General features: G+C 60.7%; 48 protein-coding genes, 1 tRNA gene and 1 pseudogene (2 of these 50 cut by a window edge). 17 read left to right on the forward strand and 33 right to left on the reverse strand.

Going from position 1 to position 57671, the window contains the following annotated elements; translation table 11 throughout:
* On the reverse strand, positions 1-1444 hold the 5' portion of the coding sequence (locus tag EJ576_RS03180) for a putative nucleotidyltransferase substrate binding domain-containing protein (protein ID WP_178083519.1). It extends 479 nt beyond the left edge of the window; the window shows 1444 of its 1923 coding nt (coding positions 1-1444); its start codon is at positions 1442-1444; its stop codon lies beyond the left edge, outside the window.
* Positions 1445-1690: 246 nt separating this feature from the next.
* On the opposite strand from EJ576_RS03180, the pseudogene EJ576_RS03185 reads away from it, so the two are divergent.
* A pseudogene (locus EJ576_RS03185) lies at positions 1691-2128 on the forward strand (response regulator); the annotation flags it as partial.
* 136 nt (positions 2129-2264) lie between these two features.
* Here the strand turns inward: EJ576_RS03185 and EJ576_RS03190 are convergent.
* On the reverse strand, positions 2265-4442 hold the full coding sequence (locus EJ576_RS03190; RefSeq protein WP_126569549.1) for a malate synthase G: 2178 nt from the start codon (positions 4440-4442) through the stop codon (positions 2265-2267).
* A 267-nt stretch (positions 4443-4709) separates the two neighbouring features.
* Between EJ576_RS03190 and EJ576_RS03195 the strand changes: the two genes are divergently transcribed.
* Positions 4710-5222, forward strand: a complete 513-nt coding sequence (locus EJ576_RS03195; protein WP_126569550.1) for a glycine cleavage system protein R — start codon at positions 4710-4712, stop codon at positions 5220-5222.
* A 223-nt stretch (positions 5223-5445) separates the two neighbouring features.
* Here EJ576_RS03195 and rarD read toward each other — a convergent pair whose 3' ends face one another.
* From rarD to EJ576_RS03220, 5 genes are all read right to left on the reverse strand, one after another.
* A complete protein-coding gene (gene rarD / locus EJ576_RS03200) occupies positions 5446-6330 on the reverse strand; it encodes an EamA family transporter RarD (RefSeq protein ID WP_126569551.1) in 885 nt (294 codons plus the stop codon).
* A gap of 171 nt (positions 6331-6501) precedes the next feature.
* Positions 6502-7476, reverse strand: a complete 975-nt coding sequence (locus EJ576_RS03205) for a serine/threonine protein kinase (protein ID WP_010207031.1) — start codon at positions 7474-7476, stop codon at positions 6502-6504.
* Positions 7477-7644: 168 nt separating this feature from the next.
* Positions 7645-9543 carry a PhoX family phosphatase gene (locus EJ576_RS03210; protein WP_126569552.1) on the reverse strand — a complete coding sequence of 633 codons (1899 nt, stop codon included), beginning with the start codon at positions 9541-9543 and terminating at the stop codon, positions 7645-7647.
* Between the two features lie 78 nt (positions 9544-9621).
* A complete protein-coding gene (locus tag EJ576_RS03215; RefSeq protein ID WP_122729469.1) occupies positions 9622-10386 on the reverse strand; it encodes a TOBE domain-containing protein in 765 nt (254 codons plus the stop codon).
* A gap of 58 nt (positions 10387-10444) precedes the next feature.
* Positions 10445-11182, reverse strand: a complete 738-nt coding sequence (locus EJ576_RS03220; protein WP_126569553.1) for a ComF family protein — start codon at positions 11180-11182, stop codon at positions 10445-10447.
* 92 nt (positions 11183-11274) lie between these two features.
* Between EJ576_RS03220 and bioB the strand changes: the two genes are divergently transcribed.
* The 10 genes from bioB (at position 11275) to EJ576_RS03270 (ending at position 23503) form a co-directional block, all read left to right on the forward strand.
* Positions 11275-12330, forward strand: coding sequence for a biotin synthase BioB (bioB, locus tag EJ576_RS03225; protein ID WP_016977842.1), 1056 nt, complete (start codon positions 11275-11277; stop codon positions 12328-12330).
* Positions 12331-12333: 3 nt separating this feature from the next.
* On the forward strand, positions 12334-13515 hold the full coding sequence (gene bioF / locus EJ576_RS03230) for an 8-amino-7-oxononanoate synthase (RefSeq protein ID WP_126569554.1): 1182 nt from the start codon (positions 12334-12336) through the stop codon (positions 13513-13515).
* The gene (locus EJ576_RS03235) at positions 13508-14239 is read left to right on the forward strand and encodes an alpha/beta fold hydrolase (protein WP_122729463.1); all 732 of its coding nucleotides are present in this window, start codon (positions 13508-13510) and stop codon (positions 14237-14239) included. The genes bioF and EJ576_RS03235 overlap by 8 nt, the downstream gene beginning before the upstream one ends.
* Entirely contained in the window at positions 14232-15044 is an 813-nt protein-coding gene (gene bioC, locus EJ576_RS03240) for a malonyl-ACP O-methyltransferase BioC (RefSeq protein WP_126569555.1), read from the forward strand. The genes EJ576_RS03235 and bioC overlap by 8 nt, the downstream gene beginning before the upstream one ends.
* Positions 15041-15721, forward strand: a complete 681-nt coding sequence (bioD, locus tag EJ576_RS03245; protein WP_126569556.1) for a dethiobiotin synthase — start codon at positions 15041-15043, stop codon at positions 15719-15721. The genes bioC and bioD overlap by 4 nt, the downstream gene beginning before the upstream one ends.
* Positions 15722-15827: 106 nt before the next feature.
* Positions 15828-16109 carry a pyrroloquinoline quinone biosynthesis protein PqqE gene (locus EJ576_RS03250; protein WP_122729457.1) on the forward strand — a complete coding sequence of 94 codons (282 nt, stop codon included), beginning with the start codon at positions 15828-15830 and terminating at the stop codon, positions 16107-16109.
* Between the two features lie 328 nt (positions 16110-16437).
* Positions 16438-18243, forward strand: a complete 1806-nt coding sequence (locus EJ576_RS03255; protein ID WP_016977848.1) for a phenylacyl-CoA dehydrogenase — start codon at positions 16438-16440, stop codon at positions 18241-18243.
* 208 nt (positions 18244-18451) lie between these two features.
* Positions 18452-19741 (forward strand): diguanylate cyclase, encoded by a 1290-nt coding sequence (locus EJ576_RS03260; RefSeq protein ID WP_068936293.1) that lies wholly within the window; start codon positions 18452-18454, stop codon positions 19739-19741.
* Between the two features lie 90 nt (positions 19742-19831).
* On the forward strand, positions 19832-21604 hold the full coding sequence (locus EJ576_RS03265; RefSeq protein ID WP_126569557.1) for an acyl-CoA dehydrogenase C-terminal domain-containing protein: 1773 nt from the start codon (positions 19832-19834) through the stop codon (positions 21602-21604).
* A gap of 120 nt (positions 21605-21724) precedes the next feature.
* On the forward strand, positions 21725-23503 hold the full coding sequence (locus EJ576_RS03270; RefSeq protein WP_122729453.1) for an acyl-CoA dehydrogenase C-terminal domain-containing protein: 1779 nt from the start codon (positions 21725-21727) through the stop codon (positions 23501-23503).
* A gap of 241 nt (positions 23504-23744) precedes the next feature.
* Here EJ576_RS03270 and EJ576_RS03275 read toward each other — a convergent pair whose 3' ends face one another.
* Positions 23745-24644 (reverse strand): LysR family transcriptional regulator, encoded by a 900-nt coding sequence (locus tag EJ576_RS03275; protein ID WP_016977852.1) that lies wholly within the window; start codon positions 24642-24644, stop codon positions 23745-23747.
* Between the two features lie 209 nt (positions 24645-24853).
* Here EJ576_RS03275 and EJ576_RS03280 point away from each other — a divergent pair, with 209 nt between their 5' ends.
* Both EJ576_RS03280 and EJ576_RS03285 read left to right on the forward strand, forming a co-directional pair.
* Positions 24854-26116, forward strand: a complete 1263-nt coding sequence (locus tag EJ576_RS03280) for an aspartate aminotransferase family protein (protein WP_126569558.1) — start codon at positions 24854-24856, stop codon at positions 26114-26116.
* A gap of 184 nt (positions 26117-26300) precedes the next feature.
* Positions 26301-26459 (forward strand): YqaE/Pmp3 family membrane protein, encoded by a 159-nt coding sequence (locus EJ576_RS03285; RefSeq protein ID WP_010207008.1) that lies wholly within the window; start codon positions 26301-26303, stop codon positions 26457-26459.
* 5 nt (positions 26460-26464) lie between these two features.
* On the opposite strand, the gene pqqE is transcribed toward EJ576_RS03285, so the two are convergent.
* The 14 genes from pqqE to rpsU all read right to left on the reverse strand — a co-directional run bounded on the left by pqqE (position 26465) and on the right by rpsU (position 43925).
* The gene (pqqE, locus tag EJ576_RS03290; protein ID WP_050587907.1) at positions 26465-27595 is read right to left on the reverse strand and encodes a pyrroloquinoline quinone biosynthesis protein PqqE; all 1131 of its coding nucleotides are present in this window, start codon (positions 27593-27595) and stop codon (positions 26465-26467) included.
* Positions 27588-27863 (reverse strand): pyrroloquinoline quinone biosynthesis peptide chaperone PqqD, encoded by a 276-nt coding sequence (pqqD, locus tag EJ576_RS03295; protein WP_028618181.1) that lies wholly within the window; start codon positions 27861-27863, stop codon positions 27588-27590. The genes pqqE and pqqD overlap by 8 nt, the downstream gene beginning before the upstream one ends.
* Positions 27860-28612 (reverse strand): pyrroloquinoline-quinone synthase PqqC, encoded by a 753-nt coding sequence (gene pqqC, locus EJ576_RS03300; RefSeq protein ID WP_028618180.1) that lies wholly within the window; start codon positions 28610-28612, stop codon positions 27860-27862. The genes pqqD and pqqC overlap by 4 nt, the downstream gene beginning before the upstream one ends.
* 11 nt (positions 28613-28623) lie before the next feature.
* Complete coding sequence (pqqB, locus tag EJ576_RS03305) at positions 28624-29535, reverse strand: pyrroloquinoline quinone biosynthesis protein PqqB (RefSeq protein ID WP_028618179.1); 912 nt, start codon at positions 29533-29535, stop codon at positions 28624-28626.
* A 66-nt stretch (positions 29536-29601) separates the two neighbouring features.
* Complete coding sequence (gene pqqA / locus EJ576_RS03310) at positions 29602-29676, reverse strand: pyrroloquinoline quinone precursor peptide PqqA (protein WP_003194766.1); 75 nt, start codon at positions 29674-29676, stop codon at positions 29602-29604.
* A gap of 159 nt (positions 29677-29835) precedes the next feature.
* Positions 29836-32178: a pyrroloquinoline quinone biosynthesis protein PqqF gene (gene pqqF, locus EJ576_RS03315; RefSeq protein WP_126569559.1), complete on the reverse strand. Its 2343-nt coding sequence runs from the start codon at positions 32176-32178 to the stop codon at positions 29836-29838.
* 48 nt (positions 32179-32226) lie between these two features.
* A complete protein-coding gene (locus tag EJ576_RS03320; protein WP_126569560.1) occupies positions 32227-33021 on the reverse strand; it encodes a carbon-nitrogen hydrolase family protein in 795 nt (264 codons plus the stop codon).
* Between the two features lie 10 nt (positions 33022-33031).
* Complete coding sequence (locus EJ576_RS03325; protein ID WP_028618176.1) at positions 33032-34735, reverse strand: NAD(P)/FAD-dependent oxidoreductase; 1704 nt, start codon at positions 34733-34735, stop codon at positions 33032-33034.
* A gap of 145 nt (positions 34736-34880) precedes the next feature.
* Positions 34881-35327: an Lrp/AsnC family transcriptional regulator gene (locus tag EJ576_RS03330; RefSeq protein WP_122729444.1), complete on the reverse strand. Its 447-nt coding sequence runs from the start codon at positions 35325-35327 to the stop codon at positions 34881-34883.
* Between the two features lie 88 nt (positions 35328-35415).
* Positions 35416-35492 (reverse strand) — tRNA-Ile (locus EJ576_RS03335).
* A gap of 15 nt (positions 35493-35507) precedes the next feature.
* Positions 35508-39251: a bifunctional diguanylate cyclase/phosphodiesterase gene (locus EJ576_RS03340; protein ID WP_126569561.1), complete on the reverse strand. Its 3744-nt coding sequence runs from the start codon at positions 39249-39251 to the stop codon at positions 35508-35510.
* Between the two features lie 121 nt (positions 39252-39372).
* Positions 39373-41223, reverse strand: a complete 1851-nt coding sequence (gene rpoD / locus EJ576_RS03345) for an RNA polymerase sigma factor RpoD (RefSeq protein WP_028618173.1) — start codon at positions 41221-41223, stop codon at positions 39373-39375.
* 67 nt (positions 41224-41290) lie between these two features.
* Positions 41291-43264, reverse strand: a complete 1974-nt coding sequence (dnaG, locus tag EJ576_RS03350) for a DNA primase (protein WP_123475072.1) — start codon at positions 43262-43264, stop codon at positions 41291-41293.
* A gap of 445 nt (positions 43265-43709) precedes the next feature.
* Positions 43710-43925: a 30S ribosomal protein S21 gene (gene rpsU, locus EJ576_RS03355; protein WP_002551877.1), complete on the reverse strand. Its 216-nt coding sequence runs from the start codon at positions 43923-43925 to the stop codon at positions 43710-43712.
* A gap of 202 nt (positions 43926-44127) precedes the next feature.
* Here rpsU and tsaD point away from each other — a divergent pair, with 202 nt between their 5' ends.
* Positions 44128-45153, forward strand: a complete 1026-nt coding sequence (gene tsaD, locus EJ576_RS03360; protein ID WP_028618170.1) for a tRNA (adenosine(37)-N6)-threonylcarbamoyltransferase complex transferase subunit TsaD — start codon at positions 44128-44130, stop codon at positions 45151-45153.
* Between the two features lie 33 nt (positions 45154-45186).
* Here the strand turns inward: tsaD and plsY are convergent, their stop codons facing one another.
* The gene (plsY, locus tag EJ576_RS03365; protein ID WP_010206988.1) at positions 45187-45756 is read right to left on the reverse strand and encodes a glycerol-3-phosphate 1-O-acyltransferase PlsY; all 570 of its coding nucleotides are present in this window, start codon (positions 45754-45756) and stop codon (positions 45187-45189) included.
* A gap of 74 nt (positions 45757-45830) precedes the next feature.
* Between plsY and folB the strand changes: the two genes are divergently transcribed.
* Positions 45831-46184, forward strand: coding sequence for a dihydroneopterin aldolase (gene folB / locus EJ576_RS03370; RefSeq protein WP_015886183.1), 354 nt, complete (start codon positions 45831-45833; stop codon positions 46182-46184).
* Positions 46175-46693 carry a 2-amino-4-hydroxy-6-hydroxymethyldihydropteridine diphosphokinase gene (gene folK / locus EJ576_RS03375; RefSeq protein ID WP_126569562.1) on the forward strand — a complete coding sequence of 173 codons (519 nt, stop codon included), beginning with the start codon at positions 46175-46177 and terminating at the stop codon, positions 46691-46693. Before folB ends, folK begins: the two co-directional genes overlap by 10 nt.
* Before the next feature lie 57 nt (positions 46694-46750).
* Here the strand turns inward: folK and EJ576_RS03380 are convergent, their stop codons facing one another.
* The 10 genes from EJ576_RS03380 to EJ576_RS03425 all read right to left on the reverse strand — a co-directional run.
* Positions 46751-47980 carry a multifunctional CCA addition/repair protein gene (locus tag EJ576_RS03380; RefSeq protein WP_126569563.1) on the reverse strand — a complete coding sequence of 410 codons (1230 nt, stop codon included), beginning with the start codon at positions 47978-47980 and terminating at the stop codon, positions 46751-46753.
* 63 nt (positions 47981-48043) lie between these two features.
* On the reverse strand, positions 48044-49609 hold the full coding sequence (locus EJ576_RS03385) for a SpoVR family protein (protein ID WP_122729430.1): 1566 nt from the start codon (positions 49607-49609) through the stop codon (positions 48044-48046).
* Positions 49606-50877: a YeaH/YhbH family protein gene (locus EJ576_RS03390; protein WP_015886179.1), complete on the reverse strand. Its 1272-nt coding sequence runs from the start codon at positions 50875-50877 to the stop codon at positions 49606-49608. The genes EJ576_RS03385 and EJ576_RS03390 overlap by 4 nt, the downstream gene beginning before the upstream one ends.
* Positions 50878-50990: 113 nt before the next feature.
* The gene (locus EJ576_RS03395; protein ID WP_016977873.1) at positions 50991-52913 is read right to left on the reverse strand and encodes a PrkA family serine protein kinase; all 1923 of its coding nucleotides are present in this window, start codon (positions 52911-52913) and stop codon (positions 50991-50993) included.
* 285 nt (positions 52914-53198) lie between these two features.
* Positions 53199-53528 carry a thiosulfate sulfurtransferase GlpE gene (gene glpE, locus EJ576_RS03400; protein ID WP_033898114.1) on the reverse strand — a complete coding sequence of 110 codons (330 nt, stop codon included), beginning with the start codon at positions 53526-53528 and terminating at the stop codon, positions 53199-53201.
* A 9-nt stretch (positions 53529-53537) separates the two neighbouring features.
* Complete coding sequence (locus tag EJ576_RS03405; protein ID WP_126569564.1) at positions 53538-54389, reverse strand: symmetrical bis(5'-nucleosyl)-tetraphosphatase; 852 nt, start codon at positions 54387-54389, stop codon at positions 53538-53540.
* Entirely contained in the window at positions 54389-54769 is a 381-nt protein-coding gene (apaG, locus tag EJ576_RS03410; protein WP_068936224.1) for a Co2+/Mg2+ efflux protein ApaG, read from the reverse strand. The genes EJ576_RS03405 and apaG overlap by 1 nt, the downstream gene beginning before the upstream one ends.
* Positions 54770-54866: 97 nt before the next feature.
* Complete coding sequence (gene rsmA / locus EJ576_RS03415; RefSeq protein ID WP_126569565.1) at positions 54867-55679, reverse strand: 16S rRNA (adenine(1518)-N(6)/adenine(1519)-N(6))-dimethyltransferase RsmA; 813 nt, start codon at positions 55677-55679, stop codon at positions 54867-54869.
* Positions 55676-56665, reverse strand: coding sequence for a 4-hydroxythreonine-4-phosphate dehydrogenase PdxA (gene pdxA, locus EJ576_RS03420; RefSeq protein WP_126569566.1), 990 nt, complete (start codon positions 56663-56665; stop codon positions 55676-55678). The genes rsmA and pdxA overlap by 4 nt, the downstream gene beginning before the upstream one ends.
* A protein-coding gene (locus EJ576_RS03425) for a peptidylprolyl isomerase (protein WP_016977878.1) crosses the window boundary here: on the reverse strand, positions 56662-57671 show its 3' portion. The gene runs 328 nt beyond the window's last position; only the last 1010 of its 1338 coding nucleotides appear in the window; its start codon lies beyond the right edge, outside the window; it ends in the stop codon at positions 56662-56664. The genes pdxA and EJ576_RS03425 overlap by 4 nt, the downstream gene beginning before the upstream one ends.

Consider the following 57671-nt stretch of genomic DNA (forward strand, 5'->3'; position numbering starts at 1 on the left):
ATTGCTCGCAGCCACGCTCATCGCCCCACACCACACGCAGATCGAAATAGATGCTGGAGCCCAGCAGATTCTCTGGCGTCGCCTCGCGGATAAACGCCGCAAACCGCCGCGCCCATTCCGCCCGCGATAGGCACAACTCTGGGTTGCCGGCCATGATGTTGCCTTTGCACAGGCTGAACCCGCACAAGGCCAGGCTCTGGTTGATCTGCTGGGCCAGCGGCAACAACCGGCCTCGGATCGCCGCCGCTTCGGCCGCGTCCTTGGCGTCAAACAGGATGCCGTTGTCCTGGTCGGTGTACAGCGTCTGCTCGCGGCGGCCTTCGCTGCCAAAGCACAACCAACTGAACGGCACGCCGGGGTCGCCTTTTTCGGCCAGGGTCAGTTCGATCACCCGGCACACGGTGTGATCGTTGAGCAGCGTAATGATGTGGGTGATCTGGGTGGACGAGGCACCATGGGCCAGCATGCGTTCGACTAACTGGCCGATCTCGCCGCGAATCGCCACCAGGTTTTCCACCCTCGGCGCATTGCGGATGGTGCGCGCCAGGTGCACCAGGTCCACCCGTTGCAGGGAAAACAGATCGCGCTCGGACACCACGCCGCACAGGCGCTGATCCTTGACCAGGCAGACGTGGGCGATATGCCGCTCGGTCATGGCGATTGCCGCGTCGAAAGCGCTGTGGTCCGGCGTCAGGAAGAAGGGCGCCTGGGTCATATGCCCTTCGATGCCCTGGTTGAAATCGCTGGTGCCATCGGCCACCACTTGGCGCAGGTCGCGCAGGGTGAAAATCCCAAGGGGCGCCTTGTGTTCATCCACGATCACGATGCTGCCAACCTGCTGCTCATGCATCAACGTGACGGCTTCGCGCAGCGGCGTGGCGGGGCTGCACGTGACAGGATGGCGCATGGCCAACTCGCCGAGCCGCGTGTTCAGGGAGTATTGAGTGCCGAGGGTTTCCACCGCTTTTTGCTGCACCTGCTGATTCACCTGGTCCAACAGGCTGCTGACGCCTCGCAGGGCAAAATCGCGAAACGGGCTGGAGAGTGCGAACAGCTTGATGAACGCCGGTTTGTTCAGTTGCAGGCAGAAGGTGTCTTCGGCGGCCTTGTGCTCGGTGCGGGTCGCCCGTTCGCCCAGCAACGCGGCCAGGGGAAAGCACTCGCCGGTGGTGATTTCGAAGGTGGTTTCGGCGCTGTCCGGCCGCTCACCGACGACCCGGCCCTGCTTGACGATATAAAAGTGCTCGACCGGCCCGCCCGAGGGTTTGAGGATGCTGTCGCCGGGGCCATAGAAGCGTAACTGGCACTGCTCCACCAAAAACGCCAAGTGGGCGTTTTCCATCTGGTTGAACGGCGGGAAGCGTTGCAGGAACTGCAGGGTGCCGTGGATATTTTGCAACACAGCAGTTTTCCCCGCCTGGGCGAAGGCATCAGCTTTACTCATAACAATGACCGCAGATTTTTTGTCGTTATCGTCCCCCATGGTCGACTCCTGCGCAGCGGGTGCCCATTGGACGTAAGTCTAGGTCGATACAAAGGGTACAAACCTAGGGAAAAACCTTACATGAATATCGTCCAAAACCCGTAGAACGCCCACTAGGCAAACTTTCCGACGAAGTGCACATTGAACGCCCTTCCGCAGATGTCTGACGAGTGTGCTGGGAGATTGATTAGAACTGCTGAGAACCGTATGTCCGACCACGATATTTTGAGTGATGCCGAGCGCGAGGCGCTGAGCGCCGTGATGCTGGAGCCTGATTTACCGCCACAACGCGTGTTGATTGTTGACGACGACAAGGATGCGCGCGAACTGCTGGCGGAAATCCTGGGGCTGGACGGTATTCGCTGCATGACCGCCGACAGTGGTGAGGCGGCGTGGGATTTGTTGAAGTCGAGCAGCTCCATCGGTTTGCTGATCACCGACCTGCGCATGGCGCCCAGCAACGGCCTGGAACTGATCCGACAAGTGCGTGAGTCCCCACGCGCGGCGCTGCCGATCATCATCATGTCGGGGGATGCCGAGGCGCCGGACGTGATTGATGCCATGCATTTGAGTGTGGTGGATTTTTTGCTGAAGCCAATTGATAGCGGGAAGTTGGCGAAGATGGTCAAGAGAGAGCTGGGTATCGCAGTCCCTGAAACCAGTGAAAAGCCTCACCCGCACAAGCACAAGCACCCGCATAAGCCTCACGGCCACGCGTGGGGCAAGAAGAGCTAGTCCCCAACGAAAAAGCCCTGATCTCACGACCAGGGCTTTCTTCAATTTACAGGCCGTTCTTAGCCTTGAACTCCCGACGCCGACGGTGCAACACCGGCTCGGTATACCCATTAGGCTGCTTAGTCCCTTCAATCACCAACTCCACCGCGGCTTGGAACGCGATGTTGCTGTCGAAATCCGGTGCCAGGGGGCGGTACAACTTATCCCCAGCATTCTGACGGTCCACCACCGGCGCCATGCGCTTGAGGCTTTCCATCACCTGATCCTGAGTGACAACGCCGTGGCGCAGCCAGTTGGCGATGTGCTGGCTGGAGATACGCAGGGTGGCGCGGTCTTCCATCAGGCCCACATCATTGATGTCCGGCACTTTCGAGCAACCTACGCCCTGGTCGATCCAACGGACCACATAACCCAGGATGCCTTGGGCGTTGTTGTCCAGCTCGTTGCGGATCTCTTCGTCGGACCAATCGGTGTTGCTGGCCAGAGGAATAGTCAGGATGTCGTCCACCGACGCACGCTCGCGCTTGGCAAGCTCGGCCTGGCGGGCGAATACATCAACCTTGTGGTAATGCAACGCGTGCAGCGCGGCGGCGGTTGGCGACGGCACCCAGGCGGTGTTGGCGCCGGCCAGTGGGTGGGCGATTTTCTGTTCGAGCATCGCCGCCATCAGGTCGGGCATGGCCCACATGCCTTTACCGATCTGCGCACGACCTTGCAGGCCAGTGCTCAAACCGATATCAACGTTCCAGTTTTCGTAGGCGCCGATCCATTTTTCTGCCTTCATCGCCGCCTTGCGCACCATCGCGCCGGCTTCCATGGAGGTGTGGATCTCATCGCCGGTACGGTCAAGAAAGCCGGTGTTGATAAACACCACGCGCTCGCTGGCGGCCTTGATGCATGCCTTGAGGTTGACCGTGGTGCGGCGTTCCTCGTCCATGATCCCGACTTTCAGCGTGTTGCGCGGCAGGTTCAGCACGTCTTCGATGCGGCCGAACAGCTCGTTGGTGAACGCAGCTTCTTCCGGGCCGTGCATCTTCGGCTTAACGATGTACACGGAACCGGTGCGGCTGTTCTTGCGGCTGTTATTGCCGTTGAGGCTGTGTGTGGCGGCGAGGCTGGTGATCAGGCCGTCGAGGATGCCTTCCGGCACTTCGTTGCCGTCTTTGTCGAGGATCGCATCGATGGTCATCAGGTGACCCACGTTGCGCACGAACAGCAGCGAACGACCGTGCAGCGTCACGTCCTGGCCGTCCACACCGGTATAAACGCGGTCAGCGTTCATGGTGCGGGTGAAGGTCTTGCCGCCCTTGGCCACTTCTTCGGCCAGGTCGCCCTTCATCAGGCCGAGCCAGTTGCGGTAGATCACCACTTTGTCATCGGCATCCACGGCGGCGACGGAGTCTTCGCAGTCCATGATGGTGGTCAGCGCGGCCTCCATCAGCACGTCTTTGACGCCGGCGGCGTCGGTCTGGCCGACCGGGGTGCTGGCGTCGATCTGGATTTCGAAGTGCAGGCCATTGTGTTTCAGCAGGATCGCAATCGGCTCAGCCGCAGGACCCTGGAAACCGATCAACTGTGCGTCGTCGCGCAGGCCGCTGTTGCTGCCGCCCTTGAGGCTGACGATCAGCGTGCCGTCGACGATCTTGTAGCCGGTCGAATCGACGTGGCTGCCAGCGCTGAGCGGTGCGGCCTCATCGAGGAAGGCGCGGGCGAAGGCGATGACCTTGTCGCCACGCACCTTGTTGTAGCCCTGGCCCTTTTCGGCTCCGTCGGCTTCGCTGATGGCGTCGGTGCCATACAGCGCGTCATACAGCGAGCCCCAGCGCGCATTCGAGGCGTTGAGGGCGAAGCGGGCGTTCATCACCGGCACCACCAGCTGTGGGCCGGCCATGCGGGCGATCTCGTCATCGACGTTTTGGGTCGTGGCCTGGAAATCCGCGGCTTCTGGCAGCAGGTATCCAATGTCTTGCAGGAAGGCTTTGTAAGCCACCGGGTCGTGCGCCTGGCCTGCGTGGGTCTGGTGCCAGGTATCGATCCGCGCTTGGAAATCGTCGCGTTTGGCGAGTAGGGCTTTGTTCTTCGGTGCCAGGTCGTGGATGACCTTGTCGGCGCCGGCCCAGAACTGGTCGGCAGTGATGCCGGTGCCGGGAATGGCTTCGTTGTTCACGAAGTCGAACAGGACTTTGGCGACCTGCAGGCCACCGACTTGAACGTGTTCAGTCATTGCTTGCCTCACTCTGCGGAGCTTATGCGCTTTTTCAGATTTTCATTATGTAGTGCACGGTTGGGCATACTACATGATGACTTGCGGTTGTGAAAATTAGACTAAATACGTCGTTTAGCGACCCACTTTGGTCGTACGGTCACAGCGGAGAACCGGATGTTCTCAAAAAACTATTGGATTGTTCCAGATAAATATAAAAATGGTACACGATTTGTTATCGGGGGCCTTCGGGTCCACCTTGTAGATTGAATTCCAGAGGGCGTTGCCATGGACCATCTTGTACTCACAATTATCGCTGCCGACAAACCCGGCCTGGTTGAACGCATCGCGCAGAACATCGCCGCCCACGGTGGCAACTGGCTGGAAAGCCGCATGGCGCACATGGCCGGGCAGTTTGCCGGGATCCTGCGGGTCAGTGTGCCTACAGAGCAACGTCAGGCATTGGTCGGGGCGTTGGAGGATTTATCCACCCATGGCATTCGCGTGCTGGTGGGCGAGGGCAGCAGCGGGCAGGCCTCGGCCTCCAAATCGATCATGATGACGCTGGTGGGCAATGACCGTGCGGGCATTGTGCGCGAGATCACCGCGCTGCTGAGCAAGCAGGGCGTGAACCTGGAGAGCCTGAGCACCGATGTACGCCCGGCCCCTATGAGCGGTGATCCGTTGTTTACCGCCGAGGCACTGTTGCAGGTGCCGGCCGCGTTATCCCTGGATACCTTGCAGTTGTCCCTAGAAACCCTGGCCGATGACTTGATGGTGGAACTGCACCACGAGGAATGATCTGCCCACAGGGTTATGCATGGAAATCTTGCATGGGCCTGTGGATAACCTGTAGAGACCCCTCGCCAGGCCACGCCGGCCGGGGTTCTTCGCTGATTGAGCAAAAAACGAGCAATTTCAAAAGCTTGTGCACAAATGGCGGGGATCAGGTTGTGGATAACCTTGGGGTGGATGCCTGCAAGCCACGCCCGCTGTGGCTTGCAGAGGTTTGTACGTTATTTGATCAGCGTTTGCGCGCGCTGAGCCAGATATCCACGCTGTACACCACCAGGCCCGCCCAGATGAAGGCGAAGGCGGTCAGGGTGCTCGGTGCCAGGTGTTCGCCGAACAACAGCACGGCTTCGAGCAATACCAGGGTCGGTGCGACGTACTGCAAAAAGCCCAGCGCGGTGTAGGGCAAATGCCGTGCGGCGGCGTTGAAACATACCAGCGGGATCAGCGTCACCGGGCCAGCCGCCACCAGCCACCAGGCTTCGGACGTACTCCAGAACGCCATTTGCGCGCTGTGGGCGGTTGGGTTAAACAGCAGCCACGCAATCGCAATCGGCACCAGCATCCAGGTTTCCACCACCAGCCCCGGCAGCGCCTTGACCGGCGCCTGCTTGCGGATCAGCCCGTAGAAACCAAAGGTCAACGCCAGCACCAGCGACACCCACGGCAAGCTGCCGACCTGCCATACCTGTTGCGCCACACCCACGGCCGCCAGCCCGACGGCGACCCACTGCAAGCGGCGCAGGCGCTCACCCAGGATCAGCATGCCCAGCACCACGTTCACCAACGGGTTGATGTAGTAACCCAGGCTCGCCTCCAGCATGCGCCCAGTGTTCACCGACCACACATAGGTCAGCCAGTTAGCCGCAATCAACGACCCGCTGAGGGCCAGGATCGCCAGGCGCTTGGGGTTGTCGCGTAGCTCGCGGAACCAGCCGGGATGCTTCCATACCATCAACAGCAAACCGCCGAACAGCGCCGACCACAACACGCGGTGCACGATGATCTCGGCGGCCGGAACGCTGGCGATGGCTTTGAAGTAGAGCGGGAACAGACCCCAGATGACGTAGGCGCTCAGGCCCAGGATGTACCCCTTGCGAGGGTTGGCGGCTTGCATTGCAGAATCCTTGCTTAGGCAGCTAACAAAGCGCGATTGTAAGGATATTTCTCAGGCAATGGGATCTGCTTTCTGTGGGAGCCGGGCTTGCCCGCGATAGCATCACCTCGGTACTCCTGCAAAACCGAGGCGCATGCATCGCGGGCAAGCCCGGCTCCCACAGAGAAGCTGTCAGAAGAGTTTCAAGGGTTCTTCGTTCAGGGCCGAGAGTTGCTCACGCAACGCCAACACCTGATCGCCCCAATAACGTTCGCTGCCAAACCATGGAAAGCTGTGGGGGAACGCCGGGTCGTCCCAGCGCCGTGCCAGCCAGGCGCTGTAGTGCATCAGGCGTAAGGCGCGCAGGGGTTCGATCAGTGCCAGCTCACGCGGGTCGAAGTCATGGAATTCCTGGTAGCCGTCCATCAATTCCGACAACTGCCCCAGGCATTCCTGACGGTCGCCGGCGAGCATCATCCACAGGTCCTGCACCGCCGGGCCCATGCGGCAGTCATCCAGGTCGACGATGTGGAACATCTCGTCACGGCACATCATGTTGCCGGGGTGGCAATCGCCGTGCATGCGGATGTTTTTGTGCGGCGTGGCTTTGTACACCTCTTCCACACGCTTGAGCAGGTCGCGTGCCACGGACTCGTACGCCGGCAGCAGACTCTTGGGGATGAAATTGCCTTCCAGCAACGTGGTGAGGGAATCGTGGCCGAAGTTCTTCACGCCCAAGGCCTCGCGGTGTTCGAACGGGCGGGTGGAGCCCACCGCATGCAAACGGCCGAGCAATTGCCCAAGGCGATACAGTTGATCGAGATTGCCCGGCTCCGGCGCACGGCCGCCACGGCGGGGGAACAAGGTGAAGCGGAAACCGGCGTGCTCGAACAGGCTTTCGCCGTTGTGGATCAGTGGCGCGACCACCGGCACTTCGCATTCGGCCAGTTCGAAGGTGAAGCGGTGTTCTTCGAGGATCGCCTCGTTGGTCCAACGCTGCGGCCGATAGAACTTGGCGATCAGCGGTTCCGAGTCTTCGATGCCCACTTGATAAACGCGGTTTTCGTAGCTGTTGAGCGCCAGAACGCGAGCATCGCTGAGGAAACCGATGCTTTCGACAGCGTCGAGCACCAGGTCGGGCGTGAGTGTTTCAAACGGGTGGGCCATGCGAACTCCTGCGCGCAGCAGGGCGCCGCGTCCGGCCGGGTATGGTAACAGTGATAGGTGGTGACTGTGCGGACGCCTTCGCGAGCAAGCCCGCTCCCACATTCGACCGCATTCTCATGCTGGAACTCGGTCAAGTGTGGGAGCGGGCTTGCTCGCGAAGAGGGCTTATCAGGCGCCGACTATCCCACCATCATCCCTACGAATCGCCATCACCGACGACCGCGGCTTGCCATTCGGCAGGTGCTCCGGCCAGGTCGAGCCGCCGGTTTCGCCTGGGTGCTGGATCCCCACAAACAGCGTCTTCTGATCCGGCGAGAAGCTGATACCCGTCACTTCACAGGCCACCGGTCCTACCATGAAGCGGCGGATTTCTCCGGTGGAAGGGTCGGCGCAGAGCATCTGGTTGTTACCCATTCCCGCGAAATCCCCCGCGTTGCTGTAGTCCCCGTCGGTGAGGATCCACAAGCGCCCGGCCTTGTCGAACCCCAGGCCATCGGGGCTGTTGAACATGTTCTGCGGGTTGATATTCGACGACCCGCCCTTCGGTGTTCCGGCGTGAACGCCTGGGTTGCCGGCCACCACAAACAGGTCCCAAGTGAATTCCATACTGCCGTGGTTATCGGCATCTGCCTTCCAGCGCAGGATCTGACCGTAGACGTTTTTCTCACGAGGGTTCGGGCCCCCGACTGGTTGGCCGTCTTCACCGCGCTTGGCGTTGTTGGTCAGGGTGCAATAGACCTGGCCGTCGGTGGGGCTGACCACGATCCATTCGGGGCGGTCCATGCGCGTGGCTTTCACCACGCTGGCAGCCAGGCGCGCGTGGATCAGCACTTCGGCCTGGTTGGCGAAGCCGGTGCTGGCGTCGATGCCATTTTTGCCGTGGGTCAGCTCGACCCATTGACCCTTGCCCTTGGGGTGGTCGGCGTTGCCGTCGCCCGCGTCGAAGATCGCCACATACAAGGTGCCGTGGTCGAGCAGGTCTTTGTTGGCCTTGGGATTCTTGTGGTTGATCTTGTCGCGGCTGACGAACTTGTAGATGAACTCGCCGCGCTCATCGTCGCCCATGTACACCACGGCGCGGCCGTCGCGGGTTTCCGCCAGGGCAGCGTTTTCATGCTTGAAGCGACCCAGGGCGGTGCGCTTGGCCGGGGTGGATTGCGGGTCGAACGGGTCGATTTCCACGACCCAGCCGTGACGGTTGAGTTCGTTGGGGTTCTTCGCCATATCGAAACGCGGGTCATGCTGGTGCCAGTTGATATCTTTGCTGGCGGCGACTACGCCATAGCGTTTCTGCCCGGCGTCGAAGGTTTGTTGTGGGTTGCTGCTGCCGAAGCAGTCGGTGAAATTCTCTTCACACGTCAGATAAGTGCCCCACGGCGTCTTGCCGTTGGCGCAGTTCTGGAAGGTGCCCAGGGCTTTTTTGCCGGATTTGTCGGCGCTGGTTTTGAGCCAGTCGTGCCCGGCGGCGGGGCCGCTGAGGCGGATCGGCGAGTTGCCGTGGATGCGGCGGTTGTAGCGCGAGTCCTGCACGAACTGCCAGGTGTCGCCCTTGCGCCGCACTTCGATGACCGACACGCCTTCGCTGGCCTGGGCCTTGTGCACGTCTTCGGCCGATTGCGGCGCGCCGCCGTGGGCGAAGAGGTAGCGGTAGTTGGTGTATTCGTTGTTGATTGCCATCAGCGCGCGATTATCGTCGCCGGGGAAGGCAAACAGGCTCATGCCGTCATTGTTGTCGCCGAACTGCTGTTCCTGTGCCTTGGCCGTGCCGTTACCGGACGGGTCGAAGGCCGGCGCGCTCTTGCTCAACGGCTGGCCCCAACTGATCAGCACCGAAGCGCTATAGCCCGGCGGCAAAGTAATGGCGTCGCTGGTGGCGGCGGCGATGCTGGTGAACCCCAGCAACGGGCTGGCGCTGGCGGCGTTGACGGCGAGGGCGCTGCGGGTCAGCAGGTTGCCACCCAGGAACATCGCGGCGCCACACAGGGCACCGGCGCCGATGAAACGGCGGCGGGTGAGGCCGACCATCTGCTCAAGGTCGGTGGCTTGGTTTTCTTCTAATAGGCTCATCTCAGGCTCCCTGCGGTTTTTGCAGACACCATAAGGAGCGGGCGTGACGAAATTGTTGCAGTTTAAATGGCGGGCCGTTTACACCGGTGTGCCGAGCAGCACATTACTCGGCGCAAATTGCACCTGAATCGCTTTGCCTTCGGTCACGCGCAGCGCCTTGAGCGTGGCGGGCTGCGCCAGGGCGCACAAAACCTGGCCGTTGGGCAGGGTGACGCGCACTTCGCTGGGCCCGTCCTCAGCATCGAGAATGGCGTCGACGATGCCACCCATACAATTGTGTCCAGTTGTTACGGGAGCCTCGGGTGCCAGCAATTCAAGCCAGCCGGCCTTGATCAGTGCGACTACTTCCACGCCAGTTTCCAGCTCCAGTCGCTGCGTGCTGTCATGGGTAATCTGTGCCGCCAGGGTCAGCCCGCCGGCCAGTTGCAGGCGGATCAGATCATTGCGGCCATGCTGCTCGATGGCGACGACCTGACCATGCAGTTGATTACGCGCGCTGGTGCGCAGCATCAGGCGGCCGAGCAGGTTGAAATCGCTGGCGGCTTCGTCCGAGCCCAGCACTTCGGCCTGCAGTACTTGCAGGCGTTGGTAAAGACGCAGCACGCGCTCACCTTCCGCCGTCAACTTGGCGCCGCCGCCGCCCTTGCCGCCGACGCTGCGTTCCACCAGCGGTTTTTGCGCCAGGTTGTTCAACTCGTCGATGGCATCCCACGCCGCTTTGTAACTCAAGCCGGCACTTTTTGCCGCGCGGGTGATGGAGCCTTGCTCGGCGATATGCGCCAGCAAGGCAATGCGCTGGGGACGGCGGATGATGTGTTGGCTGAGGGACGTTGGCAGAGACATGGGGATACGCTTCGATGTGATGGACCGAACGTTGCGGCCAAGGTGGGACGGAGTCAAGTCAGCCGCCTGGTTTGGGCGTGCGGGCCAGGCAGTACACATCGACCTGTCGTGCCCCGGCGTTCATCAACAACCGCGCCAGGCTGTGGGCGGTGGCGCCGGTGGTGAGCACGTCGTCCACCAGTGCGAAGTGACGGCCTTGCACCTTGGCGTCGGGCGCCAGGGCGAAGGCGCCGAGCAGGTTGCGTTGGCGGGTCTTGGCATCGAGGGCCTGTTGGGCGACGGTTTCATGAGGGCGTAACAACAGGTGTTCATCGTAGGGGATGTTCAAATCGCTGCTGAGCCATCGCGCCAGCATCAGGGCCTGGTTATAGCCACGTTCCTGCAGGCGCTTGCGGGCCATTGGCACCGGCAGCAGGCAGTCGGGGCGAGTGAGTCCGGTGTTGTCGAAGCGATGTTGCAGGTGCTGGGTCAACAGCCGCGCCAGCATCTGCCCCAGAGGCCAGCGCGCTTGGTGTTTGAAGCGGCTGATCAGGCTGTCGATCGGAAAGCTGTAGGTCCAGGCCGCGATTACCTGTTTAAAGGCCGGCGGATGTTTCTGGCATTGGCCGCAGATCAAGCCCTCCATCGGCAGGGGCAGGGCGCACAGGTTGCAGTGTTCTATCAGCCACGGCAGCTCGGTTTCGCAGACGTTGCACACAGAGTCGGCTGATTCCGTTGCCTCATCGCAAATTAAACAGGTCTGGGTGTTTTTTAACCAGATGTAAACCTTGTGTTTGTAGTCAGGTTGACAGTGCATGAATCTTCCTTAAATATGCCGAGCATCCGTGTAGTGCCTGTGGGTATTGCCCTTCCCGCAGCGCTTGCCAAAGCATAATCAAGGAATCGCCCATGAGCGCCAGCACCACCGCCACCTTGCGTCACGATTGGTCCCTCGCCGAAGTCAAAGCGCTGTTCGTACAGCCGTTCAATGACCTGCTGTTCCAGGCGCAGACCGTGCACCGCGCGCATTTCGACGCCAACCGTGTACAAGTGTCGACGCTGCTCTCGATCAAGACCGGCGCTTGCCCGGAAGATTGCAAATATTGTCCGCAGTCTGGCCACTACAACACTGGCCTGGAAAAAGAGAAGCTGATGGAAGTGCAGAAGGTCCTCGAAGAGGCTGCCCGCGCCAAAGCCATCGGCTCGACCCGCTTCTGTATGGGCGCCGCCTGGAAGCACCCGTCGGCCAAAGACATGCCCTACGTGCTGCAGATGGTCAAAGGCGTGAAGGCCATGGGCCTGGAAACCTGCATGACCCTCGGCCGCCTCGATCAGGACCAGACCGAAGCCCTGGCCCAGGCCGGCCTGGACTACTACAACCACAACCTCGATACCTCGCCGGAGTTCTACGGCAGCATCATCACCACCCGCACCTACAGCGAACGCCTGCAAACCCTGGCCTACGTGCGGGATTCGGGGATGAAGATCTGCTCCGGTGGCATCCTCGGCATGGGCGAGTCCCTTGATGACCGCGCCAACTTGCTGATCCAACTGGCCAACCTGCCGGAGCATCCGGAGTCGGTGCCGATCAACATGCTGGTGAAGGTGGCCGGAACGCCGCTGGAAAACGCCGAAGACATCGATCCGTTCGACTTCATCCGCATGCTCGCCGTGGCGCGCATCCTGATGCCGCAGTCCCATGTGCGGCTATCGGCCGGTCGTGAAGCAATGAACGAGCAGATGCAGGCCCTGGCGTTCTTCGCCGGCGCCAACTCGATCTTCTACGGCGACAAACTGCTGACCACCGCCAACCCACAGGCTGACAAGGACATGCAACTGTTCTCACGCCTGGGCATCCTGCCGGAAGCCCGTGAAGAACACGCGGATGAAGTGCATCAGGCGGCGATCGAGCAGGCGCTGGTGGAGCAGAAGAGCAGCGAGCAGTTCTATAACGCTGTGGTGTGAGGGATGTCTTTCGATCTCGCCGCGCGCCTCGCTGCCCGCCGTGCCGAACACCTTTATCGCCAGCGCCCGCTGCTCGACAGCCCCCAAGGCCCGGAAGTGGTGGTGGACGGCCAGCCGTTGCTGGCGTTCTGCAATAACGATTACCTGGGCCTGGCCAATCACCCGCAAGTGATCGAAGCCTGGCGCGCCGGTGCTTCCCGCTGGGGCGTGGGCGGCGGTGCTTCGCACCTGGTGGTCGGGCATGCGACGCCGCACCATGAGTTGGAAGAAGCGTTGGCCGACCTCACCGGTCGTCCGCGTGCGTTGCTGTTTACCACCGGCTACATGGCCAACCTCGGTGCGGTCACAGCGTTGGTGGGGCAGGGCGATACAGTGCTGGAAGACCGACTCAACCATGCCTCGTTGCTGGATGCGGGCTTGCTGTCGGGGGCGCGTTTCAATCGCTACCTGCATAACGATACTGCGAGCCTGGCCAAGCGCCTGGAGAAAGCCACCGGCAATACCCTGGTGGTCACCGATGGCGTGTTCAGCATGGACGGTGACCTGGCCGACCTACCCGCGCTGGCCCGTGAAACCAAGGCCAAGGGCGCGTGGTTGATGGTGGATGATGCCCATGGCTTCGGCCCATTGGGTGCCAACGGCGGCGGTATCGTCGAGCACTTCGGCCTGAGCCAGGAGGACGTGCCGGTACTGGTTGGCACCCTTGGCAAGGCGTTCGGCACGGCCGGCGCTTTTGTGGCGGGCAGTGAAGAGCTGATCGAAAGCCTGATCCAGTTCGCGCGCCCGTACATCTACACCACCAGCCAACCGCCGGCCCTGGCCTGCGCCACCTTGAAAAGCCTGGAGCTGCTGCGCACCGAACATTGGCGGCGCGAGCACCTCAACCGTTTGATCCGCCAGTTCCGCCACGGCGCCGAGCAGCTTGGGCTGGACCTGATGGACAGCTTCACGCCGATCCAGCCGATCCTGATCGGCGACAGCGCCAAGGCCATGCGCCTGTCGCAGATGCTGCGCGAGCGCGGCTTGATGGTGACGGCGATCCGCCCACCCACCGTGCCGGCCGGCAGCGCCCGTTTGCGCGTGACCTTGACGGCGGCCCACAGCGCGGCGCAGGTACAGCTATTGTTAAACGCATTGGAAGAGTGTTTCCGCTTGTTAGGTGCCACGGAGCCCGACCATGCGTGATCGACTGATATTGCTGCCCGGCTGGGGCCTTGGTGTATCGCCGCTGGAGCCGTTGGCCGCTGCATTGCAAGGTTTGGACGAACACCTGCAGGTGCAGATCGAGCCCTTGCCGGCGCTGGATTCCAGCGACCTGCAGGAATGGCTCGACGAACTCGACGCCACGCTGCCGGACAACGCCTGGCTGGGTGGCTGGTCCTTGGGCGGCATGCTCGCTTCGGAATTGGCGGCGCGGCGTGGTGAGCGCTGCTGCGGCCTGCTGACCCTGGCGAGCAACCCGTGCTTTGTCGCCCATGACGGTTGGCGGAGTGCGATGCCCGCTGAGACCTTCGATGCGTTTCTCGCCGGTTGCCACGCCGACTCCCAAGTTACCCTCAAGCGCTTCGGCCTGCTGTGCGCCAAAGGCGCCGAAGACCCACGCGGATTGTCGCGCTTGCTGGTCAGTGGCGCGCCGAATACGCCTTCCAGTGTGCTGATGCCTGGTCTGGAACTGCTCGCTCAACTCGACACCCGCGAAGCCTTGCTGGCGTATCGCGGCCCGCAGTTGCACCTGTTCGCCGGGCTGGACGGATTGGTGCCCGCTGAAGCCGCCAGCGACCTGCTGGCGTTGCTGCCCGATGTTGAAATCGGCCTGATTGAACAGGCCGGCCACGCTTTTCTTCTGGAAGACCCCCACGGCGTCGCGGGGGCCATCCAGGCCTTTTTGCATGAGTGCGTCGATGACTGATTTATCCCACGCCCCGCTGCCAGGTGCGTTGCCCGACAAACGCCAAGTAGCGGCATCGTTTTCTCGTGCAGCCGCCAGTTACGACAGCGTTGCCGAGTTGCAGCGGTCGGTGGGCAGCCAATTGCTCGCGCGCATGCCGGCCGACATCGCGCCGCAACGCTGGCTGGACATGGGCTGCGGTACCGGTTATTTCAGCCGCGTGCTGAGCGAGCGGCTGCCAGCCAGCCGGGGTATCGCGCTGGATATTGCCGAAGGCATGCTCAATCACGCGCGCCCGCTGGGTGGTGCCCAGCACTTCATCGCCGGCGACGCCGAACGCTTGCCACTTAAAGCTGACAGCTTGGAGCTGATTTTCTCCTCCCTCGCGGTGCAGTGGTGCGCGAACTTCGAAGCCGTGCTCAGCGAGGCTTCTCGCGTGTTGCAACCAGGCGGCGTGCTGGCTTTCGCCAGCCTGTGCGTGGGCACCCTGGAAGAACTGCGCGAAAGCTGGCGCGCGGCGGATGGCCTGGTTCACGTCAACCGTTTCCGCACGTTCGAGGCTTATCAACAACTGTGCGCGGCCAGCGGCCTGCGGGTAGTGAGCCTGGAGCGCCGCCCCCATGTGCTGCATTACCCGGACGTGCGCAGCCTCACCCATGAATTGAAGGCCTTGGGCGCACACAACCTCAACCCCGGCCGGCCGGGAGGGTTGACGGGGCGCGCGCGGATTGTTGCACTGGTGCAGGCGTATGAGCGGTTCCGTCAGGCCCAAGGTCTGCCGGCGACTTACCAAGTGGTGTATGCCGTACTGGAGAAACCTCTATGACCGCCGCCTACTTCATCACCGGCACCGACACCGATGTCGGCAAGACCACCGTCGCCGCCGGCCTGTTGCACGCAGCCCGGCAAGCTGGCAGAAGCACCGCCGCCGGCAAACCCGTGGCTTCCGGCTGCCAGGTCACGCCCAAAGGCTTGCGCAACGCCGATGCACTGGCGTTGCTGGCCGAATGTTCGTTGCCCCTGACGTACGCCGAGGTCAATCCGGTGGCGTTCGAGCCGGCCATCGCGCCGCATCTGGCGGCGCGGGAGGCGGGCGTATCGCTGACTGTGCAAGCCTTGCTCAAACCCATGCAGCAGATTCTGGCGCGAGAAGCGGATTTCACCTTGATCGAGGGTGCAGGCGGGTGGCGGGTGCCACTGGCTGATCAGGCGAACCTGTCGGATTTGGCGGTGGCGCTCAAGCTGCCGGTGATCCTGGTGGTGGGCGTGCGCCTGGGATGCATCAGCCATGCCTTGCTCACCGCTGAAGCCATCTCCCGTGACGGTTTGCAGCTGGCCGGGTGGGTGGCGAATATCATCGACCCCAAGACCTCTCGTCTGGAAGAAAACCTCGCCACCCTGGCCGAGCGGCTGCCAGCACCGTGCCTGGGCCGCGTGCCGAAACTCAAGCAGGCGGGGGCTAGCGCCGTCGCGGAGTACTTGCAGCTGGACCTGCTTGACTGATTTTGGCTATCGCGAAGGCATTATGCCATTAGTGTTTTTGACGGGCATTTTGCGGGCGACTCTGCTTCAATCACGGTTCACGATTCTCTAAAGGCAGGCTTACGCCATGGAAATCTCTGGAAGCAGCGCGTTTTACTCGGGCCTGAGCAGCATTCAGACCGGGCAGAACCGTGTCGACCAGGCCGCCGGCAAAATCGCCAGCGCCGCGACGACCCAGCCCTCGGATGCGCAAAGCGACCGACTGCAAGCCAACAACCGCGCCCAGCCGTCCAACTCGGCCAGCAACATGGTCGAAATGGCCCAAGGCAAGTTCCAAGTGGAGCTTGGCGCCAAAGTCGCCAAGGCTTCGGATGAAATGCTCGGCACTTTGATCGATACCTACGCTTAATCCCGGCCGGCTCTCGCTATATGTGGGAGCTGGCTTGCCTGCGATAGCCTCGACTCGGTCCTACTGATCTACCGCGGCGCCTGTATCGCAGGCAAGCCAGCTCCCACATTTGTCCTCCGTCGTATTGTCGAACTCCTACACTCCTGAATCATGTGGCAACTCGCCGCAGACGTTGCCGTGCGCGCCTTTGATTCATGTCATGACAAACGGCATCCGGACGACGCTTGACATCCCCAGGTGGTAAACGTATGTTTCAAACACCTGTTTGACCGCCACAACAATTCCACGCGGTTGTTCATTCCAGATACATCAGCAGAGGTTTATCGCTATGCCTGACTATAAGGCCCCCTTGCGTGATATTCGCTTCGTTCGTGACGAACTGCTTGGCTATGAAGCGCACTATCAGAGCCTGCCGGCTTGCCAGGACGCTACCCCGGACATGGTTGACGCCATCCTTGAAGAGGGCGCCAAGTTTTGTGAGCAAGTGCTGGCACCGCTGAACCGCGTGGGTGACATCGAAGGCTGCACCTGGAGTGAGTCGGGCGTTAAAACCCCAACCGGTTTCAAAGAAGCCTACAAGCAATTCGTCGAAGGCGGCTGGCCAAGTCTGGCCCACGACGTGGAGCACGGCGGCCAAGGCCTGCCGGAATCCCTGGGCCTGGCAGTCAGTGAAATGGTCGGCGCCGCCAACTGGTCGTGGGGCATGTACCCGGGCCTGTCCCACGGTGCGATGAACACCATCTCCGAGCACGGTACTCCCGAGCAGCAAGAGGCTTACCTGACCAAACTGGTGTCGGGCGAATGGACCGGCACCATGTGCCTGACCGAGCCACACTGCGGCACCGACCTGGGCATGCTGCGCACCAAGGCCGAGCCTCAGGCTGACGGTTCCTACAAAGTCTCCGGCACCAAGATCTTCATCTCGGCCGGTGAACACGACATGGCCGACAACATCGTCCACATCGTACTGGCCCGCCTGCCGGACGCACCGGCTGGCACCAAAGGTATCTCGCTGTTCATCGTGCCGAAGTTCCTGCCGAACGCCGACGGTTCGATCGGCGCGCGCAACGCCGTGACCTGTGGCTCCCTGGAACACAAGATGGGCATCCACGGCAACGCCACCTGCGTGATGAACTTCGACGCGGCCACCGGTTTCCTGATCGGCCCGGCGAACAAAGGCCTGAACTGCATGTTCACCTTTATGAACACCGCTCGCCTGGGCACCGCGCTGCAAGGTCTGTCCCACGCCGAGATCGGCTTCCAGGGCGGCCTGAAGTACGCTCGCGATCGCCTGCAAATGCGCTCCCTGACCGGCCCGAAAGCACCGGACAAAGCCGCCGACCCGATCATCGTTCACCCTGACGTGCGCCGCATGCTGCTGACCATGAAAGCCTTCGCCGAAGGCAACCGTGCGATGGTGTACTTCACCGCCAAGCAAGTGGACATCGTCAAATACGGCACCGACGACGAAGCCAAGAAACAGGCCGACGGCCTGCTGGCCTTCATGACTCCGATCGCCAAGGCGTTCATGACCGAAGTTGGCTTCGAGTCTGCCAACCACGGTGTGCAGATCTACGGCGGCCACGGCTTCATCGCCGAGTGGGGCATGGAGCAGAACGTTCGCGACAGCCGCATTTCGATGCTGTACGAAGGCACCACCGGTATCCAGGCCCTCGACCTGCTGGGCCGTAAAGTGCTGATGACCCAAGGCGAAGCGCTCAAGGGCTTCACCAAGATCGTGCACAAGTTCTGCCAGGCCAACGAAGGTAACGAAGCCGTCAAAGAGTTCGTTGCTCCGCTGGCTGCGCTGAACAAAGAGTGGGGCGAGTTGACCATGAAGGTCGGCATGGCCGCGATGAAAGACCGCGAAGAAGTGGGTGCCGCCTCGGTGGACTACCTGATGTACTCCGGTTACGCGTGCCTGGCTTACTTTTGGGCTGACATGGCGCGCCTGGCTGCCGAAAAACTGGCTGCCGGCACCACCGAAGAGGCGTTCTACACCGCCAAGCTGCAGACTGCACGCTTCTACTTCCAGCGCATCCTGCCGCGTACCCTGGCCCATAAAGCCACCATGCTGTCGGGCGCAAACAACCTGATGGACATGAAAGAAGAAGACTTCGGCCTGGCTTACTAAGCCTTACCGGGTTCACTTCAAGAGCCGCCGCTCCTTCACGGGAGCGGCGGCTTTTTTGTGGGCGATAAAAAACCACAGTAAAGCGCTCAGGGATTACCGCTGGCTGCCGTTACAGTGATGGCAATGTGATACATGCGTGCCAGGTTGTGCTTAACTGTCGGCATAAAGGCACAGTGCCATCATCTTTTTGCGGGTCGGAGTTTTACCCTTGTCGCGCGTGTCCGCTGTACGTTTCAGTCATTTTTTACCTTCGTTGCTGCTCTTGCTGGCCGGGCTCTCGGCTGCGTACGTCAAGGACCTCAACGTCTTCTTCACGTCGCTGTTCAATGTGTTGCCGACCCTGGTGCTGTTGCTCGGCGGTTCGTATTGCGCGGTGTATCGCCGTCAGCGCGAGCTGTTCCTGATGATCACGGTGTACATCGCCTACTTCCTGCTGGATACCCAGACCGATTTCTATCGCGACAACGGCCGCGTGCGCGAAGACGCGGCCGTGGTGTTTCACCTGTGCTGCTTGCTGTTGCCGTTGTTGTTCAGCATCTATGCCCTGTGGCAAGAGAAGACCCACCTGTTCCGCGACTTCGTCGCCCGTGGCGCGGTGCTGTTGGCGGTGGGCAGCGTGGCGCTGGCGCTGGAGCAGAGTTATCCCCAAGCCGTGCTGAATTGGTTGGCGGAGATTCGCTGGCCGGCGCTGCATGGCAGTTGGATGAGCCTGATCCAGCTGTCGTATCCGATGTTCCTGATCGGTTTCCTGACTCTGGCGGCACAGTACTGGTACCAGCCGCGCCCGCTGCACGCGGCGCAATTGGTGGGCCTGCTGGGCCTATTCTGGATGTTGCCGCAGACCTTCATCTTGCCGTTCACCCTGAACATCATGTGCAGCCAGGTGATGCTGATGATTGCTGCCGGCGTGGCCCACGAGGCTTATCAAATGGCCTTCCGCGATGAACTCACCGGCTTGCCAGGGCGCCGCGCACTGAACGAGCGCATGCAGCGGCTGGGGCGCAATTACGTGCTGGCGATGAGCGACGTTGACCACTTCAAGCGCTTCAACGACACCCACGGTCATGATGTCGGTGACCAGGTGCTGCGACTGGTGGCGAGCAAGCTGTCCAAGGTCAACGGCGGCGGGCGGGCTTATCGCTACGGTGGCGAAGAGTTCGCCGTGGTGTTTGCCGGCAAGACGGTCGAAGAGTGCTTGCCGCACCTGGAGGAAATCCGCGAGATCATTGCGGATTACGATATCAAGCTGCGCAATTCGGACCGTCCTCAGGACGATCACCAGGGCCGTCAGCGCCGAGCGGGCAGTGGCGCTTCGAGTGTCTCGGTGACGATCAGCATCGGCGTGGCCGAGCGCCAGGCTGAGCAGCGCACGCCGGAAGAAGTGCTCAAATCCGCCGACCAGGCGCTGTATGCCGCCAAAGGCGCCGGGCGTAACTGCGTGGTCGCGGCCGGGCAAACCCGACGTGGCGCGGTGCGCATGGAGAGCGCTGCCGGTTGAGTAATGGCGCTGTATTCAGCAGCGCTACAGTGATTGTCCGAGGCAATGCCCGGCAGTAGGTTGAAGCCATCTGCTGACGGAGACATTGCCATGCCTGACTACAAAGCTCCCCTTCGCGACATGCGTTTTCTGATCGACAACGTGTTTGATTTCCACGGCCATTACGCCGCCTTGGGCGCCACCGATGCCAGCCCGGACATGGTCAGCGCGATTCTCGAGGAAGGCGCCAAATTCTGCGAAAACGTCCTCGCACCGCTCAACCGTAGCGGCGACGAAGAAGGCTGTCATTTTGACAACGGCGTGGTCACTACGCCCAAGGGTTTCAAGGAAGCCTTCGCCCAGTACGTGGAAGGCGGCTGGCACGGCGTGGCGGCAGACCCGGCCTACGGCGGCCAGGGCCTGCCGTCGTCGCTGGGCCTGGTGCTTAGCGAGATGATCGGCTCCAGCAACACGTCCTGGGGCATGTACCCAGGACTGACCCACGGCGCGATGTCGGCGATCCACGCCCACGGCACCGCCGAGCAGAAAGACACGTTCCTCACCAAACTCACCGCCGGCGAATGGACCGGCACCATGTGCCTCACCGAAGCCCATTGCGGCACCGACCTGGGGCTGATCAAGACCCGCGCCGTGCCCCAGGCGGATGGCAGCTATGCGGTCACCGGCAGCAAGATCTTCATCTCGGCCGGCGAGCACGACATGAGCGCCAACATTATCCACCTGGTGCTGGCCAAACTGCCGGACGCACCGGCGGGCACCAAGGGTATCTCGCTGTTTATCGTGCCCAAGTTCCATGCGGATTCGGGCGAGCGTAACGCGGTGCACTGCGGCTCCATCGAGCACAAGATGGGCATCAAGGGCTCTGCTACCTGCGTGTTGAACTTCGACGGCGCCAAGGGTTTTCTGATCGGTGAGGCGAACAAAGGCCTCAACTGCATGTTCACCATGATGAATCACGCGCGCCTGGGCACCGGCATGCAGGGCTTGTGCAACGGCGAAGCGAGCTTCCAGGGCGCGATCAAATACGCCAACGACCGCCTGCAGATGCGCTCGTTGACCGGCGCCAAGGCTCCGGATAAAGCCGCCGACCCGATTATCGTGCACCCCGACGTGCGCCGCATGCTGCTGACCATGAAGGCCTTCAACGAAGGCAACCGCGCACTGACCTACTTCACCGCACAGTTGCTCGACACCGCGCACCTGAGCCGCGACGCCACCCAGCGTCAGGACGCCGAAGACCTGCTGGCGTTCCTCACACCCATCTGCAAAGCCTTCATGACCGACACCGGCCTTGAGGTGACCAACCACGGCATGCAGATCTTCGGCGGCCACGGCTACATCCGCGAATGGGGCATGGAACAACTGGCCCGCGACGCACGGATTGCGCCGATCTATGAAGGCACCAATGGCATTCAGGCCCTCGACCTGCTGGGGCGCAAGGTGCTGGGCAGCCAGGGCAAGTTGCTGCGTGGGTTTACCAAGATCGTGCATAAGTTCTGCGCGGCTAATGCCGAGCACCCGCAGCTCATGGCCTATGTGGCGCAGCTCAGCCAGCTGAACGGAGAGTGGGGCGAACTGACCACTAAAGTCGGCATGGCCGCGATGAAGAACCCCGATGAAGTCGGTGCGGCGGCCGTGGATTACTTGATGTACAGCGGCTACGTGATCCTTGCCTACCTGTGGCTGCGTATGTCGATGGCTGCCCTTGAGCAACCGGACTCGGATTTTTCCAAGGCCAAGCTCGCGACCTGCGACTTCTATTTCAAGCGCCTGCTACCACGTACCGCCACCCACCGTGCTGGGGTGGAAGCGGGCAGCGAATGCCTGATGAGTCTGCCTGCGGAGGCATTTGCGCTGCAGTGACTTAAAAATACCGATCAGTCACAAGTGGACCCTATGTGTCTGAAAAGTTGTTCGGGTACACTCTGAGCCTGTAAAACCGACTCTTACCGAATTACTTTTCACGTTCTCACGAGGTTTGCCATGGCTGATTACAAAGCGCCGCTGCGTGATATGCGCTTCGTCCTCAACGAAGTCTTTGAGGTCGCCACCACTTGGGCCCAATTGCCGGCATTGGCAGACACCGTTGACGCCGAAACCGTAGAGGCCATCCTCGAAGAAGCCGGCAAGGTCACCGCCAAATCCATCGCCCCGCTCAGCCGCGGTGGCGATGAGCAGGGTTGCCGCTGGGACAACACCGCGGTGTTCACGCCGGACGGTTTTCCACAGGCCTACAAAACCTATGCCGAAGGCGGCTGGGTTGGGGTAGGTGGTGACCCGATGTTCGGCGGCATGGGTATGCCCAAGGCGGTGTCGGCCCAGGTTGAAGAGATGATCAACTCGTCGAGCCTGGCGTTTGGTTTGTACCCGATGCTGACCTCCGGCGCCTGCGTGTCGATCAACACCCACGCCAGCGAAGAACTGAAAGCCGCTTATTTGCCGAAGATGTATTCCGGTGAATGGGCCGGCTCCATGTGCCTGACCGAAGCCCACGCCGGTACTGACCTGGGGATTATCCGCACCAAGGCCGAGCCGCAGGCAGACGGTTCCTACACGGTCAGCGGTACCAAAATCTTTATCACCGGTGGTGAACACGACCTCACCGACAACATCATCCACCTGGTGCTGGCCAAGCTGCCGGACGCACCGGCCGGTCCCAAGGGCATCTCGCTGTTCCTGGTGCCGAAATTCATGGTCAATGCCGACGGCAGCCTGGGCTCGCGCAACACCGTGAGCTGCGGTTCCATCGAGCACAAGATGGGGATCCAGGCGTCGGCGACCTGCGTGATGAACTTCGACGAAGCCGTGGGCTACCTGGTGGGTGAGCCGAACCGTGGCTTGGCGGCGATGTTCACCATGATGAACTACGAGCGCCTGGGTGTGGGCATTCAGGGCCTGGCGTCGGGCGAGCGTTCCTACCAGAACGCCATTGAATATGCGCGCGACCGCGTGCAAAGCCGTGCACCGACCGGCGCACAGCATAAAGACAAAGTGGCCGACCCGATCATCGTGCACCCCGACGTGCGCCGCATGCTGTTGACCATGAAGGCCGCGAACGAAGGTGGCCGTGCGTTCTCCACCTATGTGGCGACGCAACTGGACATCGCCAAGTTCAGCGATGATGCCGCAGCCCGTGAGCGCGCCGATAACCTGGTTGCGTTATTGACCCCAGTAGCCAAGGCGTTCTTGAGCGACCTGGGCCTGGAAACCACCGTGCTCGGCCAACAAGTGTTCGGCGGCCATGGCTACATTCGCGAGTGGGGCCAGGAGCAACTGGTGCGGGATGTGCGCATCACCCAGATCTACGAAGGCACCAACGGCATCCAGGCGCTGGACTTGATGGGGCGCAAGATCGTCGGCAGTGGTGGGGCGTTCTACACCTTGTTTGCCGATGAGATCCGCGCGTTCATTGCCTCGGCGGGTGCCGAGCTGAGTGAGTTCACCAAACCGCTGGGCGCGGCGGTGGATAGCCTGGATGAGCTGACCGCCTGGGTGCTGGACCGCGCCAAGACCAACCCGAATGAAATCGGCGCGGCGTCGGTGGAGTACTTGCACGCCTTCGGCTACATGGCCTACGCGTACATGTGGGCACGCATGGCCAAGGCCGCGTTGGGCAAGGAATCTGAAGAAGACTTCTACGCAAGCAAGCTAGGTACTGCACGCTTCTACTTTGCGCGCTTGTTGCCACGCATTCACTCGCTGAGTGCGTCGGTAAAATCCGGTAGCGAATCGCTGTTCTTGCTGGATGAGGCCCTGTTCTAAGGGCTTTGAGGGCGTGTAAGCATTCTCTTACATGACGTGCTGCTAATCGTCCTCTATCGCCATATTGGATCCACGGATAATCTACTTCACATGGACGTCGCGCAGGAAGCGCAAAGCAACAACACGGACACGTAGGATTCTGCCAGGACGGCGGAGTGAAATGGATGTCAGGGAAACAGTCTGCAAAGCCCCGCTTCGGCGGGGTTTTCTTTTGCCCGCGAAAAAGTCAGCCCGCTTGAGTTCAGGGCTGTGCCTGCGGGGCATTCATCACGTCTTCCAGCAGAGTGCGCAGCAACGCCACTGTCGCTTGCTGGCGTTGCACATCGCGGCACACCAGGCCGACTTTCAGCGGCACTCTGGGTTCACTCAAGGGTTTCCATAACAGCGACTGACTGTTGTGTTCGTCCTGCGAGCGCCCCGGCAGCACCGTCGCCAGTTTTGTGTGCGGCAGACTGTCGAGAATCCCCACCATGGTGTTCAACTCTGCCTGTACTTGCGGGCGTCTTCCGAGGTTGGACAGCTGTCCTTGCCAGATCTGCCGGACCTGGAACTCCTCCCCCAGCAGCAACATCGGCAGCTCCGCCGCCTGCTTCAGCGAGACTTTCTTGAATTCCCGCAGGGGATGGTCTTCGGGGATGACGACTTTCAGCTCATCTTCGTACAGCAACACGCCGTGCAGCCCCGGCTGGCGTGGCGGCAAGTAGCTTATGCCGATATCCAGCGAGCCGTTGAGCAGTCGTCGCTCGATCTCAAGTCCGGTCAATTCGTAGATCTGCACCACCAAATGTGGCTGGGCCTTGCGCACGCGCTCGAGCATCTGCGGCACCAGGCTGGTGTGCACGGTTTGCAGCACGCCGATGGCCAAGGTGCGCATCGCCTGGCCCTTGAAGTTGCGCAGGGCTTCAACGGCTTGCTGCATGCCATCGATCAGCGGCAACGCGTGGTTGTACAACGTGTGCGCCGCCAGTGTTGGCAACAGGCGCTTGCTGCTGCGCTCGAACAGACTCACATCCAGGTTCTGTTCCAACTGGCGGATCTGCTGGGACAGCGCTGGTTGGGAGATCGACAGGCGCTCGGCGGCACGACCTACGTGGCCTTCCTCATACACCGCGACGAAATAACGCAGTTGCTTGAAATCCATAAGACTTACTTATCGAAAAAGCTGGAAAAACGAAATGGCTGTTGGCCCCTGAGGAGCCTAGTCTAGCGCCTATTCGCAGGGCTTACAGGGCCGGATCGGGCAATGAACAGCGTTTATGTTGATGGCGTTTACATAGGCAAGGCAAAAAACCTCAAGGCAGTATTGGCGTGTCGCACCGACCAAGGTCCGGTTGCTATTGGGGGTGAGCTATGAATCTGTTCCGTCGCCCCGCGCCGAGCCTGGACGATTTGATTATCGAGGCGCCCGGCGATACGTCTTCCAGCGAATCCCTGATGCCCTCCGTCGCTCGCCCGCCGCAAGTTTTCGTACGCGGTCAGGGTTCCTGGCTGTGGGACAGCGACGACCGTGCCTACCTGGATTTCAGTCAGGGCAACGCGGCCAACAGCCTCGGCCACAGCCCTCAGGTGCTGATCAAGGCGCTGGCTGACCAGACCCAGGCGCTGATCAACCCCGGCAACGGCCTGCATAACCGCGTTCAACTCAACCTGGCTGAGCGCCTGTGCCATCGCACCGGCAGCGATCAGGCGTACCTGCTCAACACCGGCGCGGAAGCCGTTGAAGCGGCGATCAAGTTGGCGCGCAAATGGGGCCAGCTGCATCGCGGGGGGGCCTATCGCATCATCAGTGCCAGCGCCGGTTGCCATGGCCGCAGTTTTGCCGCGATGTCGGCTTCGGCGGGTGGCCCGGAAAATCGTTTTGAACCGCAGTTGCCCGGTTTCAGCCATGTGCCTTTTAATGACCTGCCGGCCCTGCATGCGGCAGTCGATGCGCAAACCGTCGCCATCCTGCTCGAACCGATCCAGGGCGAAGCGGGCGTCATCCCTGCGACCGAGCATTACCTCAAAGGCGTTGAGCGTTTGTGCCGTGAACTGGGGATCCTACTGATTCTCGACGAAGTACAAACCGGTATGGGCCGTTGCGGCACCTTGCTCGCCGAGCAGCAATACGGCGTACGTGCCGACATCATCACCCTCGGCAAAGGCCTGGGCGGCGGGGTGCCCCTCGCAGCGCTGCTGGCACGGGGCAAAGCCTGTTGCTTCGACGTGGGCGAGTTGGAAGGTACTCACCACGGTAATGCGCTGATGGCTTCGGCCGGGCTGGCAGTACTCGACTCCGTGCTGGAGCACGGCTTTATGGATCACGTGCGTGAGACCGGCCTGTACCTGGGCGAAGGTCTTGCCCGCCTGGCCTACCGCTACGACCATGGTCAATTACGTGGCCATGGCCTGATGTGGGGCCTGACGTTGTCGGATGATTCTGCGGATGCTGTTGTAAAAGCGGCGCTGCACGAAGGCCTGATCCTCCAAGCTCCGCAACCCAACTGCCTGCGCTTCACCCCGGCCCTGACCGTGAGCAAAAGCAACATCGACGAAATGCTCCTGCGCCTGGCCCGCGCCTTCTCCCGCGTGCGTACCGCCCAACTGCAATGCCGCAAGGGCATCGCCGTTTAACCCCCTTATTCCTGAACCGTCTCGCGGTCTACGCGGCGCCTCCGGCGTGATTCTTTTGGCTGGGGGCGTTTTTTTGCCTGTGCAATGATGGATGGCCCAACGCCAGATCCCACTGAACCCTCACGAACGCCCAAGGTCGATTAGCTACACGGCTCACACGAGCCGATTTTCTGGAGCTGAACCCATGGATATCATTCGTATCATCATCGCTATTCTGCTGCCGCCACTGGGTGTGTTCCTGCAAGTGGGTTTCGCCGGTGCATTCTGGCTGAACATCCTGCTGACCTTGTGCGGGTACTTCCCGGGCATCATTCACGCCGTGTACATCATCGCCAAGCGCTGAGGCCGTCAGCCTTTTGCGATGAGCCGTGAGTTGCGCTCGTTGCGAAAGGCCAACTGCTCGATGGTCTGGGTGGCGTGTTCGGCTTCTTCCCGCGCTTGCAGGATGATGCCGTGCTGCTCGGACTTGCTGCATACCGGGTCGGCATTGCTCGCGTCCCCCGTGAGCATGAAGGCCTGGCATCGGCAGCCGCCGAAATCCTTTTCCTTTTCATCGCATGACCGGCATGGCTCGGGCATCCAGTCGTAGCCGCGAAAGCGGTTGAAGCCGAACGAGTCGTACCAGATGTGCTGCATGCTGTGGTCGCGCACATTGGGAAATTGCACCGGCATCTGTCGGGCGCCGTGACAGGGCAGGGCGGTGCCGTCCGGTGTCACGGTCAGAAAGATACTGCCCCAGCCGTTCATGCAGGCTTTCGGGCGTTCTTCGTAGTAATCCGGTGTGACGAAGATCAGCTTGCACGGGTGACCTTCGGCTTCCAGCTTGGCGCGGTATTCGTTCGTGATGCGCTCGGCGCGCACCAGTTGTGCCTGGGTCGGCAACAGCCCGACGCGATTGAGTTGGGCCCAGCCGTAGAACTGGCAGGTGGCGAGCTCGACGAAGTCCGCTTCCAGCGCAATACACAGCTCGATGATGCGGTCGATCTTGTCGATATTGTGCCGATGGGTGACGAAGTTCAGCACCATCGGGTAGCCGTGGGCCTTCACGGCACGGGCCATTTCCAGCTTTTGCGCGAAGGCTTTTTTCGAGCCGGCCAGCAGGTTGTTCACCTGTTCGTCGCTGGCCTGGAAGCTGATCTGGATATGGTCCAGGCCGGCTTTCTTGAAGTCGCTGATCTTCTGTTCGGTCAAGCCGATGCCGGAGGTGATCAGGTTGGTGTAGAACCCCAGCCTGCGCGCCTCGGCGATCAGCTCGGCCAGATCCTGACGCACCAACGGCTCACCACCGGAAAACCCCAGTTGTGCGGCACCCATCTCGCGGGCTTCGCGAAACACCTTGAACCATTGCTCGGTACTCAGTTCCTTGCCCTGCTCGGCAAAGTCCAGCGGGTTGGAACAGTACGGGCACTGCAACGGGCAGCGGTAGGTCAGCTCGGCCAGTAACCACAGCGGCAAGCCAACCGGCGGTTTTTCAGGCAAGGGTAATCCAGTGCTCTGCACGGGCGACCTCCATGAAATCCTCGATGTCTTTACCGAGTTCTGGCACGCCGGGGAACTGTTTATCCAGCTCGGCAATGATCGCCGACACGTCGCGCTCGCCGTCGATCAAACCACCGATCAGGGCAGCGCTGTCGTTGAGCTTGATCATGCCTTCGGGGTAGAGCAACACATGGCCTTTTTGCGCGGGTTCGTACTGATAGCGATAGCCCTGGCGCCAGGTGGGTTTCTTGCTGCGATCAAAGCTCATAGGGGGATCCCTTTATGCCAAACCCGCTGTTCGGTCACGCTGTGATACGGCGGACGCTTGAGTTCGTAGGCCATGCTCATGGCATCCAGCATGCTCCACAAAATATCCAGTTTGAACTGGAGAATTTCCAGCATGCGCTCCTGGCCTTCACGGGTGGTGTAGTGCTGCAGGGTGATCGCCAAACCATGTTCCACATCGCGACGGGCCTGGCCCAGGCGGGTGCGGAAATATTCATAACCGGCCGGGTCGATCCACGGGTAATGCTGCGGCCAGCTGTCGAGGCGCGACTGGTGGATTTGCGGCGCGAACAGCTCAGTCAGCGAACTGCTGGCGGCTTCCTGCCAACTGGCGCGACGGGCGAAGTTGACGTAGGCGTCTACCGCAAATCGTACGCCGGGCAGTACCAATTCCTGCGAGCGCAGTTGGTCCGGGTCGAGGCCAACGGCCTGGCCCAGGCGCAACCAGGCTTCGATACCGCCGTCTTCACCGGGGGCGCCGTCGTGGTCGAGCAGGCGCTGGATCCACTCGCGGCGGATCTCGCGGTCCGGGCAATTGGCCAGGATCGCAGCGTCTTTCAGGGGGATGTTCACCTGATAGTAGAAACGGTTGGCAACCCAGCCCTGGATCTGCTCGCGGGTCGCGCGGCCTTCGTACATCGCCACATGGTACGGGTGATGGATATGGTAGAAGGCGCCCTTGGCCCGCAGGGCGGCTTCGAATTCAACGGTGGTCAACGGCGTGTCAGTCATTTCGATCGCTCCTACAATTCAATGCTCATGCCGTCGTAAGCCACTTCGACATTGCGCCGCACCAGTTCCGCTCGCTCGGCGGAGTCTTCATCGAGGATCGGGTTGGTGTTGTTTATGTGGATAAGTACTTTGCGCTGCTTGGGCAATTGCTCCAGCACTTCCAGCATGCCGCCGGGGCCGTTTTGCGCCAGGTGGCCCATCTCGCGGCCAGTGCGGGTGCCGACGCCACGGCGCTGCATTTCGTCGTCATCCCACATCGTGCCATCTACCAGTAGGCAGTCGCTGCCGGCCATGATCTCCAGCAACGGCGCGTCGACCTTGCCCAGGCCTGGCGCGTAGAAGAGTTTGCCGCCAGTGCGCAGGTCTTCGACGATCAGGCCGATGTTATCGCCGGGGTGCGGGTCGAAGCGGTGCGGCGAGTAGGGCGGCGCGGCACTGCGCAGTGGCAGTGGGGTAAAGCGCAGGTTGGGGCAGGCCGGGATGCTGAAGCTGGCGTCCAGCTCGATGCGGTTCCAAGCCAGGCCGCCGTTCCAGTGGGTGAGCATGGTGAACAACGGGAAGCCGGTGCTCAGGTCTTCATGGACCATGTCGGTGCACCACACTTGGTGTGGGCAGCCTTCGCGCAGGCTCAACAGGCCGGTGGTGTGGTCGATCTGGCTGTCCATCAAGATGATCGCGCTGATGCCGGTATCCCGCAGGGCGCGCCCGGGTTGCATCGGTGCAAAGCCCTGGAGTTGCGCGCGGATATCCGGCGAGGCATTGCACAGCACCCAGTTCACGCCATCGTCGGAGATCGCGATGGACGACTGGGTGCGCGCCTGGGCCCGTAGGCTGCCATCACGAAAACCCGCGCAGTTCACGCAGTTGCAGTTCCACTGCGGGAAACCACCGCCGGCGGCGGAACCTAGAATCTGGACAAACATGGCAGCTCCATCAAGCTCAAAACAAAAACGCCCCGGGCGAACCGAGGCGTTGTATTACCCAGCGGATTAACGGCTGGCGAAGTACATGGTGACTTCGAAACCGATGCGCAGATCAGTGTAAGCAGGTTTGGACCAGGTCATATTCTTACTCCTACGAAGGGATGGGACGTTTACTACCAAGTAATACATATAGTCCACCTCCAGTCGGAGATGTTCAGATGTGTGCGTAGGAATGTTACGCAATTCTTTTCAAGTTAGCGCTGTCTTGGTGGAAAAAGGCTTTTGCAGCGGCGGCAATGATCAGTCTGCTGCTCGCCAGGCATCCGAGCGGCGCGGGCCGTTGGCCACGCAACGCCAGCCGCCTGCGGCGTCGTTCAGTTGCTGGGCGGCAAGCTGCACTGCTTCGCGGGTGCAGGTTTGGATGTGGGATTGAAGGTCAGCCAGGTAACCCGACGAGTGGCCCGCCAGATGGGCGTGCCACAACAATTCGGCGGCTTGGGCGTTGGGCAGTGTCTGTGCTGAGAATTGCTGCGCCAAAGCCGTGTTGCCCAAGTCGTCGCTGCTATCGATCAGTGCCGGTAGTTGTTTCAGGAATACTTGCAGGTGATCAACGAGGACTTCCAGCGACACGCTGGGGGATTGCACGCCGAATAGCAGACCGGTCTGGCCATTGATCTGTCGGATACCGCTGAACACGGCGTAGCCGATTTGCAGCTCAACGCGCAGGCGCTGGTAGAACGGGCCTTGGATCAGATGGCCAAGCAGTCGCCAAGCGGCTTCGTCCGCCAGGGATTGACTCGGCGTTGGGCAAAACAGCAGCAATGCGGCTTCGTCAGAGTCGGTTTTTATCGCGTGCCAGATACGTTGATCGCTGAGAGACGGCACGCGCTGAGTGAGATTCGCGGGTTGCCCTGGCAGGCGGGCCGCTGCGGACTTGATCGCGGCTTCATGCGCTGCGGAGAAGCCCAGTCCCAGGCCTTGCCAGCGCGCAGTGGACCAGGATGCCGATTCGGGATTGTGGCCGTTGCAGCAAGCGGGCAGCGCCTTGAGCAATTCACGGATGGCAATCATCTGCGGTGAGTCGGGTTGAGCCTCTTGCGGTTCATTCAGGCCTTTTGCCAACACGTCCAACACGGCTGGCATGGGCTCCAGTAGCCCAATCATTTTCACCCGCCAGTCTTGGCCCAGGCTTTCGAACGACAATTCGACGCCCGCCTGACCGGCATGCTCGCGCAACGGCTGCAAAGCGTTTTCCAGGCCGGAAGGGGCTGATTGCCATTGCAGATACAGCGCGCCTTCATCGCCATCGCCTGCCAATGCCTGACTGAAGGTCAGCGCCGACACTTCCCTACGTCCACGGGAGCGATCCTGGGCAAAGGTGCGCAAGCCACGGTGAGCGCTGGTCTGGCCGCGAATTAGGCCGGCGCGTTCTTCCTTGGCCGGTGGGCGCAGGAACGGGTTGTTCGGCGGCAACTGCCAAGTGTGTGTGGATTCTGGCAGGTGCAGCGAATCAAGCATGGCCTTGAGGGCGACAACGTCCTGTTCCGATAGGTCTTGGCTGTCGTTCCGGGCCAACGCAAGGGCGCCTTGGACCTGCTGTTGACGAGCGGCCAGCAGCGCGAACTCTTCACGCAATGAAGTCCAGTCGCTGTGTGCGAAAAAGCTCAGCCAGTCGTGCAGCAACGCCTCGATCTGCGTGGCTGATTCACCTTGAATGGTGAAGTCGATATCCAACACGGCTTGCCCGGCGAACTGATAAATCACTGACGCCTGCAGTGCACTCGCCAGTTGCCGCGCTTTCAGTTCAGCCAGCAACCCGCCGGGTCCCGAGGCGTTGAGCCAGGTGCAGAGAAACTCAAGTGCTTTGCGTGGCGCATCACAGGTCATGACGTGGTGCAGGTGATGCAGGGTGATGTGCTGATAGCTCTGCGCATCACCCTGCATCAATGCCGGCGGGGCGGATTGTGGGCGCAGAGGTCCAGAACTCAGCTGTTCACTGAATCGTTGCGCCAAGGTTTCCAGTTCTTCCAGTGATTGCGGGCCCGCCAGGCTCAATGTCATCTGCCCGCTCTGATAGAACTGCGCGTGGAATTCACTCAACGCCTGCTGAAATGCCTCACGCTCCACCGGTAGGCTATCGCGGTTACCCGCATGAAAACCCCGCAGCGGGTGGTCAGCCGCAAGCCCCTCCAGCAACGCGACCTGCTGCTGTGCCTTGGCATCCTGGGCCCAGGCGACATACTCGGCGTGCAGCACTTCGCGCTCGCGCAGTTGATCCTCCAGGGCCAGGCGTGGGTGGGTCAGCATGTCGCCCAAGCGCTCCAAACCGCCGGCAGACATTGCGTCCGGCAATTCAAAGAAAAAATCCGTGGTGCGCTCACGGGTGCTGGCATTGACCTGGCCGCCATGACGTTGCACGTAGGCCATCAGCCCATCGTTCGTGGGAAAACGCTCGGTGCCCAGGAACAGCAAATGCTCTAGGAAATGCGCCAACCCTGGCCACGCCAGCGGCACATCGTGGCTGCCTGCGCCTACGCGCAAAACGGCGGCGCAACGTTTCAGACGTAGCGCATGTTGCAAGGAAACCCGCAAGCCATTGGCGAGGGTCAGGTGACGGTGATGAGGGTGGGCCGGCGCAGGCATGGGCAGTTCCGAAACGTAGAATAGGCCTATGCTAACAAACCGGCTGGATCAGGGCTTGTGCAGCGCGCCATACAGCTCGGGGCGACGGTCCTGCAAGTAGTGATTGGCGGCGCGGGCATCCAGGATTGACTGACGATCCAGCTCCCCGACGATCAAGGCTTCGTCCAGGCCCGCCTGGGCAATGCGCTGGCCATTCGGCGCGGCGATGCTGCTTTGCCCGCAGTACTGGATCTCGCCTTCGTGCCCGCAATAGTTGGCGTAGGCCACATAACATTGGTTTTCAAAGGCCCGTGCCCGCACGGTGACGTCGGCGACAAAGTCAAATGGCACCATGTTGGCGGTGGGCACCAAGATCAGCTCGGCACCGGCCAGGGCCAGGCGCCGGGTGTTTTCCGGGAACTCCAGGTCATAACAGATCAGGAAACCCAGCTTCCAGCCGTTGAGCTCCACCAGTGGGAAATCATCGTCGCCGGCGCTGAACATCGAATGGTCCAGATCACCAAACAGGTGCGTCTTGCGGTAGTTGCACACGCGCTGGCCGTGGGCGTCGATCAACTGCACGGCGTTGTAGATCTGGCCATCCTCGGCCCGTTCCGGGTAGCCGTAGAGAATCGACAGCCCGGCGCCTTTGGCCAGTTCGGCGATCGCCTGTGCCGACGGACCATCCTGCGCCTCGGCCAAGGCGCCAACCGCCTCGGCGCCGATGTTGTAGCCGGTGAGGAACATCTCCGGCAGCACCAGCACATCGGCACTGGAGGCCTCATGCGCCAAAGCGTGCAGGCGCTGGAGGTTACCGGCCACATCCAACGGTAGCGGTGGGCATTGGTACAGGGCGACGCGCATGTTCAACTCCTTAATCGGCCAGGGCGATCGGCCCGATTTCATCGAATACGTCACCCGGCCCTGGGTTCTCCGGGTGAGTGCTGCCACCGAAGTGGGTCATGATGCCCCACACCGCGTTCAGCGAGGTCTGCACCGCGCCTTCGACCCAGGCTGGGGTCCAGGACACATCATCACCGGCAATGAAAATCCCACGTTGTTCGGCGGGCATGTCCTTCTGCATAAAGTGCGCATACATGCGCTGGTTGTAGCGATAGTGGCCGGGCAGCGCGCCCTTGAAGGCCCCGAGGAAATGCGGGTCGGCTTCCCATGACACGGTGATCGGGTCGCCGATGATGCGCGCCTTGATATCGACTTTCGGGTAGATCTTTTTCAGGGCGTCGAGGGCCAGCTTCACACGCTTATCGATGGGCTGCGGCAGCATTTTAAGCGCGTCGCTCATCCACGAGTACGACAAGCAGATTACTCCCGGCTTGTCGTCGCCGTTATCGAACAGGTAGGTGCCACGGGTCAGGCGGTCGGTGAGGGTCATGCTCATCAGGTCGCGGCCGGTCTCTGGGTCTTTGTCTTTCCAGAATGGCCGGTCGACCATCACGAAGGTTTTCGACGATTGCATGTAGCGCGTGCGGTCCAGGGCCATCCACATTTTTTGCGAGAACAGGGTTTCGTCGCATTCGATCTGGGTGGTCAGCAGCCAGCTTTGGCAGGTGGTCAGCACCGCGGCGTATTCGCGGGTGTCGCCATAGTTGTCGGTGACGGCGAAACGGCCATCGGCGGCATGGGCGATGCGCTTCACCCCGGCCCTTGGCGCTCCGCGATGCAGCGAACTCAGGCTGGTGCCGGCCGGCCAGTGGGCGCAGCGCTCCGGCACATGACGCCAGATACCCATCGGCACCTGAGCCACGCCGCCGACCACCAGATGTTGGTGGTCATCGCAGTTGGTCATCACCACACGGAAGATTTCCAGCATGGAGTTGGGGAAGTCCGAGTCCCAGCCGCCAGTGCCGAAACCGACCTGGCCAAACACTTCGCGGTGATGGAAGGACAATTTGGCAAATGCCTTGGAGGTGGCGACGAAGTCGTAGAAGGTGCGGTCATCCCACAGCGGCACGAGCTTGTTCCACAGCTCCTTGAGGCGCGGCACGTCACGGTCGCGGATGGCTTGCTGGATATCACCGAACTGCGAACCGGCTTCCAGGGCATCAGCCCAGGCGTCGGCCACTTCCTGGAACAGCACCGGCAAGTCAGAGAGTTTTTGCGCGTAGTGGGTCTGGCCTTCAAGGTCGATGACCGTGCTGCCGGACGCCGGGGTCAGTGGGTTGGGGAAGGGTTTGGTTTCCAGTCCGAGCTTGTCCACGTAGTGGTAGAACGCGGTGGACGACACTGGAAAGCGCATGCCACCCAGCTCGGCAATGATGCCTTCGGCACCTTCGAAGGCTTGGGAACGCAGGCGTCCGCCCATTTTCGAGGCTTCGTACACCACCGGCTTGAGGCCCAGTTTCATCAGCTCGTAGGCGGCCACCAGGCCCGCGATCCCGGCGCCGACGATCGCCACTTCGGCACCGTGGTTGGCCGCAGGAATACTACCCAGGCCGGCCGGGTGTTCAATCCAGTCATCGAAGGCGAACGGGAAGTCCGGGCCAAAGATGGTGATGGGCTTCTTACCGTCGGCGGGGTGGCGATTGGTCTTGCTGAGGGTGCTGGACGGAATGCTCATGGCTGACCTTACTGGCGACTAGGCGGGCGTGACCCGCTGAGTATAGGAAAAGATGGCAGCCAGTTTAGAGAGCGTAGCGTTCGTTAATAAGACGCAAAGTGTCGTCAAATTGCTCTGTTTTTAGTCAGAGTGACGAGGGCGGTGATCAGATTGGTTGTCCGCGATCCAATTTGTTACTGAGGATGATCGAAGTGGTGGTTTTCTCCACGCCGTCGACGCTGCCAATCTGATCGAGCAATTGGTCCAACTGTTCCGGCGAATCGGTGCGCAGCCACGCGACGTAATCGAACTCGCCACTCACCGCGCACAACTGCTGCACCTGGGCCATGGCACTCAACCGGCGCAACACCTCTTTGCCCGAGCGCGCTTGTACGGTGATGCCCACATAAGCCTGCAAACCACCATCGACCACCCGCTGCCCGAGGCGCACGCCATAACCGGTGATCACCTGGGTTTTCTCCAGGCGCGCCAGGCGCGACGTCACGGTAGTGCGCGCGATGCCCAGCTGCCGGGCGAGCATGGCCACGCTTTCGCGGGCGTTGAGCTGCAGGGCGGCGATCAGTTGGCGGTCGATTTCATCTAGGGCGGACAAGGGGGGGCTCCAGAGTATGGGCGGGGGCGGGAAGCATATTACAGGCTTCCAGACACACAAAAGCCGCGCAATGCGCGGCTTTCTTGTTTGGTGGGCCCACACGGACTTGAACCGTGGACCAAAGGATTATGAGTCCTCTGCTCTGACCAACTGAGCTATAGGCCCTCAGTAGGTCGCGGATTATAACGATGGTTTACCCGCTGTGCCATCCGAATAATCCTCAATGCGCATACGAAGAAACGTAGCAGCAAAAAGCTCCGGCGGTAGCGGCAGGCTGACGATGTAGCCTTGCATCTGTTCGCAGCCTTCAGCGGCCAGGAAAGCTTGCTGTGCGGGGTTCTCCACGCCTTCGGCGATGATGGTGAATTGCATGCTGTGGCCCAGGGCGATGATGGCGCGGACGATGGCGGCGTCGTGGGGGTCGTCGGGCAGGCCGCGGACGAAGGATTGGTCGATCTTGAGGAAGTCCAGGGGCAGGCGCTTGAGGTAGCTGAGGGATGAATAGCCGGTGCCAAAGTCATCAATGGCAAGCTGTACGCCGAGCTCTTTGAGCTGGTGCAACACCTCCAGCGCTTCTTCGGCCTGGCTCATGATGAAGTTTTCGGTGATCTCCAGTTGCAGGCGACCGGGGTCGAGTTGGTAGTCATGCAGCAGCTGTTTGATGCGGCCCAATAAGCCGAGGTGACGTAATTGCGCGCCGGCCAGGTTGACCGACAGCGGGCCGAAATCGTCGAAGTGGCCTTGCCAGGCGTGCATTTGCCGGCAGGCTTGTTCCAGCACCCAGTCGCCAATCTGCAGGATCATGCCGTTTTCTTCGGCCAGGGCGATGAAGTGTTCGGGGGGCACGTCGCCAAAGGTGGGATGGCGCCAGCGTATCAGGGCTTCGGCGCCGATCAGTTCGTGGGTCGTCAGGCTCAGCTTGGGCTGGTAGTAGAGGCTCAGCTCATCGCGCTCGATGGCGCGGCGCAGTTCGTGCTCCAGTGCCACGCGTTCGTTGGCCTGGGCAGTCAGGTCGCGGGTATAGCTTTCGACCCGGTTACGGCCCTTGGCCTTTGAGCGATACATCGCCGCGTCGGCGTTCTTGACCAGGGTGGCGACGTCGGTGCCGTCCTCGGGGTAGAGGCTGGTGCCGATGCTGGCGCTGATAAAAAACTCGTGCTCACCGGCCTGGAATGGGGGGGTGAAGCAGGCCAGCAGTTTATTGGCCAGGTACTGGGCGTCGCTGGCGTGCTGCAGGCCGGGGAGCAGGATGATGAACTCGTCACCGCCCAGGCGGGCGACGGTGTCGATGTCGCGCAGTTGTTCCTTGAGGCGCACGGCGATGTCTTTGAGTAGCAAGTCGCCGATCGGATGGCCGAGGCTGTCGTTGATGTGTTTGAAGCGGTCCAGGTCGAGAAACAGCACGGCACCTTGTTTGCCCGTTTCCTGGTGCCCGTTAAGGGCCGCTTGCAGTCGGCTTTCGAACAGCGTGCGGTTGGGCAGGCCGGTCAACGGGTCGTGATGCGCCTGGTAGTCGAGGCGGGCTTGAGCCAGCTTGAGGCTGGAGATGTCGGCAAACACCGCGACGAAGTGCGTGATCAACTGGTCGCGGTTGCGCACGGCACTGATCGTCAACCAGCTTGGGTACACTTCGCCGTTCTTGCGGCGGTTGGAGATCTCGCCTTGCCAGTGTCCCTGGGCGGTCAACTGGTGCCACATGGCGGCATAGAAGGCGCTGTCATGCAGGCCGGAGGCCAGCAGGCGCGGGGTGTGGCCGAGGGCTTCGGCCTCGCTGTAGCCGGTGATCTCGGTGAAGGCACGGTTGACGGCGCTGATGTTCTGCCGGGTGTCAGTGATCAACACGCCTTCGGCCGTGCTCTCGAACACCGTGGCGGCCTGTTGCAGTTTTTCCTGCATCAACTGGCGCTCGGTGATGTCCCGCGCGATGGTCAGCATGCAGTCTTCATCGCCAATCGGCAGCGGGCGGCTGGACAGCTCGCACAAGCGGATCTGCCCATCGCTGCGGCGTATATGGCAGATGAAGTCACGCACAAAACCATCACGCTGCATCATCTCCAGCATGTGTTTGCGTTCGTTGAGGTCGACCCAGATGCCCAGGTCCAAGGTGGATTGTTCGAGAGAGGTGGCGCTGGTGAAGCCGGTGATCCGGCTGAAACCGTCGTTCACTTCAATCAACAACCCATCGCGCTGTCGGCTCAGCAGCAAGCCGTCGGGGGAGGCGTGGAAGGCCTTGGCGAATTTCTCTTCGGAGGTTTGCAGTTGTTGTTGGGTTTCCTTGAGTTGGGTGATGTCGCGCACCACCACAACTATGGCCTCTGTGGTGTCGAGTTGGAACGGCTCGGCGGAGATCAGCCCAGTGAACGCCTGACCATTGCTGCGCAGAAAGGGCATTTCCAGGTTGCGGATGCTAGTGGTCTGCACCCGTTGCAGCAGGTCGGGACCGACGCCTTTGATGCCCCAGATATTCAGCTCGGTGGCGGCTTTACCAACGACCTGTTCGGCCGTCAGGCCAATCTGGTCTTCGAATGCCTTGTTCACTTCCAGCAGGCAGCCATCAGACAGCCGTGCAATCACCAGCATGTCCGGGCATTGCTGGAACACCGAGGCGAATTTCTGCTCGGACAGCTGCAAAGCCTCTTCAGTGCGCTTAGCCTCACTGATATCGATCATCAAGCCGCGCAGAACCGGCTCATGACCATGTTCGATCAGGCTGACAATGTCGCGCACCCACAAGCAACGGCCGTCAGCAGTGATCACTCGGTAATCAATGCTGTGGTCACGGTTGGCGCGGGTTTCGCGATAGCAGTAGGCTTCGGCGCGGGTCAGGTCGGCGGGGTGAATGATGTTGCGCCAGAACCCCGGGATCAGCCAATGGGCGCGCGGATAGCCCAGCAATTCTTCGGCGTGGGGCGACACGTAGCTGTAGGTGAAATCGGTGACATTGGCTTCCCAGGCGATGGCGGACAGGCTCTCCACTAAACCGCGATAGTGGTACTCGCTGCTGCGCAGCTCCTGTTCGAGGGCGACACGGCGGGAAATTTCCGAACTGAGACGACGGTTGATCCGAATCACCACGGCCAACACGGTGCTCAGCAACAGCACGGCAGGCAGCCCGTAAAGCAGCAGGTCGGTCCAGAAGGTGCGGTGATCGGTAAAGCTGCCGACCCAATGTTGCTGGATGGCGTCGGTTTCTTGCGGGCTGAGGTCCGCGAGTACCTTGTCCAGGATGCCCACCAGCATTTTATTGTCACGCGGTACGCCCATCGCCAGTTGGTAGCGGTAGGGGGTTTCGCCGCTGACGTACAAGCCATCGAGCTTGAGTTGGCGCAGGCTCCAGACACTGGAGGCGAGATCGCCGACCACTGCATCTACTTCATCGGTGGCGAGGGCTTGCAACGTCGAGCTGACATTCGGCATGGCCACCAGGTTGAGATCGGGGTGATGGGTGCGCAGCAGCTCATGGGGGGCGTAGTTTTCCACCACGGCAATCTTCAAGCCGTAGAGGTCTTTCAGGGTGCGCGGTTTGGCGCCACCTTCATGGGCCAGGATAACGATGGGGAAGTCCAGGTAAGGCCGGGTGAACGCCATATAGCCCTGGCGTTCCGGTGTGGACATGATGCCCGGCAGCAGGTCGAGTTGGTTGTTGCGGGCCTGCTCCAGGACCGCACTCCAGTTTGCAGGCTCAATCAACTTGACGCGCACGCCGAGGCGATCCTGGATCAGGCGCACATAATCTGCCGCCAAGCCTTGGTAGCGGCCACTTTCGTCACGGTATTCAAAGGGTGGCCATGACGCATCCACCCCGAGGCGCAACTCCTGATGGTCCGCCAGCCAGTCACGCTCATCATCGCTAAGAGTCAACGCGCCAGCCGTTGCGGTCCAGGTCAGCAGCCACAGCAAAAACACAGCCGGCAATCTGGGCATAACGGTCTCGTTATGGCACGGGGAATGTTTCGAGTGTAGACGGGCATTGCGGGGGAGGGGTGTTGCGCAAGGTTTTATCGATACAAAACAAAACCCCCGGCCTGGGCCGGGGGTTCTGGTATCACTCGTCGAGGAAGGAGCGCAGATGCTCGCTTCGCGTCGGGTGGCGCAACTTGCGCAGCGCCTTGGCTTCGATCTGACGGATCCGCTCACGGGTCACGTCAAACTGCTTACCGACTTCCTCAAGGGTGTGGTCGGTATTCATGTCGATGCCGAAACGCATGCGCAGTACCTTGGCTTCACGGGCAGTGAGGCCGGACAGTACGTCGCGAGTCGCTTCTTTCAGGCTCTCAACGGTGGCGACATCGATTGGCGACTGCATGGTCGAGTCTTCGATGAAGTCACCCAGGTGGGAGTCTTCGTCATCACCAATCGGGGTTTCCATGGAGATCGGCTCTTTAGCGATCTTCAATACCTTGCGGATTTTATCCTCAGGCATTTCCATGCGTTCGCCCAGCTCTTCCGGGGTCGGTTCGCGACCCATTTCCTGCAACATCTGCCTGGAAATACGGTTGAGCTTGTTGATCGTCTCGATCATGTGCACCGGAATACGGATGGTGCGGGCCTGGTCGGCGATCGAGCGAGTGATCGCCTGACGGATCCACCAGGTGGCATAAGTCGAGAACTTGTAACCACGACGGTATTCGAACTTGTCCACAGCCTTCATCAAGCCGATGTTGCCTTCCTGGATCAGGTCGAGGAATTGCAGGCCACGGTTGGTGTACTTCTTGGCGATGGAGATCACCAGACGCAAGTTCGCTTCAACCATCTCTTTCTTCGCGCGGCGGGCCTTGGCCTCACCGATCGACATGCGACGGTTGATGTCCTTGATCTCGGCAATCGTCAGACCGGTTTCGGTCTCCAATGCTTGCAGCTTTTGCTGGCAACGGATGATGTCCGGCTGCAGGCGACCAATGGCTTCGGCGTATTTCGCCTTGCCCTTGGCCAGTGCGTCGGTCCAGCTTTCATCTACTTCGTTGCTCGGGAACTGACGCAGGAAGTCGGCACGCGGCATGCGCGCGTCACGGACACAGAGCTGCATGATCGCACGCTCTTGTGCACGCAGGCGCTCCAGGGCGCTGCGAACCCGCTCAACCAGGCCTTCGAATTGCTTCGGCACCAGCTTGATCGGCATGAACAGCTCAGCCAGGGCCAGCAGCTCGGCGATTGCCTGCTTGTTGGCGCGACCGTGCTTTTTCAGGGCCTTGCGGGTGATTTCCATTTGATCGGAAACCGCACCGAAACGCTGGGCAGCGACGATTGGGTCTGGACCGCTTTCAACTTCATCTTCGTCGTCGCCGCTGGCTTCAGCGTCGTCGTCTTCGGAGTCGTCGTCCGCTTTCGCAGCCTTGGCGTCGACTGGTGGCGGCACTTCGGCGGCAGGCGGCGCAATGCCGTCGTCCGGGTCGATGTAGCCACTCAGCACGTCGGACAGGCGGCCACCTTCGGTGGTGACGCGGGTGTACTCGGAGAGAATATGGTCAACCGTGCCAGGGAAGTGCGCGATTGCGCCCATCACTTCACGAATGCCCTCTTCGATACGCTTGGCGATTTCGATTTCGCCTTCACGTGTCAGCAGCTCGACGGTGCCCATTTCACGCATATACATGCGCACAGGGTCGGTGGTACGACCGATATCGGTCTCCACAGCAGCCAGCGCGGCGGCCGCTTCTTCAGCGGCAGCCTCGTCGGTATCGGCGTCCGCCAGCATAAGGGAATCCTTATCTGGCGCAGCTTCGAATACGTTGATCCCCATGTCGTTAATCATGCGGATGATGTCTTCCACCTGCTCTGGATCTGAAATATCCTCAGGCAGGTGGTCGTTGACCTCCGCGTAAGTCAGGTAACCCTGCTCACGACCGAGAACGATCAACTCTTTGATACGAGACTGCTGTTGCGCTTTTCCGGACATAACACCCTATCCACTGAAGGTCTTGGCGGGCAAAAAACAAGCCGAGGATTATACCTGAGCTATGACCTCACGCGCCAGTTGAGGTCGGGTTTGATGTGCAAACGTTCTGTTTTAAGAGGTCGCGCATCTGTTTTGCTATCTGAATCTTCTCTTCAGCCGATAAATCCGGCTGCCTTGCTTTCTTGATCAGGTCATCGAGGGTCTGCGTGTGCTGACCCGCGGATAACCTAGTAATGGTGTCTAAAAACTGTTGTTCAAGGTTATCGCCGTCAATTAGCCACTCCTTTTCCGCGAGGGCTTTCAATAGTCGGCCCTGTTCGGTGCCGTGCCAGCGCGCCATCAACTGGATTGAGTTTAGCTTAGGATTTTTCTGTACCGCCTCGATCAAGGCGATCAGTACCTGGGCGTAAGTGTTGCTCGCATTGGCAAAATGATCAGCACTCTCGACCTTTTCCGCCAGTTGCGGGTGATGGATGAGCGTGCGCAGGGCAATGAGCGTTGGCGCTTCTACGGCGACAGGCGTTCGCGGGGCATAAGCCTCGTCACGGTCTCCGCGCTTGCCATTCTTGCTCCAGGGTTTCTTTTCCCATTTCTTGCCGTCGCTGCCAGACTTTTTCGGTGTCCAGTCCTGCTGGGGCGCGTAGGCCTCCTGCGGTTGATGGAAGTCGGAATAGTCCGGCATGGCGTCGTAATCCATGCCTGGGTCGTAGGTCGGCGGCGGTGCGTCATGCGGCGCGTTGTGCACCAGTTGGCTGACGGCTTCGCCGCTTAACCCGGTGATTTCCTGCAGGCGCATGCGCATCAGTGATTTCAGGTTGGCGCCGGGAACCTTGTCGATCAGCGGCGCCGCGAGGGTGGCCATGTGGGCCTTGCCTTCGAGGGAGCGCGGGTCGGCTTCTTCGGTCAGTTGCTGGAAGAAGTAGTCGGCCAGCGGTTGTGCATGCTGGTTGATGCGCGCGCGGAAGGCGTCAGTGCCTTCGGAGCGGACCAGGGTATCCGGGTCTTCGCCTTCGGGCAGGAACAGGAAGCGTGCGCGACGTCCGTCTTGCAGGCTCGACAGCGTGGCCTCGAGTGCGCGCCAGGCGGCGTTGCGGCCGGCCTGGTCGCCGTCGAAGCAGAACAGCACGCTGGGTACCACGCGAAACAGGCGCTTCATGTGTTCTTCGCTGGTCGCGGTGCCCAGCGTGGCGACGGCATTGCGCAGGCCCTGTTGGGCGAGCGCGATCACGTCCATATAGCCCTCAACCACGATGATCTCATCGAGGTTGCGGTTGTTCTTGCGCGCCTCGAACAGGCCGTAGAGCTCCTGCCCCTTATGGAATACCGGAGTTTCCGGGGAGTTCAGGTACTTGGGTTTGTCGTCCCCCAGTACTCGGCCACCAAAGGCGATGATGCGCCCGCGGCTGTCGCGGATCGGGAACATCACCCGGTCGCGGAAGCGGTCATAACGTTTGCCGGTCTCGGCGTTTTCCACCAGCAGGCCGGCGTCGATCATGGCTTTTTGCTGGAGCGTGTCGCTGCTCAAGTGCTTGTACAGGTTGTCCCAGCCGGGCGGGGCGAACCCCAGGCCGAAGTCCCGGGCGATTTCCCCGGTGAGGCCGCGACCTTTCAAATAGTCGACGGCGGCCTTGCGCTGCGGATGGCTTTTAAGCGCCTGACGGTAAAAGTCGGCAGCTGCCGTCAGCAGCGGGTAAAGCGGCGAATCAGTGGGTTGGCGCGGCTTGTGCGGCCGCCCGCTTTCTTCCCGAGGGACTTCCATGCCCGCGGCTTTTGCCAGGTCCTCGATAGCCTGGGGGAAATCCAGGTTGTCGTGGTCCATGAGAAAACCCAGGGCGTTGCCGCCTGCGCCGCAGCCGAAGCAGTAATAGAACTGCTTGTCGGGGCTGACGCTGAATGACGGGGTTTTCTCTTTGTGGAACGGGCAGCAGGCGGTGTAGTTTTTGCCGGCTTTTTTCAGTTGCACGCGCGAGCTGACAACATCGACGATGTCGGTGCGGTTCAGAAGGTCGTCAATAAAGCTCTGGGGAATCAGCCCGGCCATGGCGTTCTCGTCATCACTGCGTGTCAATGAGGGCCCAATGATTGCTCAAGCGCACGCAGTGCGTGGCTCGTTCATCAGTTGTCTGCTTGGGCATTCAGGAAGTGTATCTGCCGTTCATTCACTGACGTTAGTTTCAATCAGGTTTTTGGCATGGAAATGTTGCCCCGGCATCCGGTCTTGGCCAATGGCGGCCTCGGAAGCTCGTCGTCGGGCACAGTCGATACTGTTGATCGCCTGTTTGAAGAATAAGTGTGCTCGTCAGTAGCCTTGATAGGCTCGTCAGAAGAGACGTGCACCGCTGGCAAAAGAGCCAGTCCTGACGTGTGAAGCAGTTGTATCGGTCGCATGTGCGGCGTCAACAGTGAAGCATCAAGCGATATCCGCAAATGCCATTAGCCCGGCTGAGGGCCGGGCTTGGCAGAAGCTTGCTATGAACGTCTGTGTATTAGTACAGACGAACGGCGCGGCGCTGTTCGCGCTGAACTTTCTTGGCGTGACGCTTAACAGCGGCTGCTGCTTTACGCTTACGCTCAGAAGTTGGCTTCTCGTAAAATTCGCGGCTACGAACTTCAGCCAGTACACCGGCTTTTTCGCAGGAGCGCTTGAAACGACGCAGAGCTACGTCGAAGGGTTCGTTCTCTTTAACTTTGACGGCTGGCATCCAGAGCTACCTTCTTTCATTACCGGGATCAACGTTCTCGTCGCAAAAAATTCGCGGCTGAGGTCGTCGGTTTTTAAGGGTTGCGGATGTTAACCCCTCATTGCCCGGAATGCAAAGCCTCTGATCGAAAACCGCTAGTCGGGAGGGGGAGTGGCGACTATTATGCGCGCCTTCGAATTCAGCCTCTACAAGGCGCAAACCCATGCTAGTACTGGGACTTGAAACCTCCTGCGACGAAACCGGTGTCGCACTTTACGACAGTGAACGCGGGCTCTTGGCCGATGCACTGTTCAGTCAGATCGACCTGCACCGTGCCTATGGTGGCGTGGTGCCGGAGCTGGCCAGCCGTGATCACGTCAAGCGCATGCTGCCCCTGATCCGCCAGGTGTTGGATGAGGCCGGCTGCGTGCCGACCGAGATCGACGCCATCGCCTACACCGCAGGCCCCGGATTGGTCGGAGCCCTGCTGGTTGGGGCCTCTTGTGCCCAGGCGCTGGCATTTGCATGGGGTATTCCGGCCCTCGGCGTGCACCATATGGAAGGCCATTTACTGGCACCGATGCTGGAAAAAACACCGCCAGAGTTCCCGTTCGTCGCATTGTTGGTTTCCGGCGGCCATACGCAGTTGGTTCAGGTGGACGGAATCGGCCAATACACCCTTTTGGGTGAATCCTTGGACGACGCCGCCGGCGAAGCCTTCGACAAGACCGCGAAGATGATGGGCCTCAATTATCCCGGTGGTCCGGAAATCGCCCGTCTCGCCGAAAAAGGTGTTGCCGGTCGCTACACCTTCCCGCGACCAATGTGCGATCGCCCGGGCCTGATGTTCAGCTTCAGCGGTTTAAAAACCTCTGCGCTGAACACCTGGCAGCAAAGCGTCAGCGCCGGAGACGACAGCGAGCAAGCCCGTTGCGACATCGCTCTGGCGTTCCAGCAGGCCGTGGTGGAGACTTTGACCATCAAGTGCAAGCGCGCCTTGAAACAGGCGGGCATGAAGCGCCTGGTGATCGCAGGCGGCGTCAGCGCCAACAAGGCCTTGCGCACTTCGCTGGAAAAAATGCTCGGCGACATGAAGGGCGACGTGTTCTACGCGCGCCCCGAGTTCTGCACCGACAACGGCGCGATGATCGCCTATGCCGGTTGCCAGCGCCTGCAGGCTGGTCAGCATGAAAGCCTTGCAATCAGCGTGCAGGCGCGCTGGCCGATGGAGCAGTTGTCGCCGTTGTAAGGCTGCAAGGTGGGCCGGGCTCATCGACGGTATTTAAAAATGCCGTTCGCGCCCGGCAAACAGGTCGCGTAAATTGCCCCGGTGGCGCCAGACGATCAGCAGTGTCAGCACGCTCATTGGCAGCAGTGCCGCCGGTTCTTGCCAGGCCAGTAGCGGCAGGGTGAGCGGGGTGGCGATCAACGCGGCGAGCGAGCTGGTGCGGGTCAGGTAGAACGTCAGCAGCCAGGCGAGTACGGCCAGCAACGCCGCCGGCGGGTAGATCCCGAGCAACATGCCGGCTGCCGTGGCGACGCCTTTGCCGCCGCGAAAGCGGAAGTACAGGGGAAACAGGTGGCCGAGGACCGCGCATACGCCGATCCAGGCCTGCTGTTGCAGGGTCAAGCCGGCGAGGCTGGCGATCAGCACGGGCAACAGGCCCTTGCAGAGGTCGCCCAGCAGCGTCAGTACGGCGAGTTTCTTGCCGGCCAGGCGCAACATATTGGTGGCACCGGCATTGCCTGAGCCACTCATTCGCGGGTCGGGATTTCCCGTCAGGCGGCTGAGCAAAATGGCGAAGGACAGCGAGCCGAGCAGGTAGGCGAAAATCGCCAGTGACCAAAACATGCTAACTATTCCGGGCGAGGACGCCCTGATTCTAACGGGGCATCGCGCCCTTGTCGTGCTGCGGAGAAGAGTGCTTGGACAGAGTGTTTATCGAAGGCCTGGAAGTCGACACCGTGATCGGGGCCTACGACTGGGAGCGCGGAATCCGTCAATGCCTGCGCCTGGACCTGAGCTTCGCCTGGGATAACCGCCCGGCCGCGGCCGGTGATGACCTGACGTTGGCGCTGGATTACGCCAGTGTATCCGCGCGTATCCAGGCCTTTGCCGAACAATCCCAGTACCAATTGGTGGAAACCTTTGCCGAACGGTTGGCCGAAGTGCTGATGAGTGAATTTCAGATTCCCTGGTTGCACCTCAAGTTGACCAAGCCAGGCGCCGTTCCGGCGGCCAAGGGTGTGGGCGTGGAGATCGAGCGCGGATGCCGCTAACTCAGGTTTACCTAGGTCTAGGCAGCAATATCGAGCGCGAGTCTCACCTCTGCGCTGGCCTGGATGCGCTGGCGAGTTTTTTGACGGATGTGCGCTGTTCAGCGGTGTTTGAAAGCCAGCCGGTGGGCATCAAGAGCGGGCCGTTCTTTAATCTGGTGGTGTCGGCCTACACCGACCTGCCGCTGATGGAGCTGGACCGGCGGTTGAAACTCATCGAGGCCGACAACGGTCGCTACGCGCCGGATCGCAAGGGTCTGCCGCTGGATATCGATGTGCTGTTGTACGGCGATCTGGTGGGTAACTTCGATGGATTGATCCTGCCGCGTGTAGAAATCCTCAAGAACGCCTTTGTGCTGTGGCCGCTGTCGTTGATGGCGCCGGAACGTGTGTACCCTGAGGCGGGCAAGACGTTGGCCGAGTTGTGGCGCGAGGCGCAGATTGACCAGGTGCTGGCGCCTGTCGCATTTGAATGGCAGGGCCAGCAACTCACGCCGAACATTCTCCTGTAGGAGCTGGCTTGCCGGCGATGGCGTTCCTGAGCTCGCTATCGCCGGCAAGCCGGGCTCCTACAGTGCGTGGTGTTCTTTGTAGATTTTTAGGGTCTTGAGCCGTTCGCGCTTGAGCGCCTCGCCCAGCTCAGGGCCTTTGAAACCCTTCTCCAGCAAGGGTGCAACGGCCACTTCGCGAGCTGCCTTCGCGGCCCCACGCAAATAATCCGCTTGTGGATAACTTCTCTGCTCCAGACCCTTGCGGCCTCGGGCGTCCATTTCGCAAGCGACCACGAATTCCTCAAAGCGCTGCGGCCGACGGTAAACGTCGAAACTTTGCAGCAACTCCAGCAACGTCGAGGCTTTCAGCTCCAGCGCACGATGACCGTGGGTGTGATATTGGCCCACCAGCAACGCCAATTCCTGGCAATCCCTTGGCACCTTGAAGCGTTCATTGACGGCCTTGATCAGCTTCAAACCCCGCTGTTCATGGGCGATGTGCTGCGGCAACTTATCCACAGGCGTTGTGCCTTTGCCCAGGTCGTGCAGCAGGCAGGCCCAGCGCACGGTAAGGGGCTGCTGGTGCAAGGCCGCTTGTTCCAGCACGCTCAAGGTGTGAATGCCGGTGTCGATTTCCGGGTGATGGGCTTCCGGTTGTGGGACGCCGAACAGGGCATTCACTTCTGGCATCAAGGATTCCAGTGCATCGCAGTCGCGCAGTACCTGGATGAACACGTGGGGTTGGTCTTCCATCAGTGCGCGGGATATTTCTTTCCAACTGCGCTCAGGCGTCAGCGCCTCCAATTCGCCGGATTCGCTGAGCTGGCGCATCAGTTCAAGTGTTTCTGGTGCGACGGTAAACCCCAGTGCCGCGTAACGTGCGGCGAAGCGTGCAACACGCAGCACTCGCAGTGGATCTTCGGCGAACGCCGGAGAAACATGGCGCAGAATGCGGGCTTCAAGATCTCGCTGACCGTGATAAGGGTCGGTCAAGTTACCGTCGTCGTCTTCCGCCATAGCGTTGATCGTCAGGTCGCGGCGGATCAGGTCTTCTTCCAGCGTCACCTCGGGGCTGGCGTGAAATACAAAGCCGCCATAACCCCGGCCGCTTTTGCGCTCAGTGCGGGCGAGGGCGTACTCGTCACCGTTTTTTGGGTCCAAAAATACCGGGAAGTCAGCACCCACCGGCTTGTAGCCCTTGGCGAGCATCTCTTCGGCAGTCGCGCCCACCACGACGCGGTCGATATCGGTTACCGGGATACCCAAGAGGCGATCCCGCACCGCACCGCCGACTTTGTAGATTTTCATGAAAAAGCCTCCATTAGCGGCACAGGATACCGCCTGTGCCTGGCCAATGGAGGCTTTGCTGTTTCAGAGATGAACGACGGCCAGGTCCAGGCGGCCGTAGTCGTTGTCGTTGTGATCGGTGCGCGGTGGCACGTGGTGGGTTTTCATCACCTGGTCGCCCTGCAGGGTTTCCAAGTGAATATCAAAGCCCCAAAGCCTGTGCAGGTGCTTGAGCACTTCCTCGGTGGACTCGCCCAGGGGTTTGCGGTCGTGCTGCTGGTGACGCAAGGTCAGCGAGCGGTCGCCGCGTACATCGATGCTGTAGATCTGCACGTTGGGCTCGCGGTTACCCAGGTTGTACTGGGCCGCCAGGGTTTCGCGGATGGTGCGATAGCCGGGTTCATCGTGGATGGCCGGCACCACCAGGTCATCCTTGAGGTCATCATCGAGAATACTGAACAGTTTCAGGTCTCGAATGACCTGCGGTGACAGGTACTGCAGGATAAAACTCTCGTCCTTGAAGCTGCTCATGGCGAATTTTATGGTGGACAGCCAATCGCTGCCGGCGATTTCCGGGAACCAGCGGCGGTCCTCCTCGGTGGGGTGTTCACACATGCGCCGGATATCGCGGTACATGGCAAAGCCCAAGGCATAGGGGTTGATGCCATTGTAGTAAGGGCTGTCGAAGCCGGGCTGGAACACCACGCTGGTGTGGGAGGTGAGGAACTCCATCATGAAACCGTCGGTGACCAGGCCTTCGTCGTACAGGTCATTCATCAACGTGTAGTGCCAGAACGTGGCCCAGCCTTCGTTCATCACCTGGGTTTGGCGTTGTGGATAAAAGTACTGGGCGATCTTGCGCACGATACGCACGATTTCCCGCTGCCAGGGTTCCAGCAGCGGCGCGTGTTTTTCCAGGAAATAGAGGATGTTCTCCTGCGGTTCGGCGGGGAAGCGCGCATTATCCTTGTCGCTATTCTTGCCGGCGCGCTTGGGAATGGTGCGCCACAGGTCGTTGATCTGTTTCTGCAGGTGTTCCTCACGCTCCTTCTGGCGCAGGCGTTCTTCCTCGGCGGAGATCGGATACGGGCGTTTGTAGCGGTCGACGCCGTAGTTCATCAGCGCATGGCAGGAGTCGAGCAGGTCCTCCACCGCATCGATGCCGTGGCGCTCCTCGCATTGCATGATGTACTGCTTGGCGAACACCAGGTAGTCGATGATCGAACTGGCGTCGGTCCAGGTGCGGAACAGGTAGTTGCCCTTGAAGAAACTGTTATGCCCATAGCAGGCATGCGCCACCACCAACGCCTGCATGCAGATGGTGTTCTCTTCCATCAGGTAGGCGATGCAAGGGTCGGAGTTGATCACGATCTCGTAGGCCAGGCCCATCTGACCGCGGGTGTAGGACTTTTCGGTGCTGAGGAAGTGTTTGCCGTAGGACCAATGGTGATAACCCAGTGGCATGCCGACCGAGGCGTAGGCATCCATCATCTGTTCGGCGGTAATCACTTCGATCTGGTTGGGATAGGTGTCCAGGGCATAACCCGCCGCAATGCGGCTGATTTCCCGGTCATAGGCCTGGATCAGTTCAAAGGTCCACTCGGAACCCGTGGAGATCGGTTGGCGTCTTTGCTCTTTTTTGGCGGTCATGTCACTAACCTGCGCTGGAAGAGTTCACGGAAGACCGGGTAGATATCGCCGGCCGAGACCAGTTGCTGCTGGGCGAACGTGTCGGCAAAGGCTTCGCCGATGCGCTCGTATTCGAACCACAGGGCCTGGTGCTCACGGGGGGTGATTTCAACGTAAGTGTAGTACTGCACGAACGGCATGATCTGGTTGATCAGGATGTCACGGCAGATTGGGGAGTCGTCGTTCCAGTTGTCACCGTCCGAGGCCTGGGCGGCGTAGATGTTCCATTCATTGGCCGGATAGCGCTCGGCCATGATCTCCTGCATCAGTTTCAACGCACTGGAAACGATGGTGCCGCCGGTTTCCCGCGAGTAGAAGAATTCCTCTTCGTCGACCTCTCGGGCGCTGGTGTGATGGCGGATGAACACGACGTCGATCTTGTCGTAGTTCCGCTTCAGGAACAGGTACAACAGAATGAAGAAGCGCTTGGCGATGTCCTTGGTGGCTTGGGTCATGGAGCCCGACACGTCCATCAGGCAGAACATCACCGCCTTGGAGCTGGGGTTGGGTTGTTTGACCAGCAGGTTGTATTTCAAGTCGAAGGTGTCGAGGAATGGCACGCGGTGAATACGTGCGCTTAGTTTCTCGATTTCCGCCTCTATTTCCTGGATATCGCCGAAGTTGTCCGGCTCTTCACGCTTCAACCGCGCCAGCTCTTCCTTGGCGTCCCTCAGTTTGGCGCGGCTGCTGCCTGACAGGGCGATACGGCGCGCATGGGCCGAGCGCAGGGTGCGGATGATGTTGATGCGGGACGGGTTACCCTCGTTGCTGATCCCGGCGCGCACGGTTTTGAAGGTGTCGGTGCCGGTCAGGTTGCGTTTGACCAGGTTGGGCAGTTCCAGGTCTTCGAACATGAATTCGAGGAATTCTTCCTGGGTGATCTGGAACACAAACTCATCCATGCCTTCGCCGGAATTGCCCGCCTTGCCCGGCCCTTTACCGCCGCCACCGCCTTGGGGGCGCTGGATATGTTCGCCGGTCGTGAATTCCTTATTGCCGGGATGAACGACGGTCTGTTTGCCGCCCCGGCCGTGGTGCAGCACCGGTTCGTCGATGTCCCGTCCAGGAATGCTAATCTGCTCGCCGTGCTCCATGTCCGTGATGGAACGGCGGCTGACGGCCTCTTCGACGGCCTTTTTGATGTGGTCACGGTAACGCCGCAGGAAACGCTGGCGGTTTACCGTGCTCTTGTTCTTGCCATTGAGGCGTCGGTCGATCACATAGCTCATGGGGAGCCCTCCGGGCAGCTTCACGTTACAAGCTTCAAGCCGCGAGCTGGAAGCTTAGAGACAAGCGGTCAGCTGCCAGGCCAGTGGCCCGGCAGCTCACGCCTGTCGCTGCCTTACTGCGATTTGCGAACCCGCAGATACCACTCGGAGAGCAGCCGTACCTGTTTGTCGGTGTAGCCGCGCTCGACCATGCGTGTGACGAAGTCGTTGTGTTTTTGCTGATCCTCCTTGCTGGCCTTGGCGTTGAAGCTGATGACCGGCAGCAGGTCCTCGGTGTTGGAGAACATTTTCTTCTCGATGACCACCCGCAGCTTCTCGTAGCTGAGCCAGGTTGGGTTCTTGCCATTGTTGTTGGCGCGGGCGCGCAGCACGAAGTTGACGATTTCGTTGCGGAAATCCTTCGGATTGCTGATGCCGGCCGGTTTTTCGATTTTTTCCAGTTCCTCGTTGAGGGCCACGCGGTTGAGGATTTCGCCGGTTTCCGGGTCGCGGTACTCCTGGTCCTGGATCCAGAAGTCGGCGTACAGCACGTAGCGGTCGAAGATGTTCTGGCCGTATTCGCTGTAGGACTCCAGGTACGCGGTCTGGATTTCCTTGCCGATGAACTCGATGTAGCGCGGCGCCAGGTATTCCTTGAGGAAACGCAGGTAGCGTTCGCGTGTTTCGGCCTGGAATTGCTCCTGTTCGATCTGCTGTTCCAGCACGTAGAGCAAGTGCACCGGGTTGGCCGCAATTTCGTGGGGGTCGAAGTTGAAGACCTTGGACAGGATCTTGAACGCAAAACGTGTCGACAGACCGTTCATGCCCTCATCCACACCGGCGGTGTCGCGGTATTCCTGGATCGACTTGGCCTTGGGGTCGGTATCCTTGAGGTTTTCGCCGTCGTACACGCGCATCTTCGAGTAGATGTTCGAGTTTTCCGGCTCCTTGAGGCGCGACAGCACCGTGAACTGGGCGAGCATCTTCAAGGTGTCGGGTGCGCAGTGCGCCTTGGCCAGGGAGCTGTTGAACAGGAGCTTGTCGTAGATCTTGATTTCATCGCTGACCCGCAGGCAGTACGGCACCTTGACGATATAAATCCGGTCGATGAAGGCTTCGTTGTTCTTGTTGTTGCGGAAGGTGTGCCACTCCGATTCGTTGGAGTGCGCCAGCAGGATACCGGTGAAGGGAATCGCGCCCAGGCCTTCGGTGCTGTTGTAGTTGCCTTCCTGGGTCGCGGTCAGCAGTGGGTGCAGCACCTTGATCGGTGCCTTGAACATCTCCACGAACTCCATCAGGCCCTGGTTGGCCCGGCACAGTGCGCCCGAGTAGCTGTAGGCGTCGGCGTCGTTCTGTGGGAATTCTTCAAGCTTGCGGATATCGACCTTGCCCACCAGCGCCGAGATGTCCTGGTTGTTCTCGTCGCCCGGCTCGGTCTTGGCCACACCGATCTGGTTGAGAATGGACGGGTAGAGTTTCACCACGCGGAACTGGCTGATGTCACCGCCGAACTCGGCCAGGCGCTTGGTGGCCCAGGGCGACATGATGGTGTTGAGGTAGCGGCGCGGGATGCCGAAGTCTTCTTCGAGGATCGCGCCATCTTCCGTGGCGTTGAACAGGCCCAGGGGCGACTCGAAGACCGGTGAGCCCTTGATGGCGTAGAAGGGCACCTTTTCGATCAGTTGTTTGAGTTTTTCGGCCAAGGACGATTTACCACCGCCGACGGGGCCAAGCAGATAGAGGATCTGTTTCTTCTCCTCCAAGCCTTGGGCAGCATGGCGGAAGTAGGAAACGATCTGGTCGATGCATTCTTCCATGCCGTGGAAGTCTTCAAAGGCCGGATAGCGGCGGATCACCTTGTTGGAGAATATTCGCGACAGGCGCGAATTGTTCGAGGTGTCTATCAGCTCTGGCTCGCCAATTGCCAGCAGCAGGCGTTCGGCGGCAGACGCGTAGGTGCTGCGATCCTGTTTGCACAGCTCGAGATACTCTTGCAGCGTGAGTTCTTCCTGCTGTGTGGATGCGAAGCGTTGTTGGAAGTGGCTGAATATACTCATGACGTCGTCACCTCGCTCGATACGTGGAGCCGACGCCGGATCAATCAGTCGATGCTGGCAGACATTGGCAGGCGCCAATGGCCGTTTTCCCCCCAGAACACCCTGAAACGCTACCGATGACCCGCACGCCGGTGTACCGGCTCTCCCCTGATTCGGATGGCCTGCGCTTAAGGATAGTTCGGAATCAGAGAGGTCAAGGCGCGATGCGCAATTAGTTTGGCTGCGCCGTTCGTCAGAAACGGCGCGAGCCCAAGCGTCACGCGGGGTAGCGGGGTGTGAAAAAAATTATTGCGAATTGCCGGAAGAAATTTCCGCAGGATAAGTCGTACGCCACAGTTCAAAGCCGCCGTCCAGGCTATAGACGTCGGAGAAACCCTGGCTGATCAGATAGGCCGCTGCGCTCTGACTGGAATTGCCGTGATAACAGGCCACGATCACCGGCGCGTCGAGGTCGGCGGCGCGGATGAAATCGGCGATGTTGACGTTGTCCAGGTGCTGGGCGCCGGTGATGTGGGCGGCCGCATAAGTCGGCTGGTCACGAATGTCGACAACCACGGCGCCCTGCTCGCGCAGGGCCTGGGCTTGTTCAGGGGGGATACGTTTGAATTCGCTCATGGCGGGCTCCTATGGCTTGGCAGTAGCCGGCAGTGTAACGGGAAGAGGGGATTCGCACTGGCAGCTATAACGCTCGCCGGTGTCGATGTTCATCAGGGTCATGGCGCCGCCCCACACGCAACCGGTGTCGAGGGCGAACACGCCGGGTTCATCGCACTTGCCCTCAAGGGCCGCCCAATGGCCAAAAATGATCTTGGTGTCACGGGTCTTGCGCTCTTGGTGAGCGAACCACGGCTTGTAGCCCGGCAGGGCGGTGTCAGCGCCTTCCTTGCTCTTGAGGTCGAGCTTGCCCTCGACGGTACAGAAACGCATGCGCGTGAAGTAGTTGGTGATGACCCGCAGGCGCGTGACGCCGGTGAGGTCGTTGTTCCACTTTACTGGTTCGTTGCCGTACATGCCGTCGAGGTAGGCGGTGTACAGGTTGTCATCGGCCAGGGCGCTTTCGACTTCGGCGGCGCACTTGAGGGCTTTCTTCAGTGTCCACTGCGGCGGGATGCCAGCATGGACCAGGGCCATGTTGCGGCCTTCGTCGTAATGCATGACTTTCTGCCGGCGCAGCCAGTCGAGCAGCTCGGTGCGATCCGGCGCTTCGAGGATTTCCCGCAGGGTATCGCCCTTTTTCAGACGCTCGATGTTATTGCCGGCGGCCAGCAGATGAAGGTCGTGATTACCCAATACGCAGACTAGAGCGTCGCGCAGGCTATACAAATAGCGCAGCGTTTCCAGGGATTTCGGGCCGCGATTGACCAGATCGCCGACCAGCCACAGGCGATCGTGGGCTGGGTTGAAGGCTACGCGCTCAAGCAAGCACTTGAGCGGTTCGAGGCAGCCCTGCAGGTCGCCGACCGCGTACGTCGCCATCAGTGCAGGGCTCCCGGCACGGCAAGGCGGAAGGGCGCGATGATGGCGTCGAACAACTTGCCGTCGGTGGCTTTCATCTGATACGAGCCTTGCATGGTGCCGACTTTGGAGGTCATCACCGTGCCGCTGCTATAGGTATGGCTGGCGCCGCTGTCGATCAATGGTTGCTGACCCACCACGCCGGCACCGCGAACTTCTTCGACCTGACCGTCACCGTCGGTGATCACCCAGTGGCGCGACAGCAGCTTGGCCGGCACCAGTCCGTTGTTTTTCACCGTGATGGTGTAGGCAAAGGCAAAGCGGTTGTGTTCAGGTTGGGATTGGTCCGCCAGGAAGCGGGTGACGACGCTGACGTCGATCTGGTAGCGAGGATCGGACATGCAAGAGGCCTTAAAAGCGGAGGACAGCAGATGCGGGTCAGTCTAGGCCAAGAGGAGGGCACTAGGCCAGACATGTGTCTGGCCTTGCCCGGCGCTGTCAGTCTGCGGCTGGCGCAGGCTGGATCGCCAACTGGTCGGCCAGGCGCACGAACGCGGCGAGGTCCAGTTGCTCGGGACGCAGGCCGCCATCGACGCCGGCAGCTTCGATCTCGGCATTGCTCAGCAGCGCCTTGAGCGTGTTGCGCAGGGTCTTGCGGCGTTGGTTGAAGGCCTCGCGCACCACGCGTTCCAGCAACTTGTGGTCCTTGGCCGTGTGTGGCAACACGGCGTGGGGCACCAGGCGCACGATGGCCGAGTCGACCTTCGGCGGCGGGTTGAACGCGCCAGGGCCCACGTTGAACAGGTGCTCGACGCGGCAATGGTACTGAACCATGATCGACAGACGGCCCCAATCACCACCGCCAGGACCCGCGGCCAGACGTTCAACTACTTCCTTTTGCAGCATGAAGTGCATGTCGCGGATGATGCCGGCGTTGTTCAGCAGGTGGAAAATCAGCGGCGTGGAGATGTTGTACGGCAGGTTACCCACCACACGCAGGCTGTTGGGCGCGGCATTGAGGGTGTTGAAGTCGAACTTCAGCGCATCACCCTGATGCAGGTTGAAGTTGGGCTTGCCGGCGAACTGCTGGTTGAGGATCGGGATCAGGTCCTTGTCCAGCTCCACCACGTCCAGTTGGCCGCCGCTGGCCAGCAGGCCTTGGGTCAGCGCGCCCTGGCCCGGACCGATTTCCAGCAGACGGTCTTCAGGCTTGGCATGGATGGAGCGCAGGATGCGGTCGATCACGCCAGCGTCGTGCAGGAAGTTTTGCCCGAAGCGCTTGCGCGCCCGGTGTTGGTAATGCTCAGTCATATACGGGTCTCGGCCATCTGATAGGCGGTTTCCAGGGCCACGTGCAGGCTGCCGGTATCGATCTTGCCGCTGCCCGCCAGGTCCAGGGCAGTGCCATGGTCGACGGAGGTGCGGATGATCGGCAGGCCCAGTGTCACGTTGACTGCGGCGCCGAAGCCTTTGTATTTAAGCACCGGCAGCCCCTGGTCATGGTACATCGCCAGCACTGCGTCGCAGTGCTCCAGATATTTGGGGGTAAACAGAGTGTCCGCAGGCAGTGGGCCGCGCAGGTCCATGCCTTCTTGGCGCAGACGCTCCAGGGTGGGTTCGATGATGTCGATTTCTTCATGGCCCAAGTGGCCGCCTTCGCCGGCGTGGGGGTTGAGCCCGCAGACCAGGATGCGCGGCTGGGCGATGCCGAATTTCTGTTGCAGGTCGGCGTGCAGGATGCGCGTGACGCGTTCCACCCGCTCGACGGTGATGGCATCGGCAATCTCGCGCAGCGGCAGGTGCGTGGTCACCAAGGCGACCCGAAGGCCACGCGTGGCCAGCATCATGACGACTTGTTCGGTGTGGGTCAGCTCGGCGAGGAACTCGGTGTGGCCGGAAAAAGCGATACCGGATTCATTGATCACGCCTTTGTGTACGGGCGCGGTGATCATGCCGGCGAAGTCGCCATCGATGCAGCCTTGCCCGGCGCGAGTGAGGGTTTCCAGCACGAACGCTGCGTTGGCTTTGTTCAGTTGCCCGGTAACCACGTTGGCCTGCAGCGGGGTGTCCCACACATACAGGCTTCCTGCCGGGGCAGGCAGGTCCGGCCAATTGCCGGGCGCCACGTCCAACAGAATGACGGCCACACCCAGCTGCGCGGCCCGCTCAAGGAGCAGGTCGCGGCTGGTAATGGCAATCAGGGGGTGTGGCTGGGGTTGCGAGGCGAGCAGCAGGCACAGGTCAGGACCAATGCCGGCCGGCTCGCCGGGTGTCACCGCGAAACGCTGGGGTTTCACTGAGCTGCCTGGTCGGTGCCTGTCTGGGCGCCTGGCAGCTTGTTCTCAACATAGGCTTCGTCGCGGATCTGACGCAGCCAGGTTTGCAGCTCTTCGTCGTATTTGCGGTTACGCAGTACGTTCAGCGCTTGTTGCTCGCGGGCTTGGTTGGTGTTGTCGGTGGCGCGACGGCCAAGGACTTCCAGCACATGCCAGCCATATTGGGTCTTGAACGGCTTGGACAATACACCCTGCGGGGTATCGGCCATCACCTGTTGGAACTCCGGCACCAGCGCTTTCGGATCGATCCAGTTCAGGTCGCCGCCATTGAGGGCAGAACCCGGGTCTTCCGAGAAGCTCTTGGCCAGGGTAGCGAAGTCTTCACCGCTCTGGATGCGGTCATAGATCTTCTGGGCCAGTTCCTTGGTTTGGGCTTCGGTGCGGATTTCGCTAGGTTTGACCAGGATGTGGCGAACGTGTACCTCATCCTTGAGCGATGTTTCGCCGCCGCGTTTTTCCAAGAGCTTCAGGATGATGAAACCACCCGGTGTGCGCGCAGGTTGGGTGATGCCACCCACTTCCATTGCGCTCAGCTCGCGGTCGAACGGAGGAGGTAATTGAGCCGCTTTACGCCAGCCCATGTCGCCGCCTTCCAGTGCGTTGTCGCTGCCGGACTGGGCGATCGCCATTTGGGCGAAGTCGGCACCCGCCTTCAAGCGATCATAGATAGCCTGGGTCTTGGCGGCGGCTGCATTGAGCTGCTCGGAGTTGGCGCTGTCCGGTGTCGGGATCAGGATGTTGGCCAGGTGCAGTTCCTCGGAAAGCTGCATCTTGCCCAGGTCCGACGCCAGGAAGTTCTTCACTTCCTGCTCGGAGACCTGAACCCGCTCGGCCACACGGCGCTGGCGTACACGGCTGATGATCATTTCACGGCGGATCTGGTCACGGGCGTCCTCATAGGACAAACCGTCGTGGGCCAAGGCTGCACGGAACTGGTCGATGCTCATGTTGTTGCGCTGGGCAATGG

It is taken from the genome of Pseudomonas sp. C 49-2, from assembly GCF_003970195.1.
In the GTDB taxonomy this organism is placed as follows: domain Bacteria; phylum Pseudomonadota; class Gammaproteobacteria; order Pseudomonadales; family Pseudomonadaceae; genus Aquipseudomonas; species Aquipseudomonas canadensis.

What these genes read in the sequence shown, in the direction of transcription:
- EJ576_RS03195 (WP_126569550.1), top strand. Translation starts at nt 4,710, where the DNA reads ATGGACCATCTTGTACTCACAATTATCGCTGCCGACAAACCCGGCCTG.
- EJ576_RS03250 (WP_122729457.1), top strand. Translation starts at nt 15,828, where the DNA reads ATGGAAATCTCTGGAAGCAGCGCGTTTTACTCGGGCCTGAGCAGCATT.
- EJ576_RS03205 (WP_010207031.1), bottom strand. Translation starts at nt 7,476, where the DNA reads ATGGCCCACCCGTTTGAAACACTCACGCCCGACCTGGTGCTCGACGCT.
- folK (WP_126569562.1), top strand. Translation starts at nt 46,175, where the DNA reads ATGCCGCTAACTCAGGTTTACCTAGGTCTAGGCAGCAATATCGAGCGC.
- plsY (WP_010206988.1), bottom strand. Translation starts at nt 45,756, where the DNA reads ATGTTTTGGTCACTGGCGATTTTCGCCTACCTGCTCGGCTCGCTGTCC.
- EJ576_RS03215 (WP_122729469.1), bottom strand. Translation starts at nt 10,386, where the DNA reads ATGTCTCTGCCAACGTCCCTCAGCCAACACATCATCCGCCGTCCCCAG.
- pqqB (WP_028618179.1), bottom strand. Translation starts at nt 29,535, where the DNA reads ATGTTTGTCCAGATTCTAGGTTCCGCCGCCGGCGGTGGTTTCCCGCAG.
- EJ576_RS03270 (WP_122729453.1), top strand. Translation starts at nt 21,725, where the DNA reads ATGGCTGATTACAAAGCGCCGCTGCGTGATATGCGCTTCGTCCTCAAC.
- rpoD (WP_028618173.1), bottom strand. Translation starts at nt 41,223, where the DNA reads ATGTCCGGAAAAGCGCAACAGCAGTCTCGTATCAAAGAGTTGATCGTT.
- EJ576_RS03280 (WP_126569558.1), top strand. Translation starts at nt 24,854, where the DNA reads ATGAATCTGTTCCGTCGCCCCGCGCCGAGCCTGGACGATTTGATTATC.
- rpsU (WP_002551877.1), bottom strand. Translation starts at nt 43,925, where the DNA reads ATGCCAGCCGTCAAAGTTAAAGAGAACGAACCCTTCGACGTAGCTCTG.
- EJ576_RS03395 (WP_016977873.1), bottom strand. Translation starts at nt 52,913, where the DNA reads ATGAGTATATTCAGCCACTTCCAACAACGCTTCGCATCCACACAGCAG.
- EJ576_RS03320 (WP_126569560.1), bottom strand. Translation starts at nt 33,021, where the DNA reads ATGCGCGTCGCCCTGTACCAATGCCCACCGCTACCGTTGGATGTGGCC.
- bioB (WP_016977842.1), top strand. Translation starts at nt 11,275, where the DNA reads ATGAGCGCCAGCACCACCGCCACCTTGCGTCACGATTGGTCCCTCGCC.
- bioC (WP_126569555.1), top strand. Translation starts at nt 14,232, where the DNA reads ATGACTGATTTATCCCACGCCCCGCTGCCAGGTGCGTTGCCCGACAAA.
- EJ576_RS03390 (WP_015886179.1), bottom strand. Translation starts at nt 50,877, where the DNA reads ATGAGCTATGTGATCGACCGACGCCTCAATGGCAAGAACAAGAGCACG.
- EJ576_RS03190 (WP_126569549.1), bottom strand. Translation starts at nt 4,442, where the DNA reads ATGACTGAACACGTTCAAGTCGGTGGCCTGCAGGTCGCCAAAGTCCTG.
- EJ576_RS03285 (WP_010207008.1), top strand. Translation starts at nt 26,301, where the DNA reads ATGGATATCATTCGTATCATCATCGCTATTCTGCTGCCGCCACTGGGT.
- EJ576_RS03340 (WP_126569561.1), bottom strand. Translation starts at nt 39,251, where the DNA reads ATGCCCAGATTGCCGGCTGTGTTTTTGCTGTGGCTGCTGACCTGGACC.
- pqqD (WP_028618181.1), bottom strand. Translation starts at nt 27,863, where the DNA reads ATGAGCTTTGATCGCAGCAAGAAACCCACCTGGCGCCAGGGCTATCGC.
- EJ576_RS03325 (WP_028618176.1), bottom strand. Translation starts at nt 34,735, where the DNA reads ATGAGCATTCCGTCCAGCACCCTCAGCAAGACCAATCGCCACCCCGCC.
- pqqF (WP_126569559.1), bottom strand. Translation starts at nt 32,178, where the DNA reads ATGCCTGCGCCGGCCCACCCTCATCACCGTCACCTGACCCTCGCCAAT.
- pqqC (WP_028618180.1), bottom strand. Translation starts at nt 28,612, where the DNA reads ATGACTGACACGCCGTTGACCACCGTTGAATTCGAAGCCGCCCTGCGG.
- tsaD (WP_028618170.1), top strand. Translation starts at nt 44,128, where the DNA reads ATGCTAGTACTGGGACTTGAAACCTCCTGCGACGAAACCGGTGTCGCA.
- EJ576_RS03210 (WP_126569552.1), bottom strand. Translation starts at nt 9,543, where the DNA reads ATGAGCCTATTAGAAGAAAACCAAGCCACCGACCTTGAGCAGATGGTC.
- apaG (WP_068936224.1), bottom strand. Translation starts at nt 54,769, where the DNA reads ATGTCCGATCCTCGCTACCAGATCGACGTCAGCGTCGTCACCCGCTTC.
- dnaG (WP_123475072.1), bottom strand. Translation starts at nt 43,264, where the DNA reads ATGGCCGGGCTGATTCCCCAGAGCTTTATTGACGACCTTCTGAACCGC.
- rarD (WP_126569551.1), bottom strand. Translation starts at nt 6,330, where the DNA reads ATGCAAGCCGCCAACCCTCGCAAGGGGTACATCCTGGGCCTGAGCGCC.
- EJ576_RS03380 (WP_126569563.1), bottom strand. Translation starts at nt 47,980, where the DNA reads ATGAAAATCTACAAAGTCGGCGGTGCGGTGCGGGATCGCCTCTTGGGT.
- EJ576_RS03385 (WP_122729430.1), bottom strand. Translation starts at nt 49,609, where the DNA reads ATGACCGCCAAAAAAGAGCAAAGACGCCAACCGATCTCCACGGGTTCC.
- bioD (WP_126569556.1), top strand. Translation starts at nt 15,041, where the DNA reads ATGACCGCCGCCTACTTCATCACCGGCACCGACACCGATGTCGGCAAG.
- glpE (WP_033898114.1), bottom strand. Translation starts at nt 53,528, where the DNA reads ATGAGCGAATTCAAACGTATCCCCCCTGAACAAGCCCAGGCCCTGCGC.
- rsmA (WP_126569565.1), bottom strand. Translation starts at nt 55,679, where the DNA reads ATGACTGAGCATTACCAACACCGGGCGCGCAAGCGCTTCGGGCAAAAC.
- EJ576_RS03275 (WP_016977852.1), bottom strand. Translation starts at nt 24,644, where the DNA reads ATGGATTTCAAGCAACTGCGTTATTTCGTCGCGGTGTATGAGGAAGGC.
- EJ576_RS03235 (WP_122729463.1), top strand. Translation starts at nt 13,508, where the DNA reads ATGCGTGATCGACTGATATTGCTGCCCGGCTGGGGCCTTGGTGTATCG.
- EJ576_RS03405 (WP_126569564.1), bottom strand. Translation starts at nt 54,389, where the DNA reads ATGGCGACGTACGCGGTCGGCGACCTGCAGGGCTGCCTCGAACCGCTC.
- EJ576_RS03265 (WP_126569557.1), top strand. Translation starts at nt 19,832, where the DNA reads ATGCCTGACTACAAAGCTCCCCTTCGCGACATGCGTTTTCTGATCGAC.
- EJ576_RS03255 (WP_016977848.1), top strand. Translation starts at nt 16,438, where the DNA reads ATGCCTGACTATAAGGCCCCCTTGCGTGATATTCGCTTCGTTCGTGAC.
- bioF (WP_126569554.1), top strand. Translation starts at nt 12,334, where the DNA reads ATGTCTTTCGATCTCGCCGCGCGCCTCGCTGCCCGCCGTGCCGAACAC.
- EJ576_RS03220 (WP_126569553.1), bottom strand. Translation starts at nt 11,182, where the DNA reads ATGCACTGTCAACCTGACTACAAACACAAGGTTTACATCTGGTTAAAA.